This is a genomic window from Puia sp. P3, from assembly GCF_050632245.1.
In the GTDB taxonomy this organism is placed as follows: Bacteria; Bacteroidota; Bacteroidia; order Chitinophagales; family Chitinophagaceae; genus Puia.
Genome location: NZ_CP192583.1, coordinates 4730032 through 4784857 on the forward strand (window position 1 = coordinate 4730032; position 54826 = coordinate 4784857).

The 54826-nt window shown below is 54.4% G+C and carries 65 protein-coding genes and 7 pseudogenes (2 of these 72 running past the window's edge); 36 read left to right on the forward strand and 36 right to left on the reverse strand.

Features of this window, described 5'->3' with window-relative positions:
• Window positions 1-322, reverse strand: the 5' portion of a protein-coding gene (locus ACQ86N_RS29450; protein ID WP_431210160.1) for a substrate-binding domain-containing protein. It extends 335 nt beyond the left edge of the window; only the first 322 of its 657 coding nucleotides appear in the window; it begins with the start codon at window positions 320-322; its stop codon lies beyond the left edge, outside the window.
• A 242-nt stretch (window positions 323-564) separates the two neighbouring features.
• On the opposite strand from ACQ86N_RS29450, the gene ACQ86N_RS29455 reads away from it, so the two are divergent.
• From ACQ86N_RS29455 to ACQ86N_RS29500, 10 genes and pseudogenes are all read left to right on the forward strand, one after another.
• Window positions 565-1890 (forward strand): sugar porter family MFS transporter, encoded by a 1326-nt coding sequence (locus tag ACQ86N_RS29455; protein ID WP_431210161.1) that lies wholly within the window; start codon window positions 565-567, stop codon window positions 1888-1890.
• Complete coding sequence (locus ACQ86N_RS29460; RefSeq protein WP_431210162.1) at window positions 1887-2768, forward strand: carbohydrate kinase family protein; 882 nt, start codon at window positions 1887-1889, stop codon at window positions 2766-2768. The genes ACQ86N_RS29455 and ACQ86N_RS29460 overlap by 4 nt, the downstream gene beginning before the upstream one ends.
• 18 nt (window positions 2769-2786) lie before the next feature.
• Window positions 2787-3296 (forward strand): carboxypeptidase-like regulatory domain-containing protein, encoded by a 510-nt coding sequence (locus tag ACQ86N_RS29465; RefSeq protein ID WP_431210163.1) that lies wholly within the window; start codon window positions 2787-2789, stop codon window positions 3294-3296.
• Complete coding sequence (locus ACQ86N_RS29470) at window positions 3239-4273, forward strand: TonB-dependent receptor plug domain-containing protein (protein WP_431210164.1); 1035 nt, start codon at window positions 3239-3241, stop codon at window positions 4271-4273. The genes ACQ86N_RS29465 and ACQ86N_RS29470 overlap by 58 nt, the downstream gene beginning before the upstream one ends.
• Window positions 4274-4445: 172 nt before the next feature.
• Window positions 4446-5918 carry a SusC/RagA family TonB-linked outer membrane protein gene (locus tag ACQ86N_RS29475; protein WP_431210165.1) on the forward strand — a complete coding sequence of 491 codons (1473 nt, stop codon included), beginning with the start codon at window positions 4446-4448 and terminating at the stop codon, window positions 5916-5918.
• A 47-nt stretch (window positions 5919-5965) separates the two neighbouring features.
• Window positions 5966-7195, forward strand: a complete 1230-nt coding sequence (locus ACQ86N_RS29480) for a RagB/SusD family nutrient uptake outer membrane protein (RefSeq protein WP_431217649.1) — start codon at window positions 5966-5968, stop codon at window positions 7193-7195.
• Window positions 7092-8671: pseudogene (locus ACQ86N_RS29485) on the forward strand (RagB/SusD family nutrient uptake outer membrane protein); the annotation flags it as partial. The gene ACQ86N_RS29480 and the pseudogene ACQ86N_RS29485, both read left to right, overlap by 104 nt.
• Window positions 8672-8734: 63 nt before the next feature.
• Window positions 8735-9202, forward strand: a complete 468-nt coding sequence (locus ACQ86N_RS29490) for a GH32 C-terminal domain-containing protein (protein WP_431217650.1) — start codon at window positions 8735-8737, stop codon at window positions 9200-9202.
• Entirely contained in the window at window positions 9178-9669 is a 492-nt protein-coding gene (locus ACQ86N_RS29495; RefSeq protein WP_431210166.1) for a peroxiredoxin family protein, read from the forward strand. Before ACQ86N_RS29490 ends, ACQ86N_RS29495 begins: the two co-directional genes overlap by 25 nt.
• 13 nt (window positions 9670-9682) lie before the next feature.
• Window positions 9683-10108 (forward strand): annotated as a pseudogene (locus ACQ86N_RS29500) (FG-GAP repeat domain-containing protein); the annotation flags it as partial.
• On the opposite strand, the gene ACQ86N_RS29505 reads toward ACQ86N_RS29500, so the two are convergent.
• Window positions 10043-10189 (reverse strand): hypothetical protein, encoded by a 147-nt coding sequence (locus ACQ86N_RS29505; RefSeq protein ID WP_431210167.1) that lies wholly within the window; start codon window positions 10187-10189, stop codon window positions 10043-10045. The pseudogene ACQ86N_RS29500 and the gene ACQ86N_RS29505 sit on opposite strands and share 66 nt — an antisense overlap.
• An 85-nt stretch (window positions 10190-10274) precedes the next feature.
• Between ACQ86N_RS29505 and ACQ86N_RS29510 the strand changes: the two are divergent.
• Together ACQ86N_RS29510 and ACQ86N_RS29515 are read left to right on the forward strand one after the other, a co-directional pair.
• Window positions 10275-10793, forward strand: a pseudogene (locus ACQ86N_RS29510) (FG-GAP repeat domain-containing protein); the annotation flags it as partial.
• 383 nt (window positions 10794-11176) lie between these two features.
• Window positions 11177-11260, forward strand: a pseudogene (locus tag ACQ86N_RS29515) (ASPIC/UnbV domain-containing protein); the annotation flags it as partial.
• Window positions 11261-11356: 96 nt separating this feature from the next.
• On the opposite strand, the gene ACQ86N_RS29520 reads toward ACQ86N_RS29515, so the two are convergent.
• A complete protein-coding gene (locus ACQ86N_RS29520; RefSeq protein ID WP_431210168.1) occupies window positions 11357-11560 on the reverse strand; it encodes a hypothetical protein in 204 nt (67 codons plus the stop codon).
• A 49-nt stretch (window positions 11561-11609) separates the two neighbouring features.
• Between ACQ86N_RS29520 and ACQ86N_RS29525 the strand changes: the two genes are divergently transcribed.
• From ACQ86N_RS29525 to ACQ86N_RS29555, 7 genes and pseudogenes are all read left to right on the forward strand, one after another.
• Window positions 11610-12776 carry an FG-GAP repeat domain-containing protein gene (locus tag ACQ86N_RS29525; RefSeq protein WP_431217651.1) on the forward strand — a complete coding sequence of 389 codons (1167 nt, stop codon included), beginning with the start codon at window positions 11610-11612 and terminating at the stop codon, window positions 12774-12776.
• 97 nt (window positions 12777-12873) lie between these two features.
• Complete coding sequence (gene kaiC, locus ACQ86N_RS29530) at window positions 12874-14322, forward strand: circadian clock protein KaiC (RefSeq protein WP_431210169.1); 1449 nt, start codon at window positions 12874-12876, stop codon at window positions 14320-14322.
• A complete protein-coding gene (locus ACQ86N_RS29535) occupies window positions 14312-14614 on the forward strand; it encodes a circadian clock KaiB family protein (protein WP_431210170.1) in 303 nt (100 codons plus the stop codon). Before kaiC ends, ACQ86N_RS29535 begins: the two co-directional genes overlap by 11 nt.
• Window positions 14615-14620: 6 nt before the next feature.
• On the forward strand, window positions 14621-14926 hold the full coding sequence (locus ACQ86N_RS29540; RefSeq protein ID WP_431210171.1) for a circadian clock KaiB family protein: 306 nt from the start codon (window positions 14621-14623) through the stop codon (window positions 14924-14926).
• A gap of 5 nt (window positions 14927-14931) precedes the next feature.
• Window positions 14932-15693 (forward strand): annotated as a pseudogene (locus ACQ86N_RS29545) (sensor histidine kinase); the annotation flags it as partial.
• 236 nt (window positions 15694-15929) lie between these two features.
• A complete protein-coding gene (locus tag ACQ86N_RS29550; RefSeq protein ID WP_431217652.1) occupies window positions 15930-16208 on the forward strand; it encodes a sensor histidine kinase in 279 nt (92 codons plus the stop codon).
• A gap of 3 nt (window positions 16209-16211) precedes the next feature.
• Entirely contained in the window at window positions 16212-16604 is a 393-nt protein-coding gene (locus ACQ86N_RS29555; RefSeq protein WP_431210172.1) for a response regulator, read from the forward strand.
• Window positions 16605-16711: 107 nt separating this feature from the next.
• On the opposite strand, the gene ACQ86N_RS29560 is transcribed toward ACQ86N_RS29555, so the two are convergent.
• Window positions 16712-16933 (reverse strand): winged helix-turn-helix transcriptional regulator, encoded by a 222-nt coding sequence (locus ACQ86N_RS29560; RefSeq protein ID WP_431210173.1) that lies wholly within the window; start codon window positions 16931-16933, stop codon window positions 16712-16714.
• A 155-nt stretch (window positions 16934-17088) separates the two neighbouring features.
• Between ACQ86N_RS29560 and ACQ86N_RS29565 the strand changes: the two genes are divergently transcribed.
• From ACQ86N_RS29565 to ACQ86N_RS29575, 3 genes are read left to right on the forward strand one after another with little or no spacing between them, the layout of a single operon-like run.
• Window positions 17089-17472, forward strand: coding sequence for an alcohol dehydrogenase catalytic domain-containing protein (locus ACQ86N_RS29565; RefSeq protein ID WP_431210174.1), 384 nt, complete (start codon window positions 17089-17091; stop codon window positions 17470-17472).
• Window positions 17469-18092: a zinc-binding dehydrogenase gene (locus ACQ86N_RS29570; protein WP_431210175.1), complete on the forward strand. Its 624-nt coding sequence runs from the start codon at window positions 17469-17471 to the stop codon at window positions 18090-18092. Before ACQ86N_RS29565 ends, ACQ86N_RS29570 begins: the two co-directional genes overlap by 4 nt.
• 20 nt (window positions 18093-18112) lie before the next feature.
• The gene (locus ACQ86N_RS29575) at window positions 18113-19048 is read left to right on the forward strand and encodes an alpha/beta fold hydrolase (protein ID WP_431210176.1); all 936 of its coding nucleotides are present in this window, start codon (window positions 18113-18115) and stop codon (window positions 19046-19048) included.
• 89 nt (window positions 19049-19137) lie between these two features.
• On the opposite strand, the gene ACQ86N_RS29580 is transcribed toward ACQ86N_RS29575, so the two are convergent.
• The 3 genes and pseudogenes from ACQ86N_RS29580 to ACQ86N_RS29590 form a co-directional block, all read right to left on the reverse strand.
• Window positions 19138-19458: an RNA recognition motif domain-containing protein gene (locus ACQ86N_RS29580; protein ID WP_431210177.1), complete on the reverse strand. Its 321-nt coding sequence runs from the start codon at window positions 19456-19458 to the stop codon at window positions 19138-19140.
• Window positions 19459-19730: 272 nt separating this feature from the next.
• Complete coding sequence (locus tag ACQ86N_RS29585) at window positions 19731-19886, reverse strand: hypothetical protein (protein WP_431210178.1); 156 nt, start codon at window positions 19884-19886, stop codon at window positions 19731-19733.
• A 14-nt stretch (window positions 19887-19900) separates the two neighbouring features.
• A pseudogene (locus tag ACQ86N_RS29590) lies at window positions 19901-20627 on the reverse strand (aldo/keto reductase).
• 230 nt (window positions 20628-20857) lie between these two features.
• Here ACQ86N_RS29590 and ACQ86N_RS29595 point away from each other — a divergent pair.
• Together ACQ86N_RS29595 and ACQ86N_RS29600 are read left to right on the forward strand one after the other, a co-directional pair.
• Window positions 20858-21670 carry an alpha/beta fold hydrolase gene (locus tag ACQ86N_RS29595; protein WP_431210179.1) on the forward strand — a complete coding sequence of 271 codons (813 nt, stop codon included), beginning with the start codon at window positions 20858-20860 and terminating at the stop codon, window positions 21668-21670.
• Between the two features lie 14 nt (window positions 21671-21684).
• The gene (locus ACQ86N_RS29600) at window positions 21685-22278 is read left to right on the forward strand and encodes a dihydrofolate reductase family protein (RefSeq protein WP_431210180.1); all 594 of its coding nucleotides are present in this window, start codon (window positions 21685-21687) and stop codon (window positions 22276-22278) included.
• Here the strand turns inward: ACQ86N_RS29600 and ACQ86N_RS29605 are convergent, their stop codons facing one another.
• Entirely contained in the window at window positions 22279-22749 is a 471-nt protein-coding gene (locus ACQ86N_RS29605; RefSeq protein WP_431210181.1) for a helix-turn-helix domain-containing protein, read from the reverse strand. It abuts the gene before it with no gap.
• On the reverse strand, window positions 22746-23192 hold the full coding sequence (locus tag ACQ86N_RS29610; RefSeq protein WP_431210182.1) for a hypothetical protein: 447 nt from the start codon (window positions 23190-23192) through the stop codon (window positions 22746-22748). The genes ACQ86N_RS29605 and ACQ86N_RS29610 overlap by 4 nt, the downstream gene beginning before the upstream one ends.
• A 49-nt stretch (window positions 23193-23241) precedes the next feature.
• On the opposite strand from ACQ86N_RS29610, the gene ACQ86N_RS29615 reads away from it, so the two are divergent.
• Window positions 23242-23871, forward strand: coding sequence for a polysaccharide deacetylase family protein (locus ACQ86N_RS29615; RefSeq protein WP_431210183.1), 630 nt, complete (start codon window positions 23242-23244; stop codon window positions 23869-23871).
• Here ACQ86N_RS29615 and ACQ86N_RS29620 read toward each other — a convergent pair.
• The 6 genes from ACQ86N_RS29620 to ACQ86N_RS29645 form a co-directional block, all read right to left on the reverse strand.
• Entirely contained in the window at window positions 23868-24182 is a 315-nt protein-coding gene (locus ACQ86N_RS29620; RefSeq protein WP_431217653.1) for a PA2169 family four-helix-bundle protein, read from the reverse strand. The genes ACQ86N_RS29615 and ACQ86N_RS29620 overlap by 4 nt on opposite strands.
• On the reverse strand, window positions 24068-24328 hold the full coding sequence (locus ACQ86N_RS29625) for a hypothetical protein (protein WP_431210184.1): 261 nt from the start codon (window positions 24326-24328) through the stop codon (window positions 24068-24070). The genes ACQ86N_RS29620 and ACQ86N_RS29625 overlap by 115 nt, the downstream gene beginning before the upstream one ends.
• 66 nt (window positions 24329-24394) lie before the next feature.
• On the reverse strand, window positions 24395-24778 hold the full coding sequence (locus tag ACQ86N_RS29630) for a YrdB family protein (protein ID WP_431210185.1): 384 nt from the start codon (window positions 24776-24778) through the stop codon (window positions 24395-24397).
• Window positions 24775-25068: a hypothetical protein gene (locus ACQ86N_RS29635; protein ID WP_431210186.1), complete on the reverse strand. Its 294-nt coding sequence runs from the start codon at window positions 25066-25068 to the stop codon at window positions 24775-24777. Before ACQ86N_RS29635 ends, ACQ86N_RS29630 begins: the two co-directional genes overlap by 4 nt.
• Window positions 25069-25111: 43 nt before the next feature.
• Window positions 25112-27103: an alpha-L-rhamnosidase C-terminal domain-containing protein gene (locus ACQ86N_RS29640; RefSeq protein ID WP_431210187.1), complete on the reverse strand. Its 1992-nt coding sequence runs from the start codon at window positions 27101-27103 to the stop codon at window positions 25112-25114.
• Entirely contained in the window at window positions 27013-27426 is a 414-nt protein-coding gene (locus ACQ86N_RS29645) for a hypothetical protein (protein ID WP_431210188.1), read from the reverse strand. The genes ACQ86N_RS29640 and ACQ86N_RS29645 overlap by 91 nt, the downstream gene beginning before the upstream one ends.
• A 38-nt stretch (window positions 27427-27464) precedes the next feature.
• Here ACQ86N_RS29645 and ACQ86N_RS29650 point away from each other — a divergent pair, with 38 nt between their 5' ends.
• Window positions 27465-28679, forward strand: a complete 1215-nt coding sequence (locus tag ACQ86N_RS29650; RefSeq protein WP_431210189.1) for a sialidase family protein — start codon at window positions 27465-27467, stop codon at window positions 28677-28679.
• 38 nt (window positions 28680-28717) lie between these two features.
• On the opposite strand, the gene ACQ86N_RS29655 is transcribed toward ACQ86N_RS29650, so the two are convergent.
• Complete coding sequence (locus tag ACQ86N_RS29655) at window positions 28718-30457, reverse strand: PAS domain S-box protein (RefSeq protein ID WP_431210190.1); 1740 nt, start codon at window positions 30455-30457, stop codon at window positions 28718-28720.
• A 10-nt stretch (window positions 30458-30467) separates the two neighbouring features.
• Window positions 30468-31328 (reverse strand): phosphate/phosphite/phosphonate ABC transporter substrate-binding protein, encoded by an 861-nt coding sequence (locus ACQ86N_RS29660; protein ID WP_431210191.1) that lies wholly within the window; start codon window positions 31326-31328, stop codon window positions 30468-30470.
• Window positions 31329-31372: 44 nt separating this feature from the next.
• On the opposite strand from ACQ86N_RS29660, the gene ACQ86N_RS29665 reads away from it, so the two are divergent.
• From ACQ86N_RS29665 to ACQ86N_RS29695, 7 genes are all read left to right on the forward strand, one after another.
• On the forward strand, window positions 31373-32014 hold the full coding sequence (locus tag ACQ86N_RS29665) for a response regulator (RefSeq protein ID WP_431210192.1): 642 nt from the start codon (window positions 31373-31375) through the stop codon (window positions 32012-32014).
• Window positions 32015-32224: 210 nt separating this feature from the next.
• Window positions 32225-32842, forward strand: a complete 618-nt coding sequence (locus ACQ86N_RS29670) for a hypothetical protein (RefSeq protein ID WP_431210193.1) — start codon at window positions 32225-32227, stop codon at window positions 32840-32842.
• Between the two features lie 186 nt (window positions 32843-33028).
• Entirely contained in the window at window positions 33029-33427 is a 399-nt protein-coding gene (locus tag ACQ86N_RS29675; RefSeq protein ID WP_431210194.1) for a response regulator, read from the forward strand.
• A 25-nt stretch (window positions 33428-33452) separates the two neighbouring features.
• Window positions 33453-33599: a lmo0937 family membrane protein gene (locus tag ACQ86N_RS29680; protein WP_431210195.1), complete on the forward strand. Its 147-nt coding sequence runs from the start codon at window positions 33453-33455 to the stop codon at window positions 33597-33599.
• Between the two features lie 45 nt (window positions 33600-33644).
• Window positions 33645-34205 carry a hypothetical protein gene (locus ACQ86N_RS29685; protein WP_431210196.1) on the forward strand — a complete coding sequence of 187 codons (561 nt, stop codon included), beginning with the start codon at window positions 33645-33647 and terminating at the stop codon, window positions 34203-34205.
• Window positions 34206-34519: 314 nt separating this feature from the next.
• A complete protein-coding gene (locus ACQ86N_RS29690) occupies window positions 34520-34834 on the forward strand; it encodes a hypothetical protein (protein WP_431210197.1) in 315 nt (104 codons plus the stop codon).
• 262 nt (window positions 34835-35096) lie between these two features.
• The gene (locus ACQ86N_RS29695; RefSeq protein WP_431210198.1) at window positions 35097-36293 is read left to right on the forward strand and encodes an MFS transporter; all 1197 of its coding nucleotides are present in this window, start codon (window positions 35097-35099) and stop codon (window positions 36291-36293) included.
• A gap of 60 nt (window positions 36294-36353) precedes the next feature.
• Here the strand turns inward: ACQ86N_RS29695 and ACQ86N_RS29700 are convergent, their stop codons facing one another.
• Window positions 36354-37205 carry a LysR family transcriptional regulator gene (locus tag ACQ86N_RS29700; RefSeq protein ID WP_431210199.1) on the reverse strand — a complete coding sequence of 284 codons (852 nt, stop codon included), beginning with the start codon at window positions 37203-37205 and terminating at the stop codon, window positions 36354-36356.
• A 243-nt stretch (window positions 37206-37448) separates the two neighbouring features.
• Here ACQ86N_RS29700 and ACQ86N_RS29705 point away from each other — a divergent pair, with 243 nt between their 5' ends.
• Complete coding sequence (locus ACQ86N_RS29705) at window positions 37449-39851, forward strand: tetratricopeptide repeat-containing sensor histidine kinase (protein ID WP_431210200.1); 2403 nt, start codon at window positions 37449-37451, stop codon at window positions 39849-39851.
• Window positions 39852-39990: 139 nt separating this feature from the next.
• On the opposite strand, the gene ACQ86N_RS29710 is transcribed toward ACQ86N_RS29705, so the two are convergent.
• The 5 genes and pseudogenes from ACQ86N_RS29710 to ACQ86N_RS29730 form a co-directional block, all read right to left on the reverse strand.
• Window positions 39991-40482 carry an alpha/beta hydrolase fold domain-containing protein gene (locus ACQ86N_RS29710; RefSeq protein ID WP_431210201.1) on the reverse strand — a complete coding sequence of 164 codons (492 nt, stop codon included), beginning with the start codon at window positions 40480-40482 and terminating at the stop codon, window positions 39991-39993.
• The gene (locus tag ACQ86N_RS29715) at window positions 40388-40939 is read right to left on the reverse strand and encodes an alpha/beta hydrolase (protein WP_431210202.1); all 552 of its coding nucleotides are present in this window, start codon (window positions 40937-40939) and stop codon (window positions 40388-40390) included. Before ACQ86N_RS29715 ends, ACQ86N_RS29710 begins: the two co-directional genes overlap by 95 nt.
• A 408-nt stretch (window positions 40940-41347) precedes the next feature.
• Window positions 41348-42295: pseudogene (locus tag ACQ86N_RS29720) on the reverse strand (sigma-54-dependent transcriptional regulator); the annotation flags it as partial.
• Between the two features lie 63 nt (window positions 42296-42358).
• Window positions 42359-43087, reverse strand: coding sequence for an alpha/beta fold hydrolase (locus ACQ86N_RS29725; protein WP_431210203.1), 729 nt, complete (start codon window positions 43085-43087; stop codon window positions 42359-42361).
• 81 nt (window positions 43088-43168) lie between these two features.
• Window positions 43169-43330 carry a phosphatidate cytidylyltransferase gene (locus ACQ86N_RS29730; RefSeq protein ID WP_431210204.1) on the reverse strand — a complete coding sequence of 54 codons (162 nt, stop codon included), beginning with the start codon at window positions 43328-43330 and terminating at the stop codon, window positions 43169-43171.
• Window positions 43331-43547: 217 nt separating this feature from the next.
• Between ACQ86N_RS29730 and ACQ86N_RS29735 the strand changes: the two genes are divergently transcribed.
• Window positions 43548-45317 (forward strand): PAS domain S-box protein, encoded by a 1770-nt coding sequence (locus ACQ86N_RS29735; RefSeq protein ID WP_431210205.1) that lies wholly within the window; start codon window positions 43548-43550, stop codon window positions 45315-45317.
• Between the two features lie 206 nt (window positions 45318-45523).
• Here ACQ86N_RS29735 and ACQ86N_RS29740 read toward each other — a convergent pair whose 3' ends face one another.
• Genes ACQ86N_RS29740 through ACQ86N_RS29765 form a run of 6 tightly spaced genes read right to left on the reverse strand, consistent with a single transcriptional unit; the run spans window position 45524 to window position 49313 of the window.
• A complete protein-coding gene (locus ACQ86N_RS29740) occupies window positions 45524-46384 on the reverse strand; it encodes a sensor histidine kinase (RefSeq protein WP_431210206.1) in 861 nt (286 codons plus the stop codon).
• On the reverse strand, window positions 46311-46931 hold the full coding sequence (locus ACQ86N_RS29745) for a hypothetical protein (RefSeq protein WP_431210207.1): 621 nt from the start codon (window positions 46929-46931) through the stop codon (window positions 46311-46313). Before ACQ86N_RS29745 ends, ACQ86N_RS29740 begins: the two co-directional genes overlap by 74 nt.
• The gene (locus ACQ86N_RS29750; RefSeq protein WP_431210208.1) at window positions 46889-47590 is read right to left on the reverse strand and encodes a hypothetical protein; all 702 of its coding nucleotides are present in this window, start codon (window positions 47588-47590) and stop codon (window positions 46889-46891) included. The genes ACQ86N_RS29745 and ACQ86N_RS29750 overlap by 43 nt, the downstream gene beginning before the upstream one ends.
• Window positions 47591-47633: 43 nt before the next feature.
• Window positions 47634-47855, reverse strand: coding sequence for a hypothetical protein (locus ACQ86N_RS29755; RefSeq protein WP_431210209.1), 222 nt, complete (start codon window positions 47853-47855; stop codon window positions 47634-47636).
• A 17-nt stretch (window positions 47856-47872) separates the two neighbouring features.
• The gene (locus tag ACQ86N_RS29760; RefSeq protein WP_431210210.1) at window positions 47873-48211 is read right to left on the reverse strand and encodes a hypothetical protein; all 339 of its coding nucleotides are present in this window, start codon (window positions 48209-48211) and stop codon (window positions 47873-47875) included.
• Window positions 48165-49313 (reverse strand): sigma-54-dependent transcriptional regulator, encoded by a 1149-nt coding sequence (locus tag ACQ86N_RS29765; protein WP_431210211.1) that lies wholly within the window; start codon window positions 49311-49313, stop codon window positions 48165-48167. The genes ACQ86N_RS29760 and ACQ86N_RS29765 overlap by 47 nt, the downstream gene beginning before the upstream one ends.
• Before the next feature lie 368 nt (window positions 49314-49681).
• Between ACQ86N_RS29765 and ACQ86N_RS29770 the strand changes: the two genes are divergently transcribed.
• Window positions 49682-50239, forward strand: a complete 558-nt coding sequence (locus ACQ86N_RS29770; RefSeq protein ID WP_431210212.1) for an alpha/beta hydrolase — start codon at window positions 49682-49684, stop codon at window positions 50237-50239.
• A 29-nt stretch (window positions 50240-50268) separates the two neighbouring features.
• On the opposite strand, the gene ACQ86N_RS29775 is transcribed toward ACQ86N_RS29770, so the two are convergent.
• The 7 genes from ACQ86N_RS29775 to ACQ86N_RS29805 form a co-directional block, all read right to left on the reverse strand.
• Window positions 50269-50988, reverse strand: a complete 720-nt coding sequence (locus ACQ86N_RS29775) for an MFS transporter (RefSeq protein WP_431210213.1) — start codon at window positions 50986-50988, stop codon at window positions 50269-50271.
• Window positions 50895-51674, reverse strand: a complete 780-nt coding sequence (locus tag ACQ86N_RS29780) for an MFS transporter (protein ID WP_431210214.1) — start codon at window positions 51672-51674, stop codon at window positions 50895-50897. Before ACQ86N_RS29780 ends, ACQ86N_RS29775 begins: the two co-directional genes overlap by 94 nt.
• 27 nt (window positions 51675-51701) lie before the next feature.
• Window positions 51702-52241 carry a TetR/AcrR family transcriptional regulator gene (locus ACQ86N_RS29785; protein ID WP_431210215.1) on the reverse strand — a complete coding sequence of 180 codons (540 nt, stop codon included), beginning with the start codon at window positions 52239-52241 and terminating at the stop codon, window positions 51702-51704.
• A 149-nt stretch (window positions 52242-52390) separates the two neighbouring features.
• Complete coding sequence (locus ACQ86N_RS29790) at window positions 52391-53296, reverse strand: hypothetical protein (RefSeq protein WP_431210216.1); 906 nt, start codon at window positions 53294-53296, stop codon at window positions 52391-52393.
• Window positions 53297-53306: 10 nt separating this feature from the next.
• Window positions 53307-53801 (reverse strand): PepSY-associated TM helix domain-containing protein, encoded by a 495-nt coding sequence (locus ACQ86N_RS29795; protein WP_431210217.1) that lies wholly within the window; start codon window positions 53799-53801, stop codon window positions 53307-53309.
• 126 nt (window positions 53802-53927) lie between these two features.
• On the reverse strand, window positions 53928-54293 hold the full coding sequence (locus ACQ86N_RS29800) for a DUF2271 domain-containing protein (RefSeq protein ID WP_431210218.1): 366 nt from the start codon (window positions 54291-54293) through the stop codon (window positions 53928-53930).
• Between the two features lie 78 nt (window positions 54294-54371).
• A protein-coding gene (locus tag ACQ86N_RS29805) for an FAD:protein FMN transferase (protein ID WP_431210219.1) crosses the window boundary here: on the reverse strand, window positions 54372-54826 show its final stretch. It continues 586 nt past the right edge of the window; 455 of the gene's 1041 nt are visible here — the last part of the coding sequence; its start codon lies beyond the right edge, outside the window — the gene reads right to left on this strand; its stop codon occupies window positions 54372-54374.

The following is a 54826-nucleotide window of genomic DNA, read 5'->3' on the forward strand; positions in this document are numbered from 1 at the left end:
GTTTGGCCTCATTCGGCGAGACCAGTAAGATATCGATGTTCTGATTGAGCAGCTCTTTTATCTGCCTTACCTGCAACTCACTGTTGTCGTTGGCGCTGCGATAGATCAGTTCCGTTCCCGGATGAAGAGACAACTCCCGCGCCATCGCCTCCCGGGTCGCCCGCTTCCAGTTCTCCGTACCCGTACACTGCGCAAACCCTATCCGGTAATGCTTCTCTACATTCCCACCCGAACAGGCCCCTAACAAAACAACAAATAGAACACCCACAGCAATACGCAGGCGGAGATCAGCAGAACTTCTGGCAGCAGGCACAGCAATCATATGCTTAAAGTTGACCATTATGGGCAAAACACAGTTTCAAACCCGTATCAATCTTTTTCGAAATTGGAAACCCGACGGGATAATAGCCATTTCACCCTAATAAATTTACGACAATAAATATTTAATTACCAATCCAATATGGCTTTTTCCGATACCGTAAACGATTCTGCAAAAAGTTGAAATGATTTTGGTAAGCATCCCACCCGCAACCAGCTATTTTGCCCGCAGAAACGAATTGCTATATGAGAAGTACAACGGTATTTACCTGGAGCCTCGTGATCGCACTAGGCGGCTTTTTATTCGGTTTTGACACAGCCGTCATCTCCGGCGCCGAACAATCCATTCAGTCTTATTGGGGTCTTTCCGCTTTACAACACGGCCTGACCGTGTCCATCGCACTCATCGGCACCGTCATCGGCGCCCTCACCGGCGCAATCCCCTCCGATCGTTTCGGCAGAAAGCGTACGTTGTACATAATAGCCATCCTATATCTATTGTCATCCCTCGGTACATCCCTATCCGTCAACTGGTACGCCTTTCTCATTTTCCGATTCCTCGGCGGCATCGGAGTCGGCGCATCCTCCGTAACGGCGCCCATCTATATCTCCGAGATCGCTCCCGCCGGCCGTCGCGGCAAACTCGTCGGCCTCTTCCAGTTCAACGTCGTATTCGGTATTGTCGTGTCCTATCTCTCCAACTACCTCATCGGCCAGTCCACCGACCACAACTGGCGCCTGATGCTCGGTATCCAGGCGATCCCCTCCGCCATTTTCTTCGTATTGCTGCGCTGGATCCCCGAAAGCCCCCGCTGGCTCATCCTCCATAACAATAACACCGAAGCAGCAAGGACCATCCTCCTGCAGATCGACCCCGTCAACGGCAACGAAACCCTGAAAGACATACAGGCCGCCGTCGAAACAGATCGCCACAAACCCGCCTCCGAAGCGCTCTTCACCCGCCGCTATCGTACGCCCGTGACGCTTGCCATCCTCTTCGCCGTCTTCAACCAGGTCTCCGGCATCAACGCCATTATATATTATAGCCCACGCATCTTCGAAATGACCGGCCTCGGGAAAAGCTCCGCCCTGCTCTCCACCGCGGGCATCGGCATCGTCAACTTTGCCTTCACCCTCCTGGCCATGAACATCATCGATCGCATCGGCCGCCGCACCCTAATGCTCATCGGCAGCTTCGGACTGATCGCCACCCTCGGCATGGTGGCATGGTCCTTCTACCTCTCATCATTCAACGGCTGGATGGTACCCGTTTTTCTATTCATTTATATCGCATTCTTCGCCTTCTCACAGGGCGCGGTCATCTGGGTCTTCATCTCCGAGATCTTTCCCAACCCCGTCAGGGCAAAAGGACAGACACTCGGCAGCGCCACACACTGGGTGATGGCCGCCATCATCGCCTTTTCCTTTCCGTACCTCGCCGAACGGGCCGGCGGCGGCAACACATTCCTGTTCTTCTGCGTGATGATGTGCGTCCAGCTGGTTTTCGTATGGCGGATGATGCCCGAAACAAAAGGTAAGTCACTCGAACAAATTGAATACTCATTAACATGAACTACCCCGTCGTCTGCTTCGGAGAGATCCTCTGGGACATCCTCCCCACTACCGTCGTCCCCGGCGGCGCACCCATGAACGTGGCCTACCACCTGAGAAAGCTGGGCATCAACCCCGCGCTGATCACCCGCGTCGGCCCCGACAACTACGGCAAACGCCTGATACAGCTGATGGAAAAACAGGGCATCACCACCGACTATTTTCAGATGGACTTCGAACTCGACACCGGCAAAGTGACCATGGCCCAGGGCGAAGGCGAAGACATCCACTACGACATCGTCAAACCCGTCGCATGGGATAATATCGAATGGGACGAGCAGTTCGTCCCGCTCGTCAGCCAGTGCAGCTACCTCGTTTTCGGCAGCCTCAGCACCCGCAGCGAAGCCAGCCGCGAAGTCATCTATGCCCTCCGGGACCTCGCAAAATACCGGGTACTGGACATCAACCTCCGTCCCCCACACTACAACCGCCAGATCCTCGAACACCTGCTCGATGGTACCGAACTGCTCAAGCTCAACATCGGCGAACTCGAACTCCTGACGGGCTGGTTCTCCGGCCACCGCTCCGAACGCGACCGCATCAACACCCTCCAGGACAGATTCCACATCCCCACCATCGTCGTCACCAAAGGCAGCAGGGGCTCCGTAATATCCGTTGACGGCGAATTCTATGAACACCCCGGATTTCGCGTAGACCTTGCCGATACCGTCGGCAGCGGCGACGCCTTCCTCGCAGGACTACTCTTCCAGCTATCACGGAAAGCTCCGCCGGAAAAAGCCCTCGAATTCGCCAGCGCGATGGGAGCCCTCATCGCCAGTTACAGCGGCCCCTGCCCGGAATACAAAGTCGAAGAAGTAAACACGCTAATTGCCCAATAAATATAAACTCTAACAATTATGAGAAAATTACAGATTGTTTTGCCATTGCTGCTACTTAGCTTGCTGACTTTCGCGCAGCAAAAGCTCATTACCGGGACCGTGGTGAAAAACACCACCAAAGAACCCCTTCAGGGGGTCACGGTCCAGGCCGGCAACAAGTCGGTAGTCACCGATTCCGCCGGACACTTCTCCATCGCCGCCGCTCCCGGCGCGACACTCACGCTCAGCTACATCGGCATGAACAGCCTGCAGGTCAAACTGACCTCCTCCACTTGCCGAACTCAGCCTCGTAATGATCGAAGGGATCAACGATCTCAACCAGGTCGTGGTCACCGGCTACAAAACAGAGAAAAAGGTCGACCTAACCGGCGCGGTTTCTGTTGTCAACCTGGCCGCCATAAAAGACGTGCCGACCACCAGCCCCATGCTCGCCCTTCAGGGCCAGGTGCACGGCCTGTACATCGCCGCCGATGGTTCCCCCACGGGCGGCAACGGCAACCCCACCAACGATCCTGGTCCGTGGCGTAAACACCCTCGGGAACACAAACCCCCTCTACATCATCGACGGAGTGCCAACCACCCGCTACGAAGACTTCGCCAACCTCAACGCAGCCACCATCGCCTCGATCCAGGTGCTCAAAGACGCATCGGCCTCCTCTATCTACGGCTCCCGCGCCTCCAACGGAGTGATCATCGTCACTACAAAAGACGGCAGCACCTCCGGCGACAAGCTGCGCCTCTACCTCAACCCCAGCGTCACCTGGCAGACCGAACGACCTTGGCAGGAAAAAGTGCTCAATTCCGCAGACAGGGGCAGAGCCCTCTGGCGCGCCGCCGTCAACGACGGGACCGACCCCAACAACCTCGTCAACCAGATCTATACCTACGACTGGAATAATGACTTTACCAACCCGGTCCTCAACAAGGTCAACATCGCGCCCTTCGTCGGCGGAAGCCAGCTCGAACCCGTCGGCAACACCAACTGGCAGAACGAGCTCTACAAAACAGCCCTGATCACCACCAACGACCTGGGCATCACCGCCGGCAACTCGCGCAACGGGGTCTCGCTCGACTTCGGATACCTCAACAACAGCGGACTGCTGCAATTCACCAACTATAAAAGATACAACGCCCGCATCAACTCCCACGTCAGCGGATTCAACAACCGCCTGCGACTCGGCGAGAACTTCCAGCTCTCCCGCACCACTCAGGTAGGCTCCGCCCGGACCCCGGCGGCGCATGGTCCCCAACACTGGCACTCATCCTGGCCCCGACCATCCCCCTGTATAAGACTGACGGCACCTACGGCGGACCTATCGGTCCCGGGTACACGGACCGCAACAACCCCGTCGACGTACAATACCTCGCCCGCTGGAATACGAACAACCGCCTCCAGCTCTACGGCAACATCTTCGCCGAACTCGAACCCATCAAAAAACTCGTCCTGCGCACCAGCTTCGGATTCGACTACGACGACGAACCCAGCCGCAAACTATCCCTCATAGGCAACGAAGGCCCGGTACAATCCTTCAACAGCCTGACCCTCGCCCAGGCAAAGGAATTCACCTTCACCTGGACAAACACCGCAACCTACAACCTCGAACTCGGCCAGCACCGCCTCAACATCCTCGGCGGCATCGAATCCGTCCACGACGACTTCCGGTCTTCGCAGGCAGCGTGACCAACTTCGCCCTCCAGAACCTCGACTATTTCCAGCTAAGCTCGGGCTCCGGTACCCAGACGACCAGCGGCAGCGCCACCGGCTACCGGCTCCTCTCACAGTTTGGCAAACTCTTCTACGGATACGGCGACCGCTACCTCGCGTCGTTCACCATCCGCCGCGACGGCTCCTCCCGCTTCGGAACCAACAACCCATACGGCGTTTTCCCGGCTTTCACCGCCGGCTGGCGCATCAACAACGAAGAATTCTTCCGCAACGTTCGCTGGGTGTCCAACCTGAAACTGCGCGGCGGCTACGGCGTCGTCGGCAACCAGGCCATCGGTAACCTTTCCGCCTATACGCTTTTCCAGGCCAACTACGGCACCTCCAGCCCCGCCTTCCCGCAATGGATCAACACCGGTACCGCCTACGACCTCGGAGGTATCAACACCGGAACCCTGCCCTCCGGTTTTGTACAGGTCCAGCTGGGCAACCCCAACCTGAAATGGGAACAGACAAAAGAGACCAATATCGGCGTTGACTTCGGCTTCATGCAGGAAGCACTCACCGGTAGCTTCGACTGGTTCAACCGCAACACCAGCAATATCCTCATCCAGCCCCCGATCGCGGCCGCGGTTGGAGAAGGACAGCAGCAATGGCTCAACGGCGCCAGCATCCGCAACAAAGGATGGGAATTCGTCCTCAGCTACCAGAATACCACCGCCGGCCGACTACACTATACCATTACCGGCAACGTCAGCCATTTTGCCAACGTGATCACAAAACTCCCCGAAGACGTCCGCTCGGCCTACCCCGGCGACCCTAATCACAGCATCATCGGACACTCCCAGTTCTCGGTATTCGGCTACAGGGCCGACGGCATCTTCCAGAACGCCCAGGAAGTGACCGCTCACGCGACACAGCCGGGAGCCGCCCCGGGCCGTATCAAATACGACGACCTCAACGGCGACGGCGTTATAGATGTGAAAGACCAGGACTGGCTGGGCACAACCCTGCCGAAGATCATCTACGGCCTCCGCCTCGCCGTCGACTACAGGAATTTCGACGTGTCGCTGTTCGGCAGCGGCGTCGCCTCCGTCACCGTCTATGACCCGGCAAAAGGCTTCAATACCACGATAGCCCCCAACACCAACGCAGGCCCCGGCGTCTTCACCGCGTGGACACCGCAGAACACAAAATCCGCGATCCCCGCACTGACCGTCCTCAACCTGAACAACGAGGGAAGAACATCCAATTACTTTTTTGTCAATGGCAGCTTCTTCAAACTCCGCAACGCAATGATCGGCTACACCCTCCCGAAAACCCTCGCTTCCAAAGCCGCGCTGCAAAGCCTTCGTTTATACGTCTCCGGCCAGAACCTGTTTGCCGTCAAATCCGGCAAGCTGACCAGCAAAGACCCCGAACGCACCAACTTCAATTCATGGCCCGTACCCACCTCCGTGACCGTGGGCATCAACGCAAATTTCTAACACCTTAAAAAAACTATATGAAAAATAAATGGATCTACGGCCTTTTGATGATAGCCGCCCTGTCCTCCCTCGGCTGTAAAAAATACCTCGACTACAAGCCGCAGGGCGCTCTCTCCCAAACCGACCTGACAACACCGACCGCCGTCGACGGCCTCGCGACTGCCGCCTATGCCGGCATCGCCAACGACTGGTGGGACGCCCCGATTACCAGCAACTGGGAATGGGGCAGCATTCGCAGCGACGACGCCTACAAAGGCGGCGGCGATATCGGCGACCAGGGCCAGCTCGACCGCTATGAACAGCACTACCTCGTCGCGGCCGACAACAACGGCTTTGGCGACTTTGGATTCCCCGGCGCCTGGATCAGGGCCTACGCCGCCATCTCGCGCTGCAACGTGGCATTGAGAGCGCTCAGCAAACTCTCCGACGCCCAACTCCCCGCGCGCACTTCCCGCATCGGCGAGATGCACTTCCTCCGCGGCCATATGTACTTCCTGCTGAAAGTACTGTTCCGCAACGTCCCCTGGTTCGACGAGAACGCCTCCAACGACCAGATCCTGAAGACGGCAAATACCATGTCCAACGACTCGCTCTGGGGCGCAATCGAATCGGACTTTAAGACAGCCATCGCCGACCTACCCGCTACCCAGCCCGGCGCGCCCGGCCGCGCCAACCAGCTCGCCGCCAAGGCCTACCTCGCCAAGGCCCTGCTCTACCACGCCTATACACAGGACGACAACTACAACGTGACAACCGTCGATCCTAACAAACTCCAGCAGGTCGTGTCGCTCCTCCAGGACGTCGTCAACTCCGGCAACTATAGCCTGAACACCGACTTTGCATACAATTTCCTCGACGGACACGACAACGGCCCGGAATCTGTCTTCGCCATCCAGTATTCCATCAACGACGGCACCGCCATCGGCGGCCGCCTGAACATGTCCACCAGCCTCAACTATTTCGCCGGCGCGCCACAATACGGCTGCTGCGCATTCCACGTTCCCTCACAGAACATGGTCAACGCCTTCAAGACCGACGCCAACGGCATCCCCCAGTTCGACCAGCTTCAACGACCTCGGCACCGAAATGAAGGACAGCATCGACTTCTGGAACAACGGCGTCGACCCGCGGATCGACCACACCATCGGCATCGCCGGCCATCCCTACAAATACAACGCGAGCATCCCCTACGCGCACAGCTGGGAACGCCTGTCCGGCGTCTACGGCGGATTCGGCACCATGAAAGAACTCCACTCGGCGACCTGCCCCTGCTTTAAAAAGCTCGGCCCCTTCTACGGCACCTCCGTGAATATGGACGTCATCCGCTATGACGACGTCCTGCTCATGCTCGCCGAAGCACAGATCCAGCTCAACAATCCAAACGCCGCCCTCCCGCTGATCAATCAGGTGCGCGCCCGCGCGGCGGCCGTCAGCCCGCTCGTCAAACGTACCGACGGTACTTATCCCAGCAACTACCGCATCAGCACCTACCAGCCCGGCGTAAACATCCCCACATGGGACAAGGCGACCGCCTTCAAAGCCCTCCAATGGGAACGGCGCCTCGAATTCGCGATGGAAGGCTACCGCTTCTTCGACCTCGTTCGATGGGGAATTGCAGATCAGGTGATGAATACCTATTTTGCGACCGAAAAGGTGCGCCATCCGTTCCTCCTCAACGCCCAGTTCAAAAAAACAAGAACGAATATTTCCCGATCCCGCAGGAGCAGATCGTTTTCACCAATGGATTGTACAACCAAAATAAAGGCTACTAACATGATAAGACTACCACAGTTTTCCACCCGCCTGCTTTGCGCTCTGGTCCTTTGTTCAATGGTCTCCGCTATTTATGCCCAGGACAACACCCCCACCCCGCAATGGCGGCCCGTCTACCACTTCACCCCCGAGACCAACTGGACAAACGACCCCAACGGTCCCATCTGGCTCAACGGCGAATACCTCCTGTACAACCAGCAGAACCCATTCGAGAATAAATGGGGGCATATGAGTTGGGGGCACGCCACCTCGAAAGACCTCCTCCACTGGACCCAGCTGCCCTCGGCCATTCCCGAGATCATCGACAAGGCCAAAGGCGACACACTCTGGATCTTCAGCGGATCCGCCGTATGGGACGAACACAACACCAGCGGCTTTTGCACCAACGGCGGCTGCCTCGTAGCTATCTACACCGGCCACCAGCCCAATCTTCACAAGGAATCGCAATGGATCGCCTATAGCAACGACGGCGGCAAGACCTATACCCAGTACGAAAAAATCCCGTCATCGACCTGCAAAAACAGGACTTTCGCGACCCCAACGTCTTCTGGCACAAACCGTCATCACAATGGGTGATGACGGTTGCTCTTCCGGCAGAACACAAGGTCCGCTTCTATGCCTCGAAGAACCTGAAGGACTGGGACCTGCTCAGCGAATTCGGCCCGCAGGGCTTTACCGGAGCAGGCTGGGAATGCCCGTCACTCATCCAGCTGCCCGTCGAAGGCGGTAGCAAAAAATGGGTCCTGATGAACTCCGCCGCCGGCGGTTCACGCGGCGTCTTTATGCAGTACTACGTCGGCAACTTCGACGGCAAGTCCTTCACCAACGACAACCCCGAATCGCTGGTCCTCCCGGTCGACGAAGGCGACTGCTTCTACGCCGCCATCCCCTGGAACAATCTGCCCAACGACCAGAAGGTTCTCATCGGATGGATGGTTCCCGGCAACCAACCCACCTTCCCCTGGACCGGCCAGATGTCCATCTCCCGCGACATGCGCCTGCGCAATACCGCCGAAGGCCTGCGACTCATCCAGACTCCTGCGATGACAATAAGATCCGCCCTCCCCGCACCCAAAAAGACGGCCCTCCTCCAGCTAAAAGGCACCACCGTACTGCCCGCCACCGGTAACGCATACTGGATCGAAGCCGACCTCGGGACCAGCGCCACCGCGGGATTCAGCATCGGCCGCAGCGCAGACGGCCAGCACGAGACCACCATCGGCTACGACGCCGCCCGCCACGAACTGTTCGTCGACCGATCGAAGATGGGCTCAGGCCCCGCCCCCGGGCGCCTGCGCCAGACCATCCCCCTCGCCGGAGTCGGCGGTAAGCTGCACCTCGAACTGCTGTTCGACAAATCATCCCTCGAGGTCTTCGTCAATGGCGGCGAAAAAGTACTCACCACCTATGTCTATCCCGACAAAGGAGCTACCGGCCTCGCAGCCTTCGCACAGGGCGGCGCCGCAACACTGAAAAATCTGAAAATATGGGACATGTCACCGCATCGATAATCTTCTTTCTCGGAATCACTCTCCAGACATCCGCACAACCCGGTCCCAACCCGGCAACTACCCTGCCGGACTTCACCTTTCTCGACGCGGGAGGAAAGCAGTTCACCAACGCCAACCTCCCGCGCAACACCGCAACACTCATCGTCTTCGTCGACGTCGACTGCGACCACTGCCAATTAGCCGTTCGCCGCATGAACGACTCAGCCGCCTTGTTTGCCAAGATCCCGCTGTATATGGTATCCGTAGCCGACCAGCCCTCCCTCCAGGCGTTTGCCCGCAAATACGGGCCGCGCCTGAAGGCGCAGTGGCTCCGCGACCCCAACGCCGCCAGCATGGTTCGCTTCCGCCCCGTGCGCTATCCTGCCATGTTCTTATATTCACCCGACCAACGACTGCTCGACTATGAAGATAACGCGGAGACTCTCTTTAGGATTGAGCGCAATATTAGGGCTTCTCACCGCTTGTAAAAGGCCCGCAGCAATGCTCGAATCGTTGCCCGCCGCAACGACCCATATCGGCTTTGCAAACCAACTGCCGGACAAGCCCGGCCTCGGCATCCTTAGTTACATATACTACTACAACGGCGGAGGTGTCGCCGCCGGCGATATCAACGGCGACGGCCTCCCCGATCTCTATTTCACCGCCAATACAAAAGGCGGCAACCGGCTCTACCTCAACAAGGGCAATTTTACATTCGAAGACATCACAGCCACCGCCGGCGTGGCCGGCAGCGCCGACTGGTGTACCGGCGTCACCATGGCCGACGTCAACGGCGACGGCCGCCTGGACATCTATGTCTGCGCAGTAGCCAACCAGCAGGGGTTCAACGGCCACAACCAGCTATTCATCAACACCGGCGACGGCAAATTCATAGACAGCTCGGCCGCCTACGGACTCAGCTTCTCCGGATTCGCCACCCAGGCCGTCTTCTTCGACTACGACCACGACGGCGACCTCGACTGCTTCATCCTCAACCAGTCCCAGCACCCGAACCAGAATATCACCGATACGGCTAGCCGCCGTGGCTACGATCCCAACGCCGGCGAACGCCTGTTCCGGAACGACGAAGTCGATGGCCGACGCCAGCTTTACCGACGTCAGCGCCTCCGCCGGCCTCTACCGCAGCAGCCTCTGCTATGGCCTCGGCGTATCCGTCGCCGACCTCAACAACGACGGCTGGGAAGACATCTACGTCGGCAACGACTTCCACGAGAACGATTTTTACTATATCAACAACGGCAATGGGACGTTCACCGAATCCGGCGCCCGCCACTTCCGCCACTACAGCCGCTACAGCATGGGCAACGATATCGCGGACGTCGACAACGACGGCAACCCCGACATCATCACCGCCGACATGCTCCCGGGCGACGAGAAAACGCTCAAGACCTACGGCAACGGCGAACACCTCGACGTCTATCAGCAAAAGATCGTCTCCAACGGCTATCAGGACCAGTATTCGCGCAACACCCTCCAGCACAACAACGGCGACGGCCGCAGCTTCAGCGACATCGGTCTCATCTCCGGCATCTCGGCAACCGACTGGAGCTGGAGCCCCCTCTTTGCCGACCTCGACAACGACGGCAACAAAGACCTTTTTGTCTCCAGCGGCATCGTCCACCGCCCCCTCGACCTGGATTTCATCTACTTCGGCGACAAAATGCCCGACGGCTACTCACACCCCTTCGTATTTCAAAACACCGGCAACACCAAATTCATCGACCGCAGCGCCGACTGGGGAACTGCCAGTCTCCAGGGCTATTTCAACGGCGCCGCCTACACGGACCTCGACAACGACGGCAACCTCGACCTCGTCATCAACTGCCTCAACGCCCCCGCGGTGATCCTCCAAAATCACACCCCAAAAAACACTGGCTCGACATCGCCTTCGACGGCGCCGCCGCCAACCGCCTCGGCATCGGCGCAAAAGCCCGGGTCTACTCCGCCGGACGACGCCAGTACCAGCAGCTCATGCTCACCCGCGGCTTCGAATCTTCCGTCGAACCCCGCCTGCACTTTGGCCTCGGCGACTCACCGCAGGCAGACAGCATCCTCGTCGTCTGGCCCGACCGGCACAGCCAGTGGCTGCACAACCAAAAGGCCGACACGACCCTCACCGTCCACCAGCAGACGGCTTCATTGACCATTCCCACGTCAGCCCCACAGCAAACAACAGAAATAACCATCCCCTGGCGGCACCACGAAAACCCCTACATCGATTTCAAACAACAATACCTCATCCCCCATATGGAATCGGCCCGCGGGCCACGGCTGGCAGTGGCTGACGTCAACGGCGACAAACTCGACGACCTCTTCGTCTGCGGCGCCCGCGGCCGTGCGGGCGCGCTCCTGATCCAAAACCCCAACGGAACATTCACCCCAACCGACACCGCGCTGTTCGCAGGAAATAAAAACAGCGAAGGCGTCGGCACTCTTCTTCGACGCCAACGGCGATGGCTTCCCCGACCTCTATGTCGTTACCGGCGGCTCCGAACTTCCCGACGGCGACCGCGCCCTCGCCGACCACCTCTATATCAACGACGGCAAAGGCCGTTTCAAAGAAGCCAGCCTGCCAACCCTCCTCATCAACAAATCCTGCGTTGCAGCCGCGGACATCAACGGCGACGGAGCAACCGATCTTTTCATCGGCGGAGGCGCACAGGCAGGCCATTTTGGCGCTCGGCCGACGCCGTCATACATCCTCATCAACGACGGCCACGGCAGCTTCCATCAAACCCTTCTCTTTAATGAAAACGGTATGCCTGCCACAGCCGCCTTCGCCGACCTCGACGGCGACGGAACCCCCGACCTCGTAGTCGCCGGCGAATGGATGAACGTAAAGATCTTCACCAACCACGCGGGCGCCCTCCTCGAACACAAACCCGCCGGCCCCAAAGGCCTCTGGCAGACAATCACCATCACCGATGTCAACGGCGACGGCCACCCGGATATCCTCGCCGGCAACTGGGGCCTCAATACAAAACTCGCCGCCGGAAAAGACGGCCCACTCAACTGCTACGTAAAAGACCTCGACGGCAACGGCACCACCGAACAACTGCTGACCTGCTTCATCGCCGGCGAAGAATATCCCTTCCTCGGCAAGGACCAGCTGGAGCTCGCCCTCCCCTACCTCAAAAAAAGCCACCTCCACTACGGCGAGGTCGCCGGCAAAAACCTCCGCTACCTCTTCGGCAACCAGCTCGACGACGCCCGTGTCCTCCACGTCGATACCCTGGCCTCCCTCTGCCTCTTCAACAACGGCCACGGCTCCTTCACCCCCCAGGCCCTCCCTATGCAGCTCCAACTCTCTCCCATCTTCTCCTTCCTGCCCCTTCCCGCCAATCATCCATCCCAATGGCTGGCCCTCGGCAACTTCTACGGCGTCCAGCCATACGAAGGCCGCTACGACGCCGCCAACCCAACCCTCTTCACTTTCGACGGATCATTCCACACCCTTGGCCCCCTGACCCACCAGTCCGGCGAATGGCGCGACGCAAAACTCCTCGCCAACCCCAGCCATCCCCTCATCGTCCTCGCCCGCAACAACGACTCCCTTCTTTCGCTGGCACGATAATTTATGTGTGGCTGGCACGATAATTTAGGTCCCCACCTGATAACCCGAAATTTCAACAGAAAACCCTAAATTGAGTCACTCTATTCCAACGATTTATATGCAACAACCCTCTGGCATAGCCAAAATATCTACCGGCATCGAAGGCCTTGACGAAGTCACCGGCGGCGGTTTCCCACAAGGCCGGCCCATCCTCATCTGCGGCAGCGCCGGATGCGGCAAAACACTCTTCGGGATCCAATTCCTCGTAAAAGGCATCCTGGAAAACGACGAACCCGGCGTTTTTGTCAGTTTCGAAGAGACGGCCACCGACCTGACCTACAACTCAGCCTCTCTCGGGTTCGACCTGAAAAAATTGACGGCCGAAGGCAAACTCCGCATCGACCATATCCGCGTAGAACGCTCCGAAATAGAAGAGACCGGCGAATACGACCTCGAAGGCCTCTTCATACGCCTCAACTACGCCATCGACGCCATCGGCGCCAAACGCGTAGTCCTCGACACGATCGAGTCCCTGTTTTCCGGCATGCAGAACGAAGGGTTGCTCCGCTCCGAGATCCGCCGGCTTTTCGCATGGCTGAAAGAAAAAGGCGTCACAACCGTCATCACCGGCGAACGCGGCACTACCACCCTAACCCGGCAGGGCCTCGAAGAATACGTATCCGACTGCGTCATCCTCCTCGACTTCAGAGTGGTCGACCAGATCGCAACCCGCCGGCTCCGGATCGTGAAATACCGCGGCAGCACCCACGGCACCAACGAATACCCCTTTCTGATCGACGAGAACGGCATTTCCGTCATCCCGATCACTTCCCTAAAACTCGACTACGGAACTTCCAGCGACGTTATATCGACCGGCCTTCCGCCCCTCGACACCCTGTTCAAAAAGAACGGCATCTACGAAGGCAGCAGTACCCTCATCACCGGCACCGCGGGAACAGCCAAAACTATCCTCGCCGGCTATTTCGCCCTCGGCAGCTGCCTCCGCAACGAGCGCGTCCTTATTTTCTCCTTCGAAGAAGCCCCCGACCAGACCATTCGCAACCTGCTGACCATCGGCGTCGACCTGAGGCCCTTCATCAAGTCGAAACTGCTCCTGATACACGCCTCGCGGCCGACCCTGCACGGCCTCGAAATGCACCTGCTCGTAGTGAACAAGCTGCTGAAAGAATTCCGGCCAAAGACCGTCATCGTCGACCCCATCAGTAGCCTCGTATCCGCGGGAAGCCCGATAGAAGTAAAAGCAATGCTCGTCCGCCTCATCGACACCCTCAAGATCAGGAGAATAAACGCCCTGTTCACCTGCCTCATGAACCACACCAGCTCCATGGGCGACGGGACCATCGAAGCGGTGTCCTCGCTGGCGGACAACTGGCTCTATCTTCAAAACGACCTGACCAGCGGAAAAAGACAGCGTTCCTTGCTGATAGTAAAAGCACGCGGCATGGAACACTACAACGACTGGGTCAATTTCACGATCTCTCCGACGGGGGTCAGATTCGCGGCTTCTTCAACACCAACTATCTCAAATACGACGAATGGAAAATGACAACGAACAAAGATGGGAACTCAGACTCTATGTGGCAGGACAAACGCCTAAGTCCGTACTCGCCCTGACCAACATCACACGCTACTGCCAGGAAAATTTGGAAGGAAGATACTCCATCGAGGTCATCGATCTCCTGAAAACGCCGCAGCTGGCGGAAGGAGACCAGATCGTTGCCATACCTACCCTCATCCGAAAAGTCCCCGTTCCTATCAGAAAGATCATCGGCGATCTTTCCGACGAAGAAAAAGTATTGGTAGGCCTAAACATACGACCGTTACCACCGAAGAAATAGACCAGCATGGAAAACGACGAAACTCCTTCCGAAATCCCCCAAAAATTAATCCTGCAGCTATTTGTTTCAGGCATGTCCCCGAAATCCATGGAAGCGATCGAGAACGCCAGGCGCATCTTCAACGAAAGTTGCGGCGAGTTCTTCCAGCTGGAGATCGTCGACATCTACAAGAACCCCGAAGCAGCCCTTTCCCACCACGTCGTATTTACGCCGTCGCTGATAAAGTCACTGCCTTTGCCGAAAAAGATCCTCATTGGAAACCTTTCCGATGAGGAAAAAGTAATCAAAGCCCTCGGCATCACATTCAAATAAAAGAAATGCAGGATTCGTCTGTAACCACCCTACTCGCCGAGATCGAAGAACTGAAGGCCAAACTTTCCGAAGCCGACCAGCTGATCCAGGCGATCAAAGACGGCGAGGTAGACGCCTTCGCAATAGGCTCCAACCCCGTCCCGGAGATCTATACCCTGCAGACCAGCGACTTCGCATACCGGATCCTGATCGAACAATTTGGCGAAGGCGCCCTCAACGTCACCGAAGACGGTCTGATCGTTTACACCAACAAAGCTTTTCACCAGTTAGTGGACCTCCCCTACGAAAAAGTCATCGGCACCAACGTCTTCGACTACATACACCCGGATTCAACCACCCTGTTCACCGACCTCTTTCGCAGAGCATTCAAAGGAAATAGCAGGGGCGAGATCGACCTGACTGTCAATAACGCCGCCATCCCGGTCTCGGTCTCGCTGACGGGCCTGTCCCCGAATCTGCCTACAGTGGGCATTATCATCTCCGACCTGTCGGAAAAGAAAAAGAACGAGTCGACCATCCTGCGCTACCAGAATAACCTGGAAGAAAAGAACCAGGCCCTGTCCCGCACCAACGACGAGCTGGCATCCTTCGCCTACGTCGCTTCCCACGACCTACAGGAGCCGCTGCGCAAAATTCAGATCTTTTCCGCCCGAATTCTGGAAAAGGCAGAAGACAACTTTACCCCCGACGTAGCCGACTATTTCCAACGCATCAGGGACGGGGCTAAAAGAATGCAGAACCTCATTCAGGCCCTGCTCCAGTACTCCCGTCTGAATAATTCGGACGTAACCCTCGTCCCCACCGACCTCAACGCCCTGGTAGAAGAAGTTAAGAATTCGATCATCGAGACCATAGAAGAGAATAGGGCGACCGTTGTCATTTCCGCGCTGCCCCGTGCCGCCGTGGTCCCACACCAGATGAGCCAGGTATTTTCCAATGTCCTCCTGAACTCCATCAAATACAAAGAGAAGGCGTCGACCCTCTTATCACGATCTCCACACAGATCGTCGAAGGCGACTCCGTTCCCATTCCAGGCCTGCGCAAGCCACAAAGATTTTGGAAGATCAGCGTGGCCGACAACGGCATTGGCTTTGACCCCGCCTACGCCGAACGCATATTCGTCGTCTTCCAGCGACTCCACGCCGCGAGCGAATACCAGGGCACTGGCATCGGTCTGGCCATCTGCCGCAAGATCATGCAGGCCCATGGCGGCCACATCACCGCAGATGGAACACCCGGCAAAGGCTCCGTTTTCAATATCTATCTACCATTAAATCTCTGATCAATGCCCATACGAATTCTACTCATAGACGACGACGTCGACGACGAACTCATCTTTCGCGAAATAATAGAGGAAATCTCCCCCGACATAGAATGCATCAGCGCCCACAACGGACTCGAAGCGCTGAACCTACTCGCCGGTATGGACCCCATACCGACAATGATCTTCCTCGACCTTAACATGCCGATCATCAGCGGATGGGAATGCCTCGACCGGATCAGGAAGGACCAGCGGACAACCGCAACCCCCGTCGTCATCATGACAACCTCCGACAATCAGGCCGACAAACAAAAAGCCGTCAGCTTCAGAGCCACCGCCTTCCTGACAAAGACCGCCGACCTCTCCTCCCTCAGGCAGATCCTCCGTAAAACCCTCACCGCCGAACACCTCATCTAAATCACAACGTTGAATATTCCATCACCGGAATATTCAACTTCATCATCTGCCCCTTCCCCCACCCGCTCAACAACTCGATCGCCGGCATCAACTCCCTGCCGGTGTCACTAAGACTCATACTCCACCCGCGGCGGCACTTCGGAATAAACCCTCCGGCTCACCAGCTGATCACCCTCCAGCTCCCGCAGCGCCTGCGTCAGCATCTTCGGCGTACTGTCCGGCAACTGGCGCTTCAGTTCCCCATACCTCAGCGTCCCATGAAACAAGTGCCATAGGATCCGCGCCTTATATTTCCCCCGATCCGCTGAAAAGCGAAATCGACTGAACACTCCGCCCCTCCCACTATTTTCTGTTTCTTATACATTTTCTAAAAAATTTGCAATTGATTCTCAGCATTACTATCCTTTCAGTGCCCAGGTCACCATTCGGTGCATACTTGTTCCGCATATACCTGCGCGATAGCTTTGTCCAATAATTCAAAATTATGCAGGCAATCGTTTTTGACCAAATAGGCCTTCCTAGCGAAGTACTCGAACTCAGAGAGATCGACATACCAACACCCGCCGCAGGGCAGCTGCTCGTAAAAATGCTCAACGCACCCATCAACCAGGGCGACTTTCTCTTCATCCAAAACCTCTACCCCGATCCCAAAAAACCACATTTCCCCGGCCAGGTAGCCGGCAACTTCGGCACCGGCATCATCGTCGAAAAAGGCCCCGGCCTGACAACGGCAAAAAGCGCCACACTGCCGGAAGGCACACTAGTCGCCGTCAACTACTACAACACCTGGGCCGAATACGCCGCCATTCCCGAGGACTGGCTCATACCCCTCCCCCTGCATTCCCTCCGGAAAAAGCCGCGCAGATGATGCCGATGATCACCGCATGGGACGTAGTGGAAAACTCAAAGGCAAAAGAAGGAGAGTGGATCGCCGTCACCGCGGCCAACTCCGCCAACGCACTCATGATCATGCAGCTCGCCATCCGCAAAGGCATCCGGGTCATCGCCTTCGTACGCAAACTCCCAAAACTCAACCTCCACGACTTCGGCGCTGAAACAGTGATCGACCTTTCATTAAACGACACCCCAATACCCGAACTCATCCGCAGACTCACAGCAAACAAAGGCATCAGTGCGATCATCGACGCAGTAGGCGGCCCCCTTCTCGCCAACCTCGTCCGCAGCGCCGCCTTCAACGCCAGAGTCATCATGTACGGCGGCCTCAGCGACCAACAATTCGGGCTGCACAACAACGATGTCTACCTCAATGGCCTCACCATCGAACCCTATATCTACCGGCACTTTTTCACACCGCCCGCCAAAGAAGAAAATAAGACGCTCCAGGCAATCATCACCATCGCCAGCGACCCTTCGTTCGTCGCACCCATCAGCGGCCAATACCGGCTCGACCAATACAAGACCGCCGTCAAAGCCAGCTATTCGTCCACGCCCGGCAGCTCCTCCGGCAAAGGCCTGTTCATCATGTGAAAAACGCAGTAAATTGCAGAATGAAACAACGGCTATTTTCAACAATCCTGGTCGCACTATTGTTTTCCGGTATAGTCAACGCCCAAAACATGGACATCCCGGTACTTTACAAAACCATCCAGGTCAGCGGCCTCAACATCTTCTACCGCGAAGCCGGCACGCCCGGAAAGCCGGTACTATTACTACTGCATGGCTTTCCCTCTTCTTCGAAAATGTTCGAAAAATTATTCCCTCTTCTTTCAGACCGCTACCACCTGATCGCCCCCGACTATCCAGGCTTCGGCTACAGCGACGCCCCGCCCCCATCACGGTTCGCATACACATTCGACCATATAGCCGACATCGTGGACTCATTCATAAAAGCACTGAACCTTACGTCTTACAGCATGTACGTCCAGGACTACGGCGGGCCCGTTGGCTTCCGCCTCATCACAAAACACAACGCCAAACCCACCTCGCTGATCATCCAGAACGCCGTCAGCCACGAGGCAGGACTGGGCCCACTCTGGGAAACACGCAGAGCATTCTGGAAAGATCGCGCCGCCCACGAAGAACAGCTCAAAAAGAACTTCACTTCCCTCGAAGCCACGCGCCAGCGCCACGTCGGCACCAATCCCCACCCCGAACGGATCGACCCCGACGGATGGATGGACGAATACGCCTTTCTCACCCGCCCCGTTCAGGCCGCCATACAAACAGATCTTTTTTATGACTACCAGACCAACCTGGCCTCCTACCCTGTCTGGCAGCAATGGCTGAAAGCGAACCAACCCAGGCTGCTCGTCCTCTGGGGTAAATACGATCCCTCATTTATGGTAGCAGGCGCCGAAGCATACAAAAAGACGTCCCCGCCGCCCGCCTCGTCATCCTGGACGCCGGACACTTCGCACTCGACGAGGTCCCGGCTCAGATCGGCAACGAGATCAGCACCTTCCTTTCTTCAAACAACTAAGTAGCCGCAACTCTCCCCGACCTACTACACAGCTACCCGCAAAATAAAAAAGCCCCGGGTATTCCCGGGGCTCCTTATCTAATCAAAGCGATATTAATAGCGATTCTTGTTGTAGCTATTGTGATTGTTAAAGCTACGCTCGCGATTTCCGCCTCCGCCAGCCGGGCGGTCTTCCCTGGGCTTCGCTTCGTTGACCCGAATGGTCCTGCCTTCGACAGTAGCGCCATCCAGTTCGGCAATTGCCTTCTTGGCGGCCTCGTCATCGGACATTTCAACAAAACCAAATCCACGGCTACGGCTCGTCATTTTATCCATAATGACCTTCGCCGAAGAAATTTCACCATAAGGAGCAAAAAATTCTCTTAAATCTTCATCTGCAACGTTGAAGCTAAGATTGGAAACATAAATGTTCATACCTAAAAATTAAAATATAAAAAAAGCTGAGAAAAGCAAACAATGTAGAGGAAAAGAGATCCTGACTAAAAGGCGGGATAAATTAACAAATACAGAGGCAAAACTCAAATAACAATACAAACATACGTCTTCTTTTGCTAACGGCCAAATAATACTGTTCAGGACCATTTACCGGTTCAGCATCTTCATAGAAACCTCCAGATACCGCTGCCCCTGGATAGCTCCCTGACCGAACAAACCATCGATCTCCGACATATCCGCCGCCGACAGGCTTATATCCACCGCCTTCGCATTCTCGTCCAGATATTTCCTCCTTTTTGTCCCCGGGATAGGAATAATATCCTCCCCTTCGCCAGCACCCAGGCCAGCGCCAGCTGCGAAGCCGTGCAACCCTTCTCCGCCGCCATCGCCGCAAACGCGCGCATCACCGCTTCATTCTTCCTCAGATTCTCCCCCGAAAATCGCGGCAGCGTCTTGCGAAAATCGCCATCGGAAAGATTCTGCACGTCGAGAGTATTCGTAACCAACCCCCTTCCCAGGGCGAATACGCCACCAGACTAATCCCCAGTTCCCTGGTCGTGGACAGTATCTCTCCTTCCACATCCCTCGTCATCAGCGAATACTCCGTCTGAAGCGCAGCGATAGGATGTACCGCATGCGCTCTGCGTATAGTCCCCGCCGATGCCTCACTCAGGCCGATATAACGAACCTTTCCTTCACGAACCAACTCCGCCATGGCGCCCACCGTTTCCTCGATCGGTACACTGGGGTCTACCCTATGCGCATAATAAAGATCGATCACATCCACCCCGAGCCTCTTCAGACTCAATTCCGCAGCCTCCCTGATCCACCCGGGAGACGCGTCGAGAAAAACACCCGGGCTCGAGCTGAACCCCGTAGAACCATCCTTGTACCGGAAACCGAATTTCGTAGCGATAAACACGTCCTTCCGCACTGGGAACCAGCACCTGCGAGACCAGCTTTTCATTGGCCCCGTTACCGTACATATCGGCGGTGTCCCAAAAATTAATACCCAGATCGAGCGCCATGTTCAGCGTGGCAATGCTCTCTCCGTCATCAACCGCGCCATAAGCATGACTCATACCCATACATCCCAGTCCAATAGCCGATAATTTCTCTCCTGTCTTTCCAAGTTGTCTGTATTTCATAATATGTCGATTTATAAAACAAATCTACAAAGGCCCTGGCAGCCGGACCTTGCTTGATTCAAACAGATCCTTATAATATTCAAACAAACCACCCTGGCGGAATCCACCCCCAAACTGTCGTTTTCACACCGTATGAAATCCCAAAACAACCACCATATTTGTATCGTCGGACAAAACAAAACACTACCATGAAAAATTTACTCCAAACACTAATCTTATCAATCGTTTTTATGTCAGCAGCACCGGGATCCAACGCACAACTCAAACCCACCAACAGCGGCTACGCCCCCGTCAACGGCATAAAAATATATTACGAAGTATATGGCTCGGGCCAGCCCTTAGTCCTGATACACGGCGCCTTTATGACAATCGAATCCAACTGGAGCCAGATGATCCCCCAACTGTCAAAGACCAGGAAAGTCATCGCCATCGAAATGCAGGGACACGGGCGCACCCCTTACTCTGATAGACAACTATCACACGCGACCATGGCAAGCGACGTGGCAGCAGTGATGGACTACCTGAAGATCGACAGCGCCGACGTGGCAGGCTATAGCATGGGCGGCGCCATAGCTTACAAATTCGCTATACAAAGCCCTAAACGACTAAAAAAACTCGTCATCATCTCGGCCACCTATAAATCCACCGGCTGGCTACCCGAAATAAACAATGCATTTAAAATGTTCAAGCCCGAGTTCTTCGACAACAGTCCCTTGCATACCGCCTACGACGCCGTGGCGCCCGATAAGACAAAATGGTCCAGCTTCATCAGCCAGATGATCGCCTACGCCGGGTTGCCTTTCGACTTCGGCGACGACAATATTGCAAAGATCTCGGCCCCGGTCCTGATTATCGCCGGCGACAACGACGGACTGGACAAGGTCGAACTGGCAAAAACATACCGGCTTCTGGGAGGCGGCGTCGCCGCCGAATTGGGACAGACCTCCAAATCCCAACTGGCCATCGTCCCAGGACAAGGCCACGTCAGCCTGATGATGCAAACATCCACACTCCTCACCTACATGACCAATTTTTTAAAATAAAAAAACCGAATAAAATGAGAAAAATAATTGTAATATCTATGATCTCCCTCGACGGGGTTTTGCAGGCGCCCGGCGGCGAACAGGAAGACCCTTCAGGCGGCTTCAAATATGGCGGCTGGTCCGCCTCCTACGGTGACGAAACTTTCGGAAAGATCATGATGGAAGAACTGAAACAGACCGACTATCTCCTCGGTAGAAAAACATTTGATATCTGGGAATCCTATTGGCCCCACCACGCCGACTTCTGGCCAGGCATCAACGAAGGCTCCAAATACATACTTTCACAGTCCCGGGATAAAACAGACTGGAAAAATACCGTTTTCCTCAAATCCGCGGCCGACATCAAAAAATTAAAAAACACCGACGGCGCCGACGTCCAGGTCTGGGGCAGCAGCGAGCTCATCCATCTGCTGCTCAAACACGACCTGGTCGACGAACTGCGGATCAAGACTTACCCCATCATCCTCGGCGAAGGAAAAAGACTATTCGACAACGGCTCGTTCCCCGCGGCTTTTACGCTGACAGAAAGCCACGTGACCTCAAAAGGCGTCATCATCGCCAACTATCGCCGGGACGGAGAAATAGTGACCGGCAATATCGAAGTGTGATCACACAACCCTTTGCCTGAACACACCCGGGCTCTCCCGCGTATGCTTCTTGAAGAAATTCGTAAAATACGCCGGGTCCTCGAACCCAAGCCCAGCGGCTATCTCCGCTATATCCCAGTCCGTATGCTGCAGCATGACCTCCGCCTCCCGGATGATCCGCGAAGAGATATGGTGGGTCGTCGTCTTACCGGTCACCTGTTTGACGCTCCGGTTCAGATGATTCGTATGCACGGAAAGATAATGGGCGTAGTCATTGGCCGACCGGAGACGCAGCGCGTTATCCGGGCCGTCGATAGGGAACTGTCGCTCCAATAACTCCAAAAACAGGCCGGTCGTTCGGGAGGCCGCATTGGCGTGCTTGCTATACCCTTCGGCCGGCTGCATCTTGATCCCCTCGTGTATCAACAGGTGCAGGTAGTTACGCAGCAGATCGTATTTATGGGCATAGTCCGACTCCAGCTCCGCGATCATTTTCCGGAAGATCGACGATACCTCCTCCACCTGGGCCGGACTAAGAAAGAACACATGGTCACCCCCGCCCTGAATAGCGGAGAATCATTCAGCGTCCCCCTGTTTTCCCTGCTCTGGATAAAGGCCTCCGTGAACAGACAAAACCAGCCTTCCTGATCCGACGAAAGGGCCTCCCACGAATAAGGCACCAGCGGATTGGAAAAGATCAGCGCGGGCCGGTCGATCGCGATCCATTTCTCTGCATAATTGATCGTCCCCTCACCGATGACCAGCGACACCTTATAAAAATCCCGCTGAGCGTACCCGCCCTCCCCTCTCTTACTCCATACATTTCGGGAAAAAATATTGATATGCCCCGCCCCCGCATTATTCAGCGAAAGACCGTTTGGGTTGGCATAAGGCCTCGACCGGTAGAACTCCTCGATGGTTTCTGTCGTGATCATACCGTAAATTTATGAAATCTACCGTTTTTTCACACTCATCGAAAGCGAAATGAAATTGCTCCTGACCGCAACACTACTCTTGTTGTTCGACGCTTCACTCCCCCAGCCGCCGGCATGGCTACACCACAAAAAGGCGGTCATCGTCCTCACCTACGACGACGCCCTGCTCTCGCAGCTGAACAACGCCGTACCCCAGCTGATCAAAGCCGGCTTTCCGGCCACCTTTTTCCTCACAAGCGATATAGATTCTTCCACGATCCCCCGCTGGCGGGCGCTGGCCAAAAAAGGATTCGAACTGGGTAATCATACCCTATACCATCCCTGCAGCAGCACCGAGGACGTTCCCGTCACCTCCGGTCACTATACCCCTCATCAGATGATAGAGGAGATCGCCATCATGAACCACCTGCTGTTTGCCATCGACGGCATCAACGGTCGGACATACGCCTACCCCTGCACCGAAACCACCGTCGGCGATGGCAGGGACTACGTGGACACACTGCGCCGTTGCGACTATATTACCACCTCCGCCGACGTCCACCAGCAACTGCTCGACTATTTGAAAAAAATAAAAAAGATCTTTGGGTCACCACCTTCCGCGAGGCCATGGACTATGCGTTCGCCAGCATACCCGTATTCCCTCGGCCGCGACCCAGCCAGACCGCTCACACGACTTTAGGCCGCCTGATCCCGCAAAGCCCTGATTTCATCATGTACAGCCCTTAATTCTGTTTTTTCCTGAAGGACGATAGTCGACAAATATTCAGGCAGATGTTCCCCGGACAAGGCCGACTCATATGCTTTCTGTATCGCGTCTTCCCCGTATTCACAGCTGGCGAGTATCGCGTGCCGGCCATGCCCGGTAAACGTCGCCTTCAGCTCCAGCCACGCGCGGTGAATTGACCCACTTGGCCGACGTCCCCGTGGGAATATCCGAGCCCAGCGTTTGCAGCTCCCTGCCCAGCGTGGTGCGGATCGTCCGGCTTTGATCGATCGCTTTCAAAAAGGATCCGCAGATCGGAATCTTCCGGCTTCAGGTCCTTCAGCGCCTTTTCATACCCCTCGATCCTGTCGTTATTGATCCTTATCAGGTCTTCCAGGACGCCCGCCGTCTCTTTCGTTGTAATGGTTTCCATGTGCTTATTTTTTCCGTCATCTCAAAAAAACTATGCCAGCCACCACCACGCGCAGCCCGAAAACCATCATTTAACAAACCCTTTATAAGGCCTGTTCCTGATCATCACCACCGTCCGGTCATAGCTGACCAGATAATGCGCAACCAGCACCCCAGCCAACAACCATGCCCACCCATCATACCCCATATCGACCAACGCCCACACAGCCCACCCGAAAAGCGCCCATTCCAACAACAGCCGAACCGGCCCCGGAACAGCCACCGGCGCCGGCTTCGGGTCATTGGGAATTCGGAAAACACCCCAAAGCGTCGCCGCCACTACCGGCAAAACAATAGCCGCCGCAACACCTTCCCACCCCTCAAACCGCTGATACCCCCAAAAGGCAATCACTCCTAACATAACCAGTTCCAGCAGGAACCGCACCAGAAGATTTATCGGATTTGTATTCATAAGCTTGTTTTGTGTTGCATCATCCCATCAATCACCCCCCTCACCTCCTCCATCCGCTCCCCCACCAAATAAAACTGCCCCTTCCCATTAGTATCCCAAACATTACTCCCGTCGGGCCCCACCACGATCCTCCCAGGCACCAGCCCAAAATAAGGCGCGGCCCCCGCAACCCCTACCAGCACCGCCGTCTCATCCCAACTCATCCTCCCCGCACTATCCCCCGCCGCCATCGGAATGCAGATCCTGAACGCATCCTTTACCGGACTTCTCCGTATCCCCTCATTCCGCACCAGCGGCAACCCGGTCCTGATTCGACTCCCAATCTCCCAACCACTAAATACCACCTCCGTCGGCCAGTGCGCAAAAGCGTACCCCGAAGCCTCCGCATCCCTCCAAGCATTGAACTCCCTGCCCGCCGGAAAACTTCCCGCCATACTCACCAGCTCGCCGGACCTTCCGCTTCACCAGCTCAATACCACCCAGCGAAGAATACTCATCCGGACCAGACTTCAACAAATTCGACAGATTCGTCAGAAACCCCACCGTAATGATCACTACACTACTATCCTTACTCCCCGCCAGCAACCTACGATAAAGGTCAACCGCATCCGCCACCTCATCATTGCGACGAATCACATGCGGATATTTCGCAAGCACACTATCCGTCCAGTGCTGCCCATCCCGCTGATCCACCGCCTTACCACGAGGCACGCCGATCGGGATTTCCGGTCTGCCAAAATACGTATTGAACACATTCAGCACACCCGCAACACCTTCATATTTATTGCTGGCGATCGTCCCCAATATCTCGGCCATACCGCTGTCCGCAAAAGCATGCAGCATCGCGATCGCCCCAACATCGTCATAATCCGGTCCCATATCTGTATCGAAGATCACCGGCAACCGCGAACTTACCCTGTTTCTCCCTTCATGCAACACAACCCCGACACCCCGCAACTCAAACCTCCCAGCCATCCCCTTCGAAAGCTCGATCATATACTCACCCTTATCATACTCCGCCCTGATAGCGCCGCGCATAGTCGGCACCTTTATCCTACTCCACGCAAGACGCCCCAACTGCGGCTTCACCACCACACTCGCAAATCCTGGCTTCATCGGCCTGATCCCCCACATATCCCGAACAACAACATTCGCCGGCGCCGTCCCCCACGCATGATTCCAGTCCAGATTGGGTTTATATTTTATATCCCACGCCTCCAGCGCCATCGTCGAACCGGACTCGATCATATTCCACCAGTTCCGATCCCCCGCAGTATCATCCATCAGCGACAGCGCATAATCCGCTTCCCCACTCCGGTACAAAGCCTCCAAAAGATACTGTGCGCCATACACGCTACACGCCATACCCCGCGACTTCACAAATGCAACCACGGCGCTCATATTTTCCTTCGGAACCATACCAAACGCCAGAGGAAATAAGTTCGCATGCAGCGATGAATGCACCGACCCCTCCCCATCGACATAGATCCCCCTCGATTTATCCAGCATCCGATGATTAACCGCATCTTTCACCAACAAGGCCCTCCGAAAAAACTCCACCGAATCCTCCTTCCTCCCCAATGCCCCCGCAATCTCTCCCATCACCACCAGACTCTGATAATGAAAAGCATTGACCACCGTATTATAAGCCATCATCTCATACCCATCCCGCTCCGACACAGGCCAGTCCACGATATCCCTTATCCGCTGAGCACCACCGGAAAACCCGATACTCTTCATCAAACCATCCCCCATCGCCGGCGACCCCACACTGATCAACCCATCCTCCCTCTCCAGCGCCACCAGCGTCTTCTCCTTCAACGCGGAATAATATTTCGAGAGCGCGCCCGTATCCCCCGTATACAAATAATCGTTATAAAACAGCGACGGGGTCTGCAATATCCATTCGGTCGGCCAGGTCGGATGGTCAATAAAATAAGCATTCGTCCTCCGCGCAAGCGAATACTCACGGTCCACCGCATAATGACTCAGCTGATTGATCAGCGCATCGGCCTCATACGGAGTCCGTTCCCTGTCACCATCGACATAAAGCCCGCAAAAACTAGTCGCCTTCACCGTATGCTTACACATCTCCCACACCCGGTTTAGCACCGTGTCTGAACTGACAAAATAACTCGCGCTGTCATCGAACCGCCAGTTGAATACCTTCTTCTTCACAAAAAAATCACCGGCCGGAACCCGCAGGTTCTCTACCTCCACATACCGGAACGGCATCACCCTTCCAAAAGAATCCGGCAACGCGATCGCCGGAGGCCGCTCATTCCGCGCATTGGCCGCAAACACCACCGGATAGTCTCTACCCACCGGCAGACCGCGCAAAACCAATCGCTGATAGCGCAAGCTTCCCCCGGAGCCCTGTCGATCTCAAAAGAACCCCTCAACTTCTCCCCCACATGCACCACCAGCGAGTCCGCCTGCGCCGCCTTCAACAACACAGACAAACTCCCAAACGCATCCTTACCAAAATCAAAAAAATAATGTCCCGCACCCCTCCCGACAACAGCCACGGGCCGAACAATCGAAGACTGAAACGCTGCCAGGCCTCGCACCCCGTCACCACCATTCCCCTGCGCATAACCAAAAACGCAAGCCCCCAACAATACAACCAAATAAACCCATTTCTTCATAACCCGAAATTTACTCCAATTTGCCCGTATATTGCAATATGAGAGTCCTTCCCATCCTCCTCCTGCTGTCCTTCACCCGCGCCTCCGCGCAAAGCCCGGCCGCCACGGGCCAAACCCCGGCCGCCGCGCAATCCCCTGCCGCCACCCCCAAAAAACAATCCCCCGATACCATCCACTGGTCCACCCCCATCATCATTAACGACGTCCCCGAATTCAAAGACAACGGCAACGTCCCCGCCGCCGGCCCCGCCGGCCACAGAAAACACGGACTCTACGGATCCCAGTACTGCCGCCTCCTCTTCCTCCGCGACGGCTCCTGGCTCGCCGGCTACACGGTTTCCCGCAACGAAGGCTACGACCGCAGCCTGCCCTACGGCCCCGCATCCACAGGCGGCCTGCAGCTCGAGATCTCCAAAAGCACAGACAAAGGCAAGACCTGGAACAGGATCTCCAACATCTCCGAACCCGGCCGCGACCTCGACAACGCCCAGCTCATCGAAACAAAGAATGGAGACATCCTCCTCGCCTGCCGCAGCGTCCGCTGGCAGGAATCCTATATCCTGAGAACATACAAGAGCTCTGACAAAGGCGTCAACTGGGAAAAATACAGCGTCTTCGACTCCACAGCCGGAGCCCCCGGTACCCTCGGCCATCCCGACAAAGGCATCTACGAACCACATATGTATTACCTGAATGACGGCCGCCTCGCCGTCCAGTACGCGAATGAAAAACACGTCACAGAGACCCCATCGTATTCGCAAATCATCTCCGAAAAGATCTCTCCCGACGAAGGCCGCACCTGGGGACCCGAGATCTGGGTCGCCTTCACACCCGGCCACCCGGACTCACGGCCAGGCATGCCCGTATGGACAAGGACAAAAGAAGGGAATTATATAACGGTCTACGAAATTTGCGGACCCGAAAAATGCAACGTCTATTATAAGACAAGCCCCGACGGCATCAACTGGCCCGTCGGCCCCGGCGCCATGATCCCCGACCAGACGGGCGGCCCCTTCATCGTAAGCCTCCGCGACGGCCGCCTTGTCGTCACCTCCAACAAAAACAACATCTCCGTCAGCGACGACCTCGGCAAATCCTGGAAGACCCTCGCCAGCCCATACCAACAAATGCTCTGGGGCTCCCTATACCAATCCAAATCAGGCAAAATACTATCAGTCAACTCCGCCAAACGCACCACCGGCGGCAACAACATCCAGCTCGCAACCGGCGTCATTACAAAACCTCAACCATAACAGGCGTCATCAAAAAACCTCAACCATAACCGGCAACACTACAAAACCCCAACCTTGAGCGATAGTTCACAGCCCTCCCCCACAGACGTAACAATACGAAGATCCCCCTCCATCGCCGTGGCCCTCCGCCGGATATTCTCCAGCCCGATCCCCTCCATCTTCGCACCCGGATCAAATCCACAACCGTTATCCCGGATCGAAAGTACGATCTGCTCCCCCACCCTTTTCACCCGGATCCACACGCGGGTAGCAGCAGCATATTTAAGAATATTCATCATCTGTTCCTGCAGTATCCGGTAAAAAGCCACCTGCACCTCTTCACTAAGGGGCGTCACAAAATCATCCACCTCGATATCCACAGAGAGAGCGTTGCTGACATTCATACTTTCCACCAACGAGTGTATACTGGCAGAAAGCCCACCCGACACACTCATCGAAGGAGCCAGCTGGTGCGAGAGCCGCCGAAGCTCGCCAATCCCCTCGCTGATATAACCCGTGACACTATCTAGCGCCTCAAACACCTCTTCCTTATTTTCATAAGATGACCGGATATAGTCCAGCGTGAGCAACGACCCGGCCATCAATTGCTGTACATTGTCATGCAGCTCCATTCCCATCTGCATCCGCTCCCGCTCCTGCGCATCGATCACCGCTTTATTCAGCCGGTTCTCCTCCTGCAGCCGGTCCGTAATATCGATCAGCGATCCGATCACCGCAGGGCGATTATTATATACAATAGTCGATACGATCACCTCGACAAAGATCACCGACCCATCCCGCCGCAGCGCGCGCAGAACATAACGATCCGTCGACCTGCCCGTCGACATCCGCTGCTCATAGTTCCGCCGCACCAGGGCCAGATCCTCCTCATGAACCAGCATATAAAAAGTCATCTTCCCCACCAGCTCCTCCTCCGAATACCCACTAAGCTGCTCAAAAACCGGGTTGACATAAACAAATTTCTCATCCTGCACGATATACACCCCCACCTGGCTCTGCTCCACCAGCGACCGGAACTTCGCCTCACTATCCCGAAGCCGCGACTCATTCGCGGCAATATCGTCCAGCATCCCGTTGAACGCCGTCGCCAGCTGATCCAGCTCGAATCCACCGGACAATGAAGCCCGGACCCGCCGGTCCCCAAGACGTATCCTCTCCGATGCATTCACCAGTCGGTAAAGTCCTCCCGTCAGCCGCTTCCCGATCAGCACCGCCACCAGCACACCCACAGCGATCGCGATCAGAATATAGATAACCCCTTTCTCCACGATACCCCGCAGGTTTCCATAGATATAATCCCGGTTGATCCCCACCCGGGCCCAGCCGATCAGCGCCTTGTCCCGGATCACCGGTGCCGCCACGTCGATAATATGATTATCACGTATAAGGATATGCGCTACGGAAGACCGACCAATCCCGACACTAACACTGTCACTGGCCGTCTTACCAAGATTCGCCGGGTTTGTATGTGAGATCACCGTGTTCTCCGGCGAAAGGATCATCGCGTATTCGAGATGCGGAAAATCCCCGTATGACTGGATCATGCGCTCGAGACCGTCATAGTCGTTACCGACAATATAGAGATTGGCGTTCACCGCGAGATCGCCGGCAAGCGCCAGCGCCTGCTCCTGACTCTGGCGTAGCAGAAAGGCATACTGACGGTCGATCAGATCGGCTACAAAAACAGACATCAGCACCAGATGCACCAGCGCGATCCCCCAGATCAGCTGCGACCTGATCTTCTTAGGCCAAAGGCGACGAAAAAAGGCTTGCGACATAAGGTCCTGTTTAGTGGATCAGCGAATCGTATTTCCTTAGGAACCGTTTCAGAGGGGTGTAACTACTACTATCCGCGGCTACAAAACTACCGATGCCAACCCGCTCCAGCGCCTGTCTCCCCGCTTCGTCGGAATTCAACCGGAACAGCAGACCCGCGATCCGGTTCACAAGCCGCGGATTCACGTCTTTTCTGAACAGGATAGCGCTGCTCGCCATCGACGGAGTGGTCCATTTCACCTCGAGCCGCGACGCAAGATCGGGGCGCTTGCGCTGAAAATTAAAATAAGACGTACTCCAGACCGCACCCAGCGCGGCCTTGCCAAGACAAACATCGAGAAGGACGGATTCGTAGGAGGGAGTATACGACTTTCGGAGACGGTCGACATCGACCCCCTGATCATGAAGCCATACCAACGGCATCACCGAACCGGCAAGCACGCGGTTGGCCGTTAGTGCAATGGTCCTGCCCCTGCAATCGTCGACCGACAAGATCGCGGAATCCCTGTTGGCGAAAATGACGGCTCGGTAGTCATCTGCGATACGGCCAACCACAACATAACCATGCTGCGTCGCTGACAGCAGCTGAAGCCCGTTGATCACCGTGAAGTCAAAATATCCCCTGCGGAGCTTGTCCTCATAGTCTTCTACCGACGTGCAGGCTACCGTACGGACAGTCGCACTATCGAGATGGTCGTTGAGATATTTGATGACCAGATCCGTCGTTTCAAAATAAGCCAGCGACGGCGCACCAAAAACTATTATCCGTTTATTACCGGCAGCATTGGTAAAGGTCGGGCGGTAGTGTTCACTGTCCTGGTGGGTGCAGGCCGCAAGCAGGACGGCCAATGCGAGCATTCCGGTCATCTTCATGGCCTCATAAATTAGCAACTTTTATTTACATTTGAAAGACTGCCATGACGAAGACAATTAAAATACTTATCGCAGACGATCACGAGGTCGTGCGACAGGGACTCGAACGGATCCTGCAAAAGGAATACCCAAACGCCCTTATCGAATGCGTATCCGACGGCCGGGACATCGTGAACAAAGTGCTGCAGTCGGAATGGGACCTGGTGATCTCCGACCTTTCGATGCCCGGCAAGACCGGCATCGAGGCGCTGGAAGATATCCGGAAGCACTATCAGAAATTGCCGGTGCTCATCCTCACCATGCATCCGGAAGAGCAGTACGCGATGCGCGCGCTCAGGGCCGGAGCCTCCGGCTACCTCAGCAAAAGCATGGACTCGACCGAACTGATCACGGCTACACGACGCGTGTTGATGGGTCGAAGATATATCACGCCTTCGCTGGCCGAAAAGCTTTCTGACCTGATCTACGGACCGTCCCAGGACCTGCCGCACGAAAACCTCTCCAACCGCGAATTCGAAGTGATGAAACTGCTCGCAAAAGGCGTATCCCTTATTGAAATAGGACGAACACTTTCGGTGACCCCCACCACCGTCAGTACCTACCGGACAAGGATCCTCCACAAGATGAACTTGGCCAATAACTCCGAACTGACGCGCTATGCAATTGCAAATCACCTGATTGACTAGTTAATGTCGTCGATCGACGACACCTTATTGTATAATTTACACTATAGGCCATACACAACTTCCGTCTGACCTTTGCACCCGCAATTTTTCGGAAAACCTAACCAACTATCAACGTGCAAGAGACAGAATCAGGCATCCGCTTAAAAAAGACGATGGCGATCCAGGCCAGGCTCCTGGAATTGCTCGACAAGGAGGTAAAGACACCCCTGAATGCGACAGCAACTTTTTGACCTCGCCGAGGAAGACCATCAGGGTACCACCTTCGGAACTGAAGTCGCGCCGCGCGCCAGACGCCAGTTCCGCCAGACACTGACCATTCTGGACACCCTCCTCGAATGGGGCGTCGTAAGCCAGCTTGACCGCCGGCGCCCCTGGTGCATGACCGATACCCACAAGCTCCTTCGCGGACTTCTCGCCTCATTCAAACAACAGCCCTTCGCCCGGCGGTTCACGCTGACCGACCGGCACAGAAGCGGCGCAACCCGCACCCTCCCTGCAGAAGAGATCCGCTTCGTACTGGAGATGATCCTCCACTGGTTTTGCGAGTTGGCGGAAGACGGCGAGATCTCGGTGGATCGCATCGACCTGACCGCAGACCGGCTGCGGGCAACACTGCGCCTGCGCTCGGCAACTCTCTTCGCCCGCATGGGCCGGAAAGTCGAGCGCTTTGTCAATAACCGGTCAGCCGGCGACGCAACACCCTTTCCCTCTGAAGGCTTCTATCTGGCCCTCGCGCGCGAACTGCTCTGCGAATTCAACGGCAACCTCTGGGTCAAAATGGACGCGGGCCTCATCGAAACCGGCTTCGATCTGGACCTCGGGGTCTAAACATTCCGGAAACAGTCACCCCAGTCCCCTACCCCCTACTCAATTCTCAATGCCCCCATAAGCTGTTGTTCCTCCGTGTCATATATTCCACAATTTGACCAAAATACCCCGCAACTCCCTCGTCGTTTCCTTTTTCTTCGGTCTGGTCTGTTAGTTGAATAGTCAACTAAAAGCAAATAACAGGAAATGACCGACCCCACTCAAACCCCAACAACCAATCTCACTATCCTTTTGATCGACGACGAAATGGAAATGTTCATTTTGCTGCGAAGCCTCCTGCAGGATGAGGGTTTTCAGGTTGACCATGCCGGCAGCCTTTCGGAAGCGCGTATACGGCTCCAGGAGACAAGGCCCGCCCTTGTCCTTTTAGATAACCGGCTTCCCGACGGCCACGGACTTGACTATATCGGCGTTCTCCGCAAACTTCAGCCGGGAATAAAGGTCATCGTCATATCCGGTATCGACGTCGCCATCCGCGACTACGCCCTCGAGTCCGGCGCCGACGCCTTCCTGCGAAAACCGTTTACCAGGGAGTACCTCATCGCCACTTGTCAAATCCCTGATCACCCCTGCACAAACAACTAATTTATATCAACTAAAATAAATCACCATGAGAAGCATTCTTTACGTCGTCGCTGTTATCCTGATCATTGGCTGGCTGATTGGTTTTGTCGGATACCACGCCGGAGGCATTATCCATATCCTCCTCGTCATCGCGATCATCTCTATCATTCTGGGCGTCATCCGCCGGGCATAGCGACATCTGTCAGACATAGCGTCATCCGCCGGGCATATAATAGCCATGTTTCAACGACTGTACAAACACCTGGATGATATCAGTGCCAGCCTTCGTCAGAAAGACGACTCAACCGGCACTGCAAATCAGACACGGGAAAAGATTCTTGAGCAGCTACAACAGCTGAACGACTCGATCCGCCTCCGCGAAGCCGAACAGTTATCCGCACAGCGCAAACTGACCGGATCAATCGCACTGGGCGGCGGCTTAGTCGTCCTGTGCATCGCCGCAATGATATTCGTCGAAGTTCGCATACACCCCAACGCTGCCCGCGGGACAGGCCAACCCCTAACTCACCAAACCGCCGGCCCTACCCAGTCGGAGACCCCTGCGGAAGACCCCCGCTATCACGAAAAAATGCAGCGTCTGGATTCGCTGGTCGCGGAACAGTCCCAGTCCATAAAAGAGCTGAAAGAACTCAACAAAAGCGCCATCTATTCGCTACGGCGGATCAGAAAGCACTTTGACGACCTCGACAAAAAGGCGTTACAACAGATCCAGCCGCCGGATTCCCCTGCAACAAACACCCGAAATCCAATTTCGGTCTCCACGTCCGACCATCCCTGACCACCCATCCGTCCCCGGTTCACCCCACCCACCGCCGGTTCACCCCCTCACCCACCGTCGGTTCACGGAGAAATCCCACTCCCATTCCTTTATTCGGAGACTTTCCCTATATTGATCCATGAAAAAATTCATGGTTCCCCTTCTATCCCTCCTGTCCTCCACCTGTTTCTCCCAAACCTATATCTCTCTGGCCCCAAGCCTCTCCAACAATCCGGGAACCTTCGCCGAAAAGGCAAATTTCGCCTTCGAGATAGGCAAGCAGTGGGACGTCTTCAGCCTCGGCCTCGACTACGGCAGGATCAACCTCGGCAAAAATGGACGGGAAGGACACGGCCAACTACATCGAGATCCGCCCCAACCTCAATATCTTTCAACAAGGCCGATGGACAAACACCTTTACCGCCGGAATTGGCTATATTTTCAATTCACAACAAAGCATGATGACCGAACTCACATCAGGCATCGAATACACCTGCAACGACCAGCTTCATCTCAATGTCTATCTGGGACAATACTACTACAGCGGGCGATATGCGTCCAGCCAGGAAACTTTCTTCGGCATCTCCGCCGCCTGGTACTTTGCCCCCTCCCACCCCAAATCACTGATCTCCCAACCATCAAAAAAATAGCCCGCCCACAGCTACAAACCCGTCCAGGCTATCAACCACCATCCCTGATCACCGATGATCCTGGTTACCCGCCAATCACTCCTTCCCAACAATCCACAATCACTCCCTCTCTGACAATCCACAATCACCTCCCTCTCAAACAATCCAATCTATAGAAACATTTCAATATATTGATATAATCCGTATCTTTGCCCTGCAAATTTCATCGATCTAGCTGACATTCAACACCTTAATACATCGAAACATTTAAATACTGCAATCTATGAAACGAACAATATACATCATGGCGCTTGGCGCCTTCGGCATTATAACCACAGAATTCGGCGTTATCGGCATCCTACCCGACCTCGCAAAAGAATTTCATATCTCGATCGATACCGCCGGCTGGCTCCTTAGCGCATTCGCTCTGACCGTCGCCCTCGCAGGACCATTCACCAACATGCTTACCGCACGGCTGAACCGCAAATTCGTCATGTGCCTCGTACTCGGCATATTCGTAGTTTCGAACCTGCTTTCCGCAATAGCACACAACTTCACCGTCCTCATGATCGCCCGCATTCTCCCCGCCTTCTTACACCCCGTATTCTGGGCAGTAGCCATGACAGCAGCCGCCAAACAGGCCGGGCCCAAAGACGCACCCAAAGCCATAGCCATTGTAATGGGAGGTCTAAGCGTTGCTACAGTCCTCGGCGTTCCCCTGACAACCTACATGGCCGATCTGTTCAACTGGCGCGCGTCATTCATCGTCGCAGCCATCATCAACCTGCTCGCCTTCGGCGCACTCTATCTCTTTGCGCCATCCATGCCCGTCAACGAAAGCCAGGCAAACCCGGCCGGTCAGATAAAAATATTGGCCAATGTCCATATATGGGTCAAACTCCTCGCATCCACCATTATACTGGCAGGCATGTTCGCCACCTATGGCTACCTCGCCGAATACCTGGACAAGGTTTCACACATGAACGGCGCACAGATCAGCGTCATGCTCCTCGTCTTCGGCGGCGCAGGCATCATCGGCAACTGGCTTACAGGTGTGGCGCTTAGTAAGAATGTCACAGCCACTGTCCGCCTCACACTCCTTCTGCTGGTGGTAATGCACATACTGGCTTACCAGTTCGGCGGCTATTTTATACCCATGGTCATCATACTCTCGATATGGGGCTTTATACATACCGGTGGTTTCCTGGCAGCCAACCTTCATCTTACCCACGACATCAGGGAACCTGCTCTCGATTTTGTCAACAGCCTCCTCCCCTCTTTTTTCAACGCGGGTATTACCATCGGCACCCTGCTTGGCGGCGCCATCATCGCCAGATACGGCATTCACGCGGTTATCTGGATGACAGTGCCCCTGCTCTTACTGTCACTTGCACTCACCTTTATCACCGATCCCCAAAAGCGATCAGCCAGATCAAAGACGGTCCCTGCCCTGCAGCCCTCAGAGGCGGTCTGTAGCTAAACAGATCGTACACTATCCCGATGCCAGTTTTTTATCAACAGATCCTGCAGGCGCCGAATCTCAGTCTCGCGCCTGCTTTTTTCGCTTTCCAAAATGAATGGTTGTATCTACATGCGGATCGCCTTCCCACACCAACCGGACCGACCCGTACTCCATCTCCGCCCTGCAAACTAAATCCGGCATTACAGCAAAACCTTCGCCGCTACGAATACAGGAAAGGACAGCCCCAAAATGCGGCAATATATAGTTTGGCCTGAAGTCGGGCGGGCACTCAAAATTGGCCAGCCAGAAATCTTTCAGGTAACATATACCAGCGGCCGTCGTATACCATCCCTGCCTTTTTAGCCAGTCCCCGGCCGCAGTTCGTTGCCCGGTCGAGATCAGGTGATCCAGTTTGGTTGTATCCGTTAGGTCCCCGCACACCAGAATGATCCGCTCTTTCGCGAATGACGTATATTCAAGGCTGCGCTGCGGCCCTATCTGGGAAGTCAGCACCAGGTCGAGCGTACCTACATCGAGATCGTGCAGCATCTGGGTAGCCTCGCCAAATCTTACGGTCAGATTGAAAGGCAGCTGCGCAATGTATTCGGCCAAAGTATGTTCAAATGCTTCGTAACCCAATCCCAGAGCAAGCGTCGGCCTGACATCCACCGAGTTCCGGCAAAACGCATCTTCCGCTTCAACCAGTGTGTTCAGCGAATCGACGATATAATTATATAAGACACTCGCCTGCTCGGTGGCTACCATTTTCCTCGTGTCCCGCTCGAACAGACGATATCCGACATACTCCTCCAGCGAATTCAGGTGAAGGCTGGCCCCCGGCTGAGAAATGAATAATTTGTTCGCCGCACTGGATAGATTACCCGTTTCATAGATTGCTTTGAATGTTCTGAACCACTCTAAATTCAGCATATAAATTGAGGTTAATAAAGAGGACGTATCCTATACTATGCCAACTGATACCGCATTCGCATTCAACCAGCTGGACCGGCTTCAAAAAACAAAGCGCCTCTCTGATTTCGCTAATTAGCGAAATCAGAGAACTAAAACAGACAATCCAGAATTCAATAAGACTTATCCCTGCCGTATTCGTACCTTCATAACCACTCAGGTTCTATGCCGTCGCCAAAATTCATAGTCTTTATCTTGCTTTTGATGACGAACGCGATACTTGCCCGCGCTCAGTACCAGAGTCATGTGGTCGTCCCCTCTCTCAGTGATTCTATTCCGATGTCGGAGATCCTTCGTCAGACGGAGGCGCTCCCGCCTGACACACCAAAAGTGAGAATGCTGATCGCGATCGCACATATTTTTGACAAGAAAGGCGAAGTCAGTAATGTCGATACCAGCCTGATCTACCTCCGCCAGGCATATACCATCAGTACCGCCATTCATGATACATCCGGTGCTAACGAAGTGCTTAAACGGATCTGCCAGGACTATCTGTGGCTGAACCAGCTAAAGCCAGCGACCGCGCTGCTTACACTGGCATATGGCGATACACGAATCCGGTTGCATCTGTTGATAGCAGAGCACTTTGTCAACCATCAACCCATCGATATCCCCTATCTCGAAAAAGCCCTCCCCTGGCTTGCGGAATCTTTACGGCTTGCCGACTCGATGCAATCCACTATATGGCGTTATGAATATCTGATGGTAAAGGCCAAATATCTCTTTGAACACGGGGAAATGGAAAATGGCAGAAATGCCATACTGGCCATTATCAACAACTGCGTCGCCCAGGGAGACAAAAGAAGCGAAGGCAATTATTGGTCGGAAATGAATCTGTACATGCCCGTCACCAGCCAGACCTCCGCATATCACATCTTTGCCTGCCGCCAGTCCATCCGGGCCTACATGGCGGCCGGAGACCGCCACGCCGCGCTCTACTCCCTGCGGGACCTTGCAGTTATGCATCGGTTCGTTTGCCAGTACGATTCCGCTGAGGCAGAATTTCAGCAGTTTCTCCGGGAGACGGGAAAGACAGGCACTGCACCATCGGCCAATACCAACTACGAGCTGTCCAATCTTTATCTCGATAAAGGAGACCTCGCCAAAGCACTTGACTATGCGCTTCGTTCGTCAAATGCCCTGGGCCGGGAGAACAACTCATTCAGAAGACAGGTATGTGGCCAGTTGGCGTTGATCTATCAGCAGAACGGCGTTTTCGGCGAAGAATTGAATTTCGGGCAGATCGCCGTGGAAGAGGCGATCCGCTTTCGGGCATCTGAGGCTCATTATTTTACCACCTTCGTGGTGGACGCCCTGGTCAGACAAGGCTATCCGGAAAAGGCGCTGGCATACATGGAAAAGTTCAGGACGGCGCATCCTCCCATCTCCGCCGAACAACAGGAGGCTATTGCGTACGATTATGGCCTTATTTATGACGCCCTCAACGCCTATCAGAAAGCCGACTACTGGTTCCGCCAGTTGCCGGACCTGGACACGGCCGCCCAGCGCGACATCAGCAAAAGTATATTTCGCCATCACCAGTTGAATCCGTTCAGGATCCATCTGTACACCGGCAGATTTTATGTCCACTGGGGTAAATATCAACTGGCAAGGACATATTTGCGTCAGGCGCAGGCTGATCCCCCGCTAAACAGACAGTCCAGCGCCGACGGCGAATTCGAGTTCCTTTTATACAAAACAGACTCTGCGCTGGGAGACCTCCGCACGGCGATAGGACACTACATCCGGCATGACGCCATCCGGGACTCGATCTTCAATGCCGAAAAAATGCGGCAGTTTCAGTCCCTGGAAGTGCAGTACCAGGCCAAACAAAAAGAACAGTCGATCCTGCTGCTTCGCAGCGAGAGCCAACTCCAGCGTGATCAGCTGCGGCAGGCATCTCTCGTCCGGCAACTCGAATTTGGCGGGATCATCGTGCTGCTGTTGCTCGCCGGATCCGCATATTATGCGTATCGCAGCAAAGGCCGGAATGTCCGAAAGCTCCTTGAACAGCAGACCGAGATCAACGATAAGAATCTGACACTCGAAAGACTGCTCGGGGAAAAGAACGAGCTCCTGACGGAAAAGAATCTTTTATTGCAGGAAGTCCACCACAGGGTAAAAAATAACCTCCATACCGTTATGAGCCTTTTGGAGTTTCAAACGGCATACCTCAGCGATCCGGCAGCACGAAGCGCCTTGCTGGACAGCCAGAACAGGATACAAACAATCTCCCTGCTGCACCAAAAACTCTACCGGTCCACCAATGTCACTACTCTCGAAATGGCGCCTTATATAGCCGAACTATGCTCTTTCCTTAGCGGTTCCCTTGGAACACGCGAACGCAGGATCACGATAACGCAGCATATAGAACCCATTGAACTGGATATATCTGCCGGCATGCCGATCGGTATGCTCCTCAACGAAGCGATAACAAATTCTATCAAACACGCATTCCCCCGCAACACCGACCACAACGCCCTGCGAACAGGGCACATCACCGTCACCATGCGAAAAATGGCTGGCGGCAGGTTATTTTGCAAATTGCAGACGACGGGATCGGGATGTCCGAAGTTCCGGAAGGTGAGGTCAATTCCCTTGGGATGACACTCATGAAAAGCATTGGCCGGAAACTAGCGGGAAATTTCACCATCCGCAGCAGTAGCGAAGGGGTTTTGGTCGTCGTCGAATTTATGCCGGGACACATCTTAGCCGGCGCAACTCAGGCTTTATCCTAAATATTTCTTCAATTCCGCGGCTGCCTGCAAAAGACAGCTCCTCGTTTGCGGAAGCTCCGACAGATCGTTAAAAACAGCGAAATCGTGAATAACCCCATTGTAGATAACCGTTGTTGCCACCACGCCCGCGTTATCCAGCGCCCGGCCAAATTCCTCCCCTCATCACGTAAGATATCATTTTCCGCTACCTGGATCAGCGTCGGCGGCAGCCCCTTCAGTTGTTGGGGTGTTGCATGTAAAGGAGAAGCATAAATTTCCCTGCGCTGCGCCTCATCCGTCGTATACTGGTCCCACATCCATTTCATCCTTTCCGCGGTAAGAAGCCGCTCCCGGTGAAATACCTGCCATGAGGCGGTGTCGAATTCGGCTTTCATAGCCGGCCACATAAGTATCTGTACCCTGAATTCAGGACCGCCGTCCGCCTTCGCCATAAGGGCGACCGCAACCGACATCGTTGCGCCGACCCCGTTGCCTACTATCCCTATCTTCCCGGTATCCACCTGAATATTTTCTCCATTTTCCAATATCCAGCTTGGCGGCCGTATGAATTTCATGCAGTGCCTGCGGATACTTTGCCTCGGGCGATGGCGTGTAATTGACGACCACCCCGGTAAATCCGGTGAGCAGGACGAGATCGCGAACCATTCTTTTGTGTGTCGGGTAGTCCCCCATAACCCAACCACCTCCGTAAATAAATAAAAAGGCAGGCAATGCTCCGGAGGCGCCCATCGGCTTCACAATATTCAACAGGATTTCAGGACCATCGGGAAAAATTGATCTTTGTGTTTCGGTCACACCGGAAAGATCCACAGCAAGAGGCGTCTGCACCGAAACAAAAGCCCCCCGGATCTCATCGATGGACTGACTGTCAGCAAACACTCCGCGTGCATTCATGTGTTCCAGAAACTCCTTTACAGACCGGGAAAGATTCATGTGACTAGAGATAACGTTTTTCAATCTTTATACCCAATTTTTTGATCCTGGAGACCAGCGTGCTGTATGGTATTTTCAGCATCTCCGCCGCTCCGCCGGGACCATAGATCTTACCCTTGCAAAGCTGCAGGACCGCCCTGATATGCTCGGCCTCCATTTCCCTTATAGTCTTTACCCCGGGCGCCGCTGCAGCCTCAACTGCACCGGCAGCGACACTGGGCAGTATAAATTCCTTAATGCTTTCTCCCGGCGTCAGCAAAACAGTTCTTTCCACGAGGTACTGCAGCTCTCTGATATTGCCGGGCCAGGGATAGGATAAAAGACTTTCCATTGCCGCCGCCGCGACCGTTTTGACACCGAGATTGTTGTGTTTGCAAAACCGCTCTATAAAATAGACGACAAGTGCCGGGATATCCGTTTTTCTCTCCCTTAGCGGCGGCATCCGGATAGGAAAAACATTGAGCCTGTAGTAGAGGTCCATTCGAAACCTCCCTTCCATGACTTCCTTTTCAAGGTCCAGATTGGTCGCCGCGATAACGCGAATGTCCACCTTGATACTGCCTTTTCCGCCAACCCGGTCGATTTCTTTTTCCTGCAGGACCCGAAGTAGCTTGACCTGCAGATCGATCGGCATGTCGCCTATTTCGTCCAGAAAAATAGTGCCTTTGCCGGCCTGCTCGAATTTCCCTATACGCTGCTCATTTGCGCCCGTAAAAGCCCCCGCTCGTGACCGAATAATTCGCTTTCGATCAGACTCGCAGGCAAAGCAGCACAGTTCACTTTTATCAGAGGCCTTGACTTTCTGGAAGATGCAGTGTGGATATTTTCGGCGATACCCTCTTTCCCGGTACCGCTTTCTCCCAGTATCAATACTGCCGTATCCGTGGGAGCGACGACCTTGACGAGATGAAATACTTTCAGCAGTTCCGGCGAATCTCCTATAATGCCCGGGAAACTCGAAGGTTTTTCGAACGTCGCCAGAAAAGTTTCCCGGTCGCGTATCATTTGTTTTTGCTCATGGAGATAATTGGCGATCTCCAGAGCGATAAGAATATCCTTTTTTCGGAAAGGCTTCACCAGAAAACCATACGGCCCTGTCACCTTCGCCCGTTCAAGCGTTTCCTTATTGGAATTGGCCGACAAATAGATAAAAGCAATATTTCGTTCCTTCAGGATATGCGCAATATCTATCCCCGTTTTAGCGCCGGCCAAAAAAATATCCAGCAGAACAAGATCGGGGATTTCCTTTTCAAGACTGGCGATCGCCCCTTCATAGGAGTCCACCAGGCCGGATACCGCATATCCCGCGTTCTCCATGATCACACGAAGATTATTCGCCTCTACGATCCCATCTTCAACAATGAGTATCTTTTTCTTCATGTTGAAATTTAAAGAAACCAGGCGTAAAATAAAAGCCCCCTTCCTTCGAAGAGGGCCATTTTACTATTTTTTCGCAGTTTCCACCCCTTTCACGGCTTTCCTGATCACATCCAGCACAAATTCGGGCTTCGAAAGCATGGGAACATGACTGGTGGCCACTTCAAACGTACTCGCCCCCATCTTTTTCGCTCCGTCGCGCTGCAATTGCGGATGCACCGTCTTGTCATCGGTCGCTACGATATACCAGCTCGGCTTCGTTTTCCACGCCGTTCCATGCGCCGTCGTGTTGAACAGATTGACATTGGGTGCAAAATGGGTCGCCCATACCAGCTGTTGCTCTTCCGCCGAAAGATCCCCCGCAAAAAATTGAGTGCCGGAATGCTTCATCCAGGCCCGTCCATCCGCCACCTCGACGTTCGAAAAGATGTCCGTCTTCGGATACTTGTCCTGCTGACTCTGCGACGTCTCGTCGGAGTCCGGCCAAAGGGCAGCGATATAAACCAGCCCCGCAACGCGGTCGTCTATACCCGCTGCCGTGATAACACTACCACCATAGGAGTGCCCCACGAGTATCGCGGGGCTGCTGACCCTGCCCAGCGAACCTCTTACAATATCTACGTCTTCAGCAACGGTCTGGAGTGTATATTGACACGCAATAACCTCGTAACCTTCTTCCTGAAGCGTAGGGATCAATTTGCTCCAGCAGGAGCCGTCTGCCCAGATCCCATGACAGAATACGATACTCGGCCTTTTTTTCCGTTTTCCATAATTGTGTTTTTTCTGTTCCGGCAAAGATGGAAAACCGCCGACAACCCGGAAAATAGCGGGAATTATAACTCTTCAAAGAAATATAATGGCGACCCGTCCCGCCCACTATTTTCTCGCCTTCCCCACGATCGCAATAATAATAGCGACAACAACCACCACACCTAAAATACCCACCCATACACCCGCCTTAAAGATACCTCCCGCGACAGCGCATCCGGGAAGAGCCAGCAACATCAGCACGCTGGTCAAAAATAAAAATGCTTTCATATTTTTTTGATTTTAACAGGGAATAACCACAGCTTTTAGCAAAAAACACTAAAACATTGTGCCACGCAGCAACTGCACCAAAATCGGCATCCCAGACGTCAAACCTTTACAATCTCATCTAAGTGTATTCTACTACTCCGGCGACCCGGAATATCGCCATGACAGCCTCCTCCCCACAACAAAGAATCCCTTACTTTTGCCGCAAGCGATCGGCACTATGCAAACAAGACTCGAATTATACCAGCTGGTGGCCCCTCTGGTGGGCCTCGGCATCTGGGAATACAACACCGGAACCAGTGAGATCTACGTAAACAATATCGTATATCAAATATTTGAGGTACCGCCCGGCAAGATCTCACCGGCGGAGCTCTTCTCCTTTTACCCGGACCCCGACCGCGTCCGGCAGATGTATCACGAAGTGGTTACCACGGGAGAACAGCGCATGGCCGACCTCGGGATAGCCACGGCCAGAGGCAACGAAAAATGGGTCAGGCTCCGGATGCGCGCTTCCATGGACGCCGACAGACAAGCCTTCAGCGTCTACGGAACACTGGAAGACATCACCTCCCAGGTCAGCTTCATGCGGCTGGTGCAGGAAAGAGAACAGCAGCTCTCGCAGGCCTTCCGCTATGCCCCCATCGGCATGGCGCTGGTATCCCTTACCGGCACCTGGATAAAGGTCAACAACAGCGTTTGCCAGCTGCTGGGATATACCGAAGACCAACTATTAAAAATCACCTTTCAGGACATCACACACCCCGAAGACCTCGACTCCGACCTTCACCAGCTCCAACAGCTGGTCAGCGGCGTGATCGAGACCTATAGCATGGAGAAACGCTATTTTCACAAGGACGGCCATATCGTCTGGGCCCTGCTGAACGTCTCACTCGTACGGTCGGATACCGGCGAACCCCTCTATTTCGTATCCCAGATCAAGGACATTACTGAACTCAAAAAAAGCACAGAGATCATCAGCGCCCAGAACAGCCGCCTGCTCAACTTCGCCCATATCGTCTCTCACAATCTCCGGTCGCATACCGGAAATATCAAAATGCTGACGGATATGGTCGTCGCGGAGACGGACAGGGCCGAACAACTAAAGCAGATCAACATGCTCGGCACGGCCGCCGCCAATCTGCTGGAGACCCTCTCCGAACTCAACGACGTCGTCACCATCCACGACAACGGCCTCGAACACCGCGAAAGCCTTGACCTCTGGAAGGAGATCCAGCGCGTGCTGACCATTCTCTCACCGTCCATCCGAGGAATCAGGCGCCGACTTCGAGATCGCCATCCCCGAAGGCATGGCAATACGGTTCAACCCCGCCTACCTCGAAAGCGTCTTCATCAATCTCATCAGCAACAGCATCAAGTACAGACACCCGGCCCGTGCGCCCAGGATCCAGATAACCGCCTCCCAAACCGTCGAACTGATAGTCGTCAGGATCACCGACAACGGGATCGGCATAGATATGAACCTCCACGGCCACAAACTGTTCGGGATGTACAAGACCTTTCACGGCAACAAGGACGCGAGGGGAATGGGGCTCTTCCTGGTCAGGAACCAGGTCGAAGCCATGGGAGGCAGGATCTTCGCCGACAGCCAGCCAGGACAAGGTTCCAGCTTTACCCTGGAAATAACCAGACTATCATGAGACAACTGGATATAGCCTGTATTATCGATGACGACGAGCTGTTCACCTACGTCCTGGCCAAACAGATGGAGGTCCTCGGTTTCTGCAAATCGGTGCTCGTTTTCCCCAACGGCCTCGAAGCGATCAACCGGCTCCGGCAGATCCTCGATACGCCCGAAGCCCTGCCCTCCGTCATTTTCCTCGACCTGAACATGCCCGTCCTGGACGGATGGCAGTTCCTTGACGAATTCCAGCCGCCTGCAGCCGGCCAAAAAGATCGCCATATACATCGTCAGCTTCCTCCATCGACGCCGCCGACCACGAGAAGGCCCCGGCCTACAAGGAAGTGGTGAGTTTCTTTATCAAGCCGGTTACGAAAGAGAATTTAGTCGGGGTATTAAGCCAAATGCTTCCATCCGGCGGCGACACCGATGCAACATAGGCGGACCTCCCGCGTCCCTATGCCCAAACACCACCGCATACGCCGCCTCAACCCACCCAATCGTCGACACCACCCGCTGGAAAGACCCCTTTAGCGAGATCATTGAGTGGCCTATAATTAACGGTTTGTCCATGTATTATAACTAAAGATCACCTTGATCTGCGTCCCCTCATGCGTCTCGATACTAAAACTACCCCCGAGATCATCCGTCAGCCCCTGCAGTAACTCCATACCCATCGACGCCCCCTTCTTCGAATCAAAATCCGTCGGCAGCCCCCGTCCATTATCCGCAATACTCAACAAGATCTGCGAATCCGAAATATGCGACAACGAAATAGAGATCATTCCCTCCTGCGACCTCGTAAACGCATACTTGATCGCATTCGTGATCGCCTCATTGAGGATCAGCCCCAGGGTTATCGCCGACGCATGATTCAGCTCGATATTCTCGATCTGCAGGGCAAACCTTATATTCTCCCGGATCGAATAGCTCTCCCGCAGATACTCCACCAGTTCATAGATATATTCGGGCATATGGATCGTAGACAACGTCTCCGACTGATACAGCTTCTGGTGGATGATCGACATGGAATGGATCCTGTTCTGACTCTCTTTTATCGCAGACAAGGCTTCTTTGTTCTTCAGATAACTCGACTGTATCTCCAGCAGACTCGCCACGACATGGAAATTATTCTTGACACGGTGATGGATCTCCTTGACCAGCCACTCCTTCTCCCGGACCAACTGCTCGAGTGCGGCATTCTTTTCGTTGATCGCCCTGTTTGCCCGCTGTTTATTCCGATACCCCGCATATACCAGTCCGGTGATGACCAGCATCACCACGATCCCAGCCAGCGTAAAATTTTTGATGGTATCCGACTGACGCAGATCGGCCTGCTGCAATTTATCCTTCTGGACCAACAACTGCATGTTCCTGTCCTTTGCCTGGGTCTCGTACTCCACCTGCAGCTTCGGCAAATTTGTTTTTCCTCTGCAAACTATAGATACTATCTTCCGCAAGCCTTCTTAGCCTGAACTCATTCAGCGCCTTCAGGTAATTTCCCTCACTCGAGTCGATTCGGTACTGTATATCGTGAATCTTGCTTACATGAAATATTTGGCCCGGCTCAGCGTATTCTTTCCCCTTCTTTAAATACTTTTTCGTGAGATCAGGCCGGCCACGATCCATATAAAAATCGGCAAGATCCAGATACGCCGAGAACAACCTATCCCTTTCCTCGCGGTCATTTCGAATGGAATCCATAAAGGGAAGCATCATATCATAATATTTCGCCGCTAGCTCCACCTGACCCAGCTGACGATACGTAAACCCCATAAAATTATACAGATGGAACTTATTGTCGGCGGTTAACGGCGGATAATCCCGTATGGTAGCCTGTACGACGTCCATCGCCGTCTGAGGATGCCCGAATTTCGAGATATTCAGCGCGACCACACATAGCTGATGATACCACATCCTTTTCACCTTATTGGCCGGCTCCTCCCCAAACCCTTCCTCAGCCATTCCAGCGCTTTCTCATAATTGTCGAACCGCGCATAGATATTGGCCAGGTTGCCGTAAAAGAAATTCGAGAACGCCAGATCGCCATTGGCCTCCATGACCTCGATAGCCTTCTTCGCATACGAAAAGACATTGACATAGTCCCCGGAAGTATAATAGAGATAAGAGAGAACATAGTAGTTATAGTGTATATGCCGGTATCCGATCGCCTCTTCCAGCTCCGTCACCCGCTCCAGCTGCTTTCGCACCGTATCATATTTCATATGCACAAAATCGATCTCGTATATCCGCGTCAGCATCTCGATCTCTCCCACCGTATCCCGCAGCTCCCGGGACAACGCCAACGCCTCACGCAGATCCCGCCCCTTTTGCGGATCGCCATAGCCCGAATACACACCCCGGTTGGCCAACGCCCTGAACAACAACCCCGGACTGTTCGCCTTCCTCGCTATCCCCACCGCTTCGTCAAAACAGCTCTTACTCCGGCCCACCTCATTATTCTGCAGATAATACCTCCCAAGCGCCGCCAGTACCGCATGACGATAGTAAACATCACCGGTCGCATCCGCTTCCCGCCGGGCCGACGACAGCCAGACAAGCGCACTGTCGAGATCACTCTTACGGGCGCCCGACCTGAACAGATAAGAATTCCCCCTTTCCAACGCTTTTTTAACACCATTGTCGGAACCGCCCAAATAATCCTCGTCATAATAAAGGGAATAAGGAAGATGCTCGCCTCTGGCTTACCAAAATCGCGGCGCTATCCATATCCAGCAGCCCCTGCATCCCAAAATAAAGGAAGGAGGTCGTCAGCTTCATCTGCAGACGCTGTTTCGCAATAGAATACCCGGCGGGAGGTCCCGGTTCACCAAAGCAAACCGTACCCCCGACAACACCCACGGCAAACAACAGATGGCTTAATTTCATTTTATGAATTCCGGCATTTATCTCCTTTCAATGCCGAGCTTTTTGATCCTGGAGTTGAGGGTACTCACATTGATGGCAAGGATTTCTGCCGCTCCTCCCTTTCCCGAAACTTTCCAGTTACAGCTTTCGAGAACCGCAAGTATATGATCCCGTTCGTTGTCCAGGATCGTCTTAAATCCAACCTCACCGCTCTTGCCTGCAGGTACAGCCCTTCTCAAAGGCATTTCGAGGGATTCTATCACCGGTCCCCTCGCCAGCACGACATTTCGTTCGATCGTATTCTCCAACTCCCGGATATTCCCCGGCCAGTCATACTGCAACAGCGTATCGACGGCATGCGGCGACAATAAAGGCACCTGCCGGCCGTCTTCCGAGGCGAATTTCCGCAAAAAAGTTGGCCAGCGCGGGTATATCCTCCTTTCTTTCACGCAGCGACGGCAACAACAACGGAAAAACATTGAGGCGATAGTAAAGATCGATCCGAAAGCGCCCCGCCGCCACCTCTTCTTCCAGATCTTTGTTGGTAGCCGCGAGCACGCGCACGCTTATCTTTTTAGGCTTCCCCCCGATCGGCTCGATCTCCCGCTCCTGCAATACACGAAGGAATTTGACCTGCAATTCCAGCGGCAATTCACCGATCTCATCCAGAAAGATAGTACCGCCATCCGCGAGTTCGAACTTGCCCTCCCGCTTGTTCATCGCCCCCGTAAACGATCCCTTTTCATGACCGAACAGGTCCGACTCGATCAGATTGGCGGGCAGCGTGCCGCAATTGACTACGACGAATGGCTTGAACCGCCGCGCCGACACCTTATGTATAGATTGAGCGATCAACTCCTTCCCCGTACCACTCTCACCCAATATCAGCACGGAAGTGTCTGTAGGACCGACCATTCTCGCCTGCTGTAGCGTTTCGAGGAACCCCGGACTCTTGCCGATAAGATGATCGAACTCATGCGGAAGCGACACCGGAGCGGGCTTCTCCGGCGAAACAGCACTACTCCGTTCCTGAATTCTGTTCTTGTGCAGGTACAACGCGACATCCAGCATGATCAGTACATCCTTTGCCCGGAATGGCTTCACCATAAATCCATAGGGTTTGGTCGGCTTGGCCTCTTCCAGTATCTGCCTGTTCGAATTGGCTGACAAATAGACAAAAGCCATATTCCTTTCATTCAGCACCTTACCGAGATCGATACCCGTACCTTCTCCCTGTAAGAAGATATCGACGAGTACCATGTCCGGTTTTTCCTCTTCGATGATCGACAACGCCGAAGCCACCGACCGCGCTATGGAACAAGTCATATATCCGGCATTCGCTAATATAACCTTAAGGCTCTTGGCCTCGATAAATTGATCTTCTACTATAAGAATCTTAGCTTTCAATACAAGGGCTTTTACGTTAGTATTCGGTAATAAATTTACAACAGTTATTTTTCTAAACCATAAAACATACAATCACAACTCACTGTTCACCAAGCTTTTCACGGATTAGCGAAATATCGCGATTCTCGCTGCGCCCATAAAAATTAAAACGCTGCAAACCAAACGCCTAAAATAATGGCACCACCCTTGTTGCAGTACCGGTACAATAAACTTCACCCTTATGTACACGCTCAAACAATTGTTCACGACAGCGCTGGCCTCGGCCCTTGCGCTAACCATTTCATCAAGGCAGGCCCCGGCCCAACAGCCCCCCAAAGGAGTAAAGAACATCGTCCTCGTACACGGCGCCTTCGCCGACGGATCCAGCTGGGCCCGGGTCATTCCCCTCCTTCACAGGAAAGGCTACAACGTCATAGCCGTCCAAAATCCACTCACGTCCTTTGAAGACGACGTCGCAGGCCGCCAACCGCGTCATCGCATCGATGGATGGCCCCGTTCTGCTGGTCGGCCACTCCTACGGAGGCATGGTTATCACCGAAGCCGGCAACGACCCGAAAGTCGTCGGTCTGCTCTACGTCGACGCACTGATACCCAACGATGGTCAGTCCGTAGCCGACGTGATAGGACCATATCCGCCGTCCCCCGGCAACAAAGCCTTTCAGCAGGACGCGTCCGGATTTCTCACCATTTCATCGGAAGGGGTCAACGCTTATTTTGCACAGGACCTGAGCCCCGAAGACCGGAACACCGTCTACGCCACACAGGTACCCTGGGCCGCAAAAGCCACCCAAACAAAGATCTCTAAAGCCGCCTGGAAAAATAAGCCGTCATGGTGCGTCATCGGCCTGGACGACCAAACCATTCCTCCGCCGCTGACCAGAGCAGAAGCAAAAATGATCAACGCAACTACGCTCGAGCTCAAATCGAGCCACGTCCCGATGCTGTCCCAACCTGATAAAGTCTCCGAATTCATAGTCACCGCAGCTCAGACACTTTAAACCTCCCCTAAACCCTCACCGTTACAAGATCAATCCACTACCAGCTGTGGCTTCACCACAGGCTGCCCATCAGGCAAAAGATATAACATCAGACTGACCATGAGTACACAAACAAGGATCATCAGTATCCCCGCATGATAGGCAGCCTGCCAGCCACTCCGCGCAAAATAAAAGAAAACCCCGCCGATAATACTGATCCCCAGCGCCGATGCCGTCTGCTGAAAAGTCGAGTAGACTCCCGCCGCCGCACCCGCATACTCGGCCGGCACACTCCGCAGCGCTACATTCATCAGGGACGGCAGCACGAGTCCGTTTCCGATACCCCACCCGCTCATCAGCAGCACGATCAGCCACGCGTCTGTCCCCGGTTTCCACAGGCTCATCTGCAGGAAAAAGGATATACCCATGACCAACGCCCCCACCTGCAAAACGCGCTTTCCAAACCGTATGATCAGTTTCGAAGCGACCACGGAAAAGACCATGAACAGAATGCCGGGAACAATAAAGTAAAGCCCGCACTGAACAGCGGAAACGGCCAATCCGTTTTGCAGATACACCGCGCTCAGCAGCAGATACGACGTGTGCAGCATAAAATGGAACAGCACCGCGATCAGGCCGATATTGAAATCCCTGATCCTGAAAAGCCGGACATCGATCAGGGGTTGCGGTTTTCCCGCAGCTTCTTTTTCTGGTTGTTGATAAAAAAGATAAAGATCCCGAATGAAAGGACAATAAGTGCAATACTCCAAATTGGCCAGCCCGCTTCCCGTCCCTGTATCAGCGGATAGATCAGACAGAATAGGGCAAGGGTCAGGATCACGATTCCCGTGTAATCGAATTTATTTTTCCGGTGCTGGTTGGTTTCACTCAGATAGATATGCGTCGCGACCAGCGTCACCGCGCCGATAGGCACGTTGATAAAAAAGATCAGCCTCCATCCGTCGAACACCCACCGGACTTCCGACAAATAACCACCCAGTACCTGCCCGATTATCGCGGCCGCACCCAGCGTGATCCCGAACAAACCGAACGCCTTCGCGCGCTCCTTCGTATCCGTAAAAAGCACCTGAATAAAGGCGATAGCCTGCGGCAACATGAACGAAGCGCTCACCCCCTGAAAGAATCGGGTCACGATCAATTGCAACGGCGTCAGGGAAAGGCCGCACAACGCGGATGCGACGGTGAAAAATAGCATCCCCCGGAAAAACACCTTCTTCCGGCCAAAATGGTCCCCGGCTCTTCCACCGGTGATCAGGAAAGCGGCATATCCGAGCAGATAGCCGGCGATGACCAGCTGAACCTCGCCGTCGGTGGCCTTCACTCCCTTTTTAATGGCAGGTATCGCGACGTTGATGATGAATACGTCTATGACGGAAAGTAAAGGAGCCGACAATACGATGGCCAGTTCCAGCCATTTGTTCTTTAACGGTTTCATATTAAATCAGTTTTTGAATGATTTGTTTTACCGACTGCAGATCCGCAGCATTCTTAAAGACCGATGCCGCAGTAGTTCCCCCTCGACCGCGAGGAAGATCAACTCGGTCAGTTCTTCATCGGAGAGCAGTTGCTTATGACCGGAATTGACCACCAGTTCCCTGATCATATCTTTAGACTGCTGCTTTACCCGCCGAATGCTTTCCAATACCCTCGGATCAGCCATCCCGGCCTCGTCGTTTGCTTTTATAAAAGGGCATCCCCCATATTCCCTTAACTCCTGGCGGCTAATATGGTAGTCAAACAGCGCCAGCAGCTTTTCTTTGGGGTCCAAAACACTGTCGATATGTGTCGTAACCCTCGTAAACCAGGCCTGATGGTTGAGTTCGATATACCCCACCAGCAGATCGGTCTTCGATTCGAAATGCTGGTACAACGACCCCTTGGCAATACCGGCTTCTTCAATTATCTGATTGATTCCCGTGACATTATATCCCTGGCGATAAAACAGTTTGTTGGTCGCGTCCATTATTTTATCGACGACCTGCTGTCCCCTTGGCTGCGTCATATTTCGAGTTTTAAAAATCTAGACAATTCTGTCTAGAATACAAAGCTAACAAAATCTAGACAAATCGGTCTAGATTTTGTAAAATATATTTAGCGCCAGGACAAAAAAAGCGCCTGCCGGCGCTAATTCTCTGAAAACCAATATTATAATTATTTGGTTGCCGGCCGAAACACCTGCATACCCAGCAACACCACCTGCTTGATTTTACCCGTACCATCCTTATCGACCTGCACAGCGAACGAAAGATCAGCATTATTAAAATAGCCATCCGTCAGGGCACGCACCGGAATCTCTTTCTTATCCCAAAGCTGCACCACGGTCAACCCCTGGTCCGTAGCTACCAGCCGGATCTCATTATCGGGGTCGTCCGCCGACTGAAACTTCCCCTCGTATTGTTTCAACTGTCCCACCCCGAATACCGGAGGCTTCGTCCTGACCCAACGATCCCTTCCAAAAGCGACCACCTGCGTGACGGTGCCCTGTTGATCCCTTGTAAAATTCAGCGTGAATGCCGGCATATCCCTGCAATAAAAGTCGAGCGCCGACTCAGGCACAAATGGAAGTTCCCTTCCATCCCAGTGCTGCTTCAGAATAAGATCATTTCCCTTTACGAACAACTGGATATACCTCCCCTCCTCCCTGTCCAGTTGATAAAGTCCTTCAAAAGGCGTTAACTGTTCGGCGGTATGTTCCATCACCTTTTTCTCGACCGGTCTATAGTCGTTCGCGCGTACCCAGCTCCCATTCCCTTTTACGTCGGCCCGGTCGATCACGCCCGATACCGAATCCCTGTGAAACAACACATTTATAGGGCCCTCATCTCCACTTTCCTTACTAACGAACGACAGGCCCGATACCGGCACCAAATGCACTTCATTTCCATTCCACAGCAACTTCGCCAGCACCAGGGTATCCTTTGCCGTGAACGATACGACCATGTCCTTGTTCTGGGACGACCGGAAATAGCCGTCGACCCCCTTTAATTGAGCATCCGACCTTAGGCTAAGAAATAGGCCGCTCAGGATGAGCGTCACCGCGACTAATTTGACTTTCATATAAAAAATATTATTTGATCCAGATTTCGTACACCAGCCACGCGATAAAAAGCCCGCAAACGGCAACCGCAATCCCGCCTACCCTTTTCTTTTTCATGAACAGGATCAGCACAAACCCCGTCAGCGAAACGACCACCAGCAGAACCGCACAGATATCAATAAAATTCGACCAGCCCCTGCCGGTATCCCGGCCCTTGTGCAGATCGTTGATCACACCCACAAATCCGGAAGTGGTCTCGGTGAGATCATACGCCCCGGTCGCCCTGTCGATAAATACATCCGCGGCATATCCCGGCCCCTTGAAAGAAACACCGATCTGTCCATCGTCGATCCTGAAATCCGAAAGCCTCCCCCGCAGCCGGTGCCTGGATCGCAGCCATTCCACTACCTCCAGCCTGGCCACACGCGAACTGTCCGGCCCCTTGACCCAGTCGGCCCTCATCAACCCCTTTTGTTGGGCGGTCCGCATTTCATCCCCGAATTTTTCCGCGTGGTTCAGCGTCAACCCCGTCACCGCGAAAAAAACACGACCGCGAAGCTGGCCATACTGATATAGATATGCAGCCAGCGGATAAGCATGGCCGTTTTCCTTTTCGTCGCCATTCCCCTTGGCCGTTCGACAGCGGGACGGTCAGTGATCATTTCCAGCCATTCTATAGTCCATCGAAACTGATGATATCTCGACATTGCCCTGCAGTCTCAACTGCTGCGGCGTCCCGTTCCAGTCTATCTCCTGCCGCATCAGCTGATAAGTGCCGTGCTCCCTCGACACCTCGATCTTGACCACATATTTCCCTGGCTTGACCGCATTCCCCTGGTCGTCCTTCCCATCCCACTTAAGCGTATATTTCCCCGCAGGGCGGGTCGCACTCGTGATCGTGCCGGCAAAAGCCTGATCCGAACCGTACTTCCCGCGGTATTTCAAAAACCACGACTTCAGCTCGGGCAAGTACCGTTCCGCCCCATGCCATACAGAATATGGTCCGCACCGGCGCATGGTTCTCGTCTTCCACCCACACAGCGAGATAGGGCCGCTTGACAGATCCTCCGTTTTGGAGATTCAGCTCGAGACTGATCAGCAGCTCGTAATCATTCGCCTTCCCGGCCGCGGCCTCCCCGGAGCCGGTAAGCTCCAGCCCCGCCATCCCGCACTTTCCACCCTTCGGCCATCCTTTGTTATGATCAGATAGTCGATCCCCGGCATCCCCGCCGCCAGTTGTATACTTTCATCCGTGCTCAGGACATTGAAGACGGTGGCCAGAGCGCCGGCATCGGTCGCGCTCGGCGCCACAACTGTCGCACTAAGGACACTGCCCGCAGGCTGCCCCGTCCGCGGATCGACAATATGAGAATACCACCGCCCGAGGATCAACTCACCCCGGCGATAATTTCCGCTCGTAGCCACTGCCCGCCCCCTCACCCGGACCCGGTCCATTGGCATTTCGTTCTCTGCGTCCGACACAGGGTTGCTGATCAGCACGTCCTCCGGCTGACTACCCGCAACGACGATGTCCCCGCCGATATTCACTA

What these genes read in the sequence shown, in the direction of transcription:
- ACQ86N_RS29695 (WP_431210198.1), top strand. Translation starts at nt 35,097, where the DNA reads ATGAAACGAACAATATACATCATGGCGCTTGGCGCCTTCGGCATTATA.
- ACQ86N_RS29490 (WP_431217650.1), top strand. Translation starts at nt 8,735, where the DNA reads ATGACAATAAGATCCGCCCTCCCCGCACCCAAAAAGACGGCCCTCCTC.
- ACQ86N_RS29705 (WP_431210200.1), top strand. Translation starts at nt 37,449, where the DNA reads ATGACGAACGCGATACTTGCCCGCGCTCAGTACCAGAGTCATGTGGTC.
- ACQ86N_RS29540 (WP_431210171.1), top strand. Translation starts at nt 14,621, where the DNA reads ATGGAAAACGACGAAACTCCTTCCGAAATCCCCCAAAAATTAATCCTG.
- ACQ86N_RS29610 (WP_431210182.1), bottom strand. Translation starts at nt 23,192, where the DNA reads ATGATCACGACAGAAACCATCGAGGAGTTCTACCGGTCGAGGCCTTAT.
- ACQ86N_RS29630 (WP_431210185.1), bottom strand. Translation starts at nt 24,778, where the DNA reads ATGAATACAAATCCGATAAATCTTCTGGTGCGGTTCCTGCTGGAACTG.
- ACQ86N_RS29580 (WP_431210177.1), bottom strand. Translation starts at nt 19,458, where the DNA reads ATGAACATTTATGTTTCCAATCTTAGCTTCAACGTTGCAGATGAAGAT.
- ACQ86N_RS29575 (WP_431210176.1), top strand. Translation starts at nt 18,113, where the DNA reads ATGAAACAACGGCTATTTTCAACAATCCTGGTCGCACTATTGTTTTCC.
- ACQ86N_RS29675 (WP_431210194.1), top strand. Translation starts at nt 33,029, where the DNA reads ATGACCGACCCCACTCAAACCCCAACAACCAATCTCACTATCCTTTTG.
- ACQ86N_RS29495 (WP_431210166.1), top strand. Translation starts at nt 9,178, where the DNA reads ATGGGACATGTCACCGCATCGATAATCTTCTTTCTCGGAATCACTCTC.
- ACQ86N_RS29655 (WP_431210190.1), bottom strand. Translation starts at nt 30,457, where the DNA reads ATGTCGCAAGCCTTTTTTCGTCGCCTTTGGCCTAAGAAGATCAGGTCG.
- ACQ86N_RS29700 (WP_431210199.1), bottom strand. Translation starts at nt 37,205, where the DNA reads ATGCTGAATTTAGAGTGGTTCAGAACATTCAAAGCAATCTATGAAACG.
- ACQ86N_RS29460 (WP_431210162.1), top strand. Translation starts at nt 1,887, where the DNA reads ATGAACTACCCCGTCGTCTGCTTCGGAGAGATCCTCTGGGACATCCTC.
- ACQ86N_RS29470 (WP_431210164.1), top strand. Translation starts at nt 3,239, where the DNA reads ATGGTTCCCCCACGGGCGGCAACGGCAACCCCACCAACGATCCTGGTC.
- ACQ86N_RS29455 (WP_431210161.1), top strand. Translation starts at nt 565, where the DNA reads ATGAGAAGTACAACGGTATTTACCTGGAGCCTCGTGATCGCACTAGGC.
- ACQ86N_RS29665 (WP_431210192.1), top strand. Translation starts at nt 31,373, where the DNA reads ATGACGAAGACAATTAAAATACTTATCGCAGACGATCACGAGGTCGTG.
- ACQ86N_RS29685 (WP_431210196.1), top strand. Translation starts at nt 33,645, where the DNA reads ATGTTTCAACGACTGTACAAACACCTGGATGATATCAGTGCCAGCCTT.
- ACQ86N_RS29480 (WP_431217649.1), top strand. Translation starts at nt 5,966, where the DNA reads ATGATAGCCGCCCTGTCCTCCCTCGGCTGTAAAAAATACCTCGACTAC.
- ACQ86N_RS29785 (WP_431210215.1), bottom strand. Translation starts at nt 52,241, where the DNA reads ATGACGCAGCCAAGGGGACAGCAGGTCGTCGATAAAATAATGGACGCG.
- ACQ86N_RS29615 (WP_431210183.1), top strand. Translation starts at nt 23,242, where the DNA reads ATGAAATTGCTCCTGACCGCAACACTACTCTTGTTGTTCGACGCTTCA.
- ACQ86N_RS29730 (WP_431210204.1), bottom strand. Translation starts at nt 43,330, where the DNA reads ATGAAAGCATTTTTATTTTTGACCAGCGTGCTGATGTTGCTGGCTCTT.
- ACQ86N_RS29605 (WP_431210181.1), bottom strand. Translation starts at nt 22,749, where the DNA reads ATGATCGCGGAGCTGGAGTCGGACTATGCCCATAAATACGATCTGCTG.
- ACQ86N_RS29555 (WP_431210172.1), top strand. Translation starts at nt 16,212, where the DNA reads ATGCCCATACGAATTCTACTCATAGACGACGACGTCGACGACGAACTC.
- kaiC (WP_431210169.1), top strand. Translation starts at nt 12,874, where the DNA reads ATGCAACAACCCTCTGGCATAGCCAAAATATCTACCGGCATCGAAGGC.
- ACQ86N_RS29670 (WP_431210193.1), top strand. Translation starts at nt 32,225, where the DNA reads ATGCGACAGCAACTTTTTGACCTCGCCGAGGAAGACCATCAGGGTACC.
- ACQ86N_RS29565 (WP_431210174.1), top strand. Translation starts at nt 17,089, where the DNA reads ATGCAGGCAATCGTTTTTGACCAAATAGGCCTTCCTAGCGAAGTACTC.
- ACQ86N_RS29535 (WP_431210170.1), top strand. Translation starts at nt 14,312, where the DNA reads ATGGAAAATGACAACGAACAAAGATGGGAACTCAGACTCTATGTGGCA.
- ACQ86N_RS29595 (WP_431210179.1), top strand. Translation starts at nt 20,858, where the DNA reads ATGTCAGCAGCACCGGGATCCAACGCACAACTCAAACCCACCAACAGC.
- ACQ86N_RS29465 (WP_431210163.1), top strand. Translation starts at nt 2,787, where the DNA reads ATGAGAAAATTACAGATTGTTTTGCCATTGCTGCTACTTAGCTTGCTG.
- ACQ86N_RS29680 (WP_431210195.1), top strand. Translation starts at nt 33,453, where the DNA reads ATGAGAAGCATTCTTTACGTCGTCGCTGTTATCCTGATCATTGGCTGG.
- ACQ86N_RS29660 (WP_431210191.1), bottom strand. Translation starts at nt 31,328, where the DNA reads ATGAAGATGACCGGAATGCTCGCATTGGCCGTCCTGCTTGCGGCCTGC.
- ACQ86N_RS29600 (WP_431210180.1), top strand. Translation starts at nt 21,685, where the DNA reads ATGAGAAAAATAATTGTAATATCTATGATCTCCCTCGACGGGGTTTTG.
- ACQ86N_RS29755 (WP_431210209.1), bottom strand. Translation starts at nt 47,855, where the DNA reads ATGAAATTAAGCCATCTGTTGTTTGCCGTGGGTGTTGTCGGGGGTACG.
- ACQ86N_RS29735 (WP_431210205.1), top strand. Translation starts at nt 43,548, where the DNA reads ATGCAAACAAGACTCGAATTATACCAGCTGGTGGCCCCTCTGGTGGGC.
- ACQ86N_RS29780 (WP_431210214.1), bottom strand. Translation starts at nt 51,674, where the DNA reads ATGAAACCGTTAAAGAACAAATGGCTGGAACTGGCCATCGTATTGTCG.
- ACQ86N_RS29645 (WP_431210188.1), bottom strand. Translation starts at nt 27,426, where the DNA reads ATGAAGAAATGGGTTTATTTGGTTGTATTGTTGGGGGCTTGCGTTTTT.
- ACQ86N_RS29650 (WP_431210189.1), top strand. Translation starts at nt 27,465, where the DNA reads ATGAGAGTCCTTCCCATCCTCCTCCTGCTGTCCTTCACCCGCGCCTCC.
- ACQ86N_RS29625 (WP_431210184.1), bottom strand. Translation starts at nt 24,328, where the DNA reads ATGGAAACCATTACAACGAAAGAGACGGCGGGCGTCCTGGAAGACCTG.
- ACQ86N_RS29690 (WP_431210197.1), top strand. Translation starts at nt 34,520, where the DNA reads ATGGACGGGAAGGACACGGCCAACTACATCGAGATCCGCCCCAACCTC.
- ACQ86N_RS29745 (WP_431210207.1), bottom strand. Translation starts at nt 46,931, where the DNA reads ATGGCTGAGGAAGGGTTTGGGGAGGAGCCGGCCAATAAGGTGAAAAGG.
- ACQ86N_RS29570 (WP_431210175.1), top strand. Translation starts at nt 17,469, where the DNA reads ATGATGCCGATGATCACCGCATGGGACGTAGTGGAAAACTCAAAGGCA.
- ACQ86N_RS29790 (WP_431210216.1), bottom strand. Translation starts at nt 53,296, where the DNA reads ATGAAAGTCAAATTAGTCGCGGTGACGCTCATCCTGAGCGGCCTATTT.
- ACQ86N_RS29800 (WP_431210218.1), bottom strand. Translation starts at nt 54,293, where the DNA reads ATGCGCCGGTGCGGACCATATTCTGTATGGCATGGGGCGGAACGGTAC.